This window comes from Psychromicrobium xiongbiense, from assembly GCF_030271165.1.
Classification (GTDB): Bacteria; Actinomycetota; Actinomycetes; order Actinomycetales; family Micrococcaceae; genus Renibacterium; species Renibacterium xiongbiense.
On sequence record NZ_JASSZH010000022.1, the window covers coordinates 1 to 43475 of the forward strand.

At 62.5% G+C, this 43475-nt stretch carries 36 protein-coding genes and 4 pseudogenes; 17 read left to right on the plus strand and 23 right to left on the minus strand.

Annotated elements, in window-relative coordinates; genetic code table 11:
* Positions 1-18: 18 nt before the first annotated feature.
* The 3 genes from QQM37_RS09185 to QQM37_RS09195 form a co-directional block, all read right to left on the minus strand.
* Positions 19-1596, minus strand: a complete 1578-nt coding sequence (locus QQM37_RS09185; protein WP_285726769.1) for an ABC transporter substrate-binding protein — start codon at positions 1594-1596, stop codon at positions 19-21.
* A gap of 68 nt (positions 1597-1664) precedes the next feature.
* Positions 1665-2585 carry an ABC transporter permease gene (locus tag QQM37_RS09190; protein ID WP_285726771.1) on the minus strand — a complete coding sequence of 307 codons (921 nt, stop codon included), beginning with the start codon at positions 2583-2585 and terminating at the stop codon, positions 1665-1667.
* Positions 2578-3585, minus strand: coding sequence for an ABC transporter permease (locus QQM37_RS09195; RefSeq protein WP_285726773.1), 1008 nt, complete (start codon positions 3583-3585; stop codon positions 2578-2580). The genes QQM37_RS09190 and QQM37_RS09195 overlap by 8 nt, the downstream gene beginning before the upstream one ends.
* Positions 3586-3767: 182 nt before the next feature.
* Between QQM37_RS09195 and QQM37_RS09200 the strand changes: the two genes are divergently transcribed.
* Both QQM37_RS09200 and pepE read left to right on the plus strand, forming a co-directional pair.
* Positions 3768-4610, plus strand: coding sequence for an IclR family transcriptional regulator (locus QQM37_RS09200; RefSeq protein ID WP_285726775.1), 843 nt, complete (start codon positions 3768-3770; stop codon positions 4608-4610).
* A 59-nt stretch (positions 4611-4669) separates the two neighbouring features.
* On the plus strand, positions 4670-5437 hold the full coding sequence (gene pepE, locus QQM37_RS09205; protein WP_285726777.1) for a dipeptidase PepE: 768 nt from the start codon (positions 4670-4672) through the stop codon (positions 5435-5437).
* A 6-nt stretch (positions 5438-5443) separates the two neighbouring features.
* On the opposite strand, the gene QQM37_RS09210 is transcribed toward pepE, so the two are convergent.
* Positions 5444-5821: a VOC family protein gene (locus QQM37_RS09210; RefSeq protein WP_285726779.1), complete on the minus strand. Its 378-nt coding sequence runs from the start codon at positions 5819-5821 to the stop codon at positions 5444-5446.
* A 188-nt stretch (positions 5822-6009) separates the two neighbouring features.
* On the minus strand, positions 6010-7947 hold the full coding sequence (locus tag QQM37_RS09215; RefSeq protein WP_285726781.1) for a heparinase II/III domain-containing protein: 1938 nt from the start codon (positions 7945-7947) through the stop codon (positions 6010-6012).
* A 163-nt stretch (positions 7948-8110) separates the two neighbouring features.
* On the opposite strand from QQM37_RS09215, the gene QQM37_RS09220 reads away from it, so the two are divergent.
* Positions 8111-9286, plus strand: a complete 1176-nt coding sequence (locus QQM37_RS09220; protein ID WP_285726782.1) for a substrate-binding domain-containing protein — start codon at positions 8111-8113, stop codon at positions 9284-9286.
* A gap of 47 nt (positions 9287-9333) precedes the next feature.
* Positions 9334-9999: a FadR/GntR family transcriptional regulator gene (locus QQM37_RS09225; protein WP_285726784.1), complete on the plus strand. Its 666-nt coding sequence runs from the start codon at positions 9334-9336 to the stop codon at positions 9997-9999.
* A gap of 71 nt (positions 10000-10070) precedes the next feature.
* Here QQM37_RS09225 and QQM37_RS09230 read toward each other — a convergent pair whose 3' ends face one another.
* Positions 10071-10541, minus strand: a complete 471-nt coding sequence (locus QQM37_RS09230) for a MarR family winged helix-turn-helix transcriptional regulator (RefSeq protein WP_285726786.1) — start codon at positions 10539-10541, stop codon at positions 10071-10073.
* 165 nt (positions 10542-10706) lie between these two features.
* Between QQM37_RS09230 and QQM37_RS09235 the strand changes: the two genes are divergently transcribed.
* Positions 10707-11504, plus strand: coding sequence for an alpha/beta hydrolase (locus tag QQM37_RS09235; protein WP_285726788.1), 798 nt, complete (start codon positions 10707-10709; stop codon positions 11502-11504).
* A gap of 87 nt (positions 11505-11591) precedes the next feature.
* On the opposite strand, the gene QQM37_RS09240 is transcribed toward QQM37_RS09235, so the two are convergent.
* Positions 11592-12419 carry an alpha/beta hydrolase family protein gene (locus QQM37_RS09240; RefSeq protein WP_285726790.1) on the minus strand — a complete coding sequence of 276 codons (828 nt, stop codon included), beginning with the start codon at positions 12417-12419 and terminating at the stop codon, positions 11592-11594.
* Between the two features lie 51 nt (positions 12420-12470).
* Positions 12471-12797, minus strand: a pseudogene (locus tag QQM37_RS09245) (integrase core domain-containing protein); the annotation flags it as partial.
* Between QQM37_RS09245 and QQM37_RS09250 the strand changes: the two are divergent.
* Entirely contained in the window at positions 12712-13071 is a 360-nt protein-coding gene (locus QQM37_RS09250) for a hypothetical protein (protein WP_285726834.1), read from the plus strand. The pseudogene QQM37_RS09245 and the gene QQM37_RS09250 overlap by 86 nt on opposite strands.
* Before the next feature lie 160 nt (positions 13072-13231).
* Here the strand turns inward: QQM37_RS09250 and QQM37_RS09255 are convergent, their stop codons facing one another.
* Complete coding sequence (locus QQM37_RS09255) at positions 13232-14452, minus strand: MFS transporter (RefSeq protein WP_285726792.1); 1221 nt, start codon at positions 14450-14452, stop codon at positions 13232-13234.
* A gap of 37 nt (positions 14453-14489) precedes the next feature.
* Between QQM37_RS09255 and QQM37_RS09260 the strand changes: the two genes are divergently transcribed.
* Complete coding sequence (locus QQM37_RS09260) at positions 14490-15086, plus strand: CGNR zinc finger domain-containing protein (RefSeq protein ID WP_285726794.1); 597 nt, start codon at positions 14490-14492, stop codon at positions 15084-15086.
* A 282-nt stretch (positions 15087-15368) separates the two neighbouring features.
* Here the strand turns inward: QQM37_RS09260 and QQM37_RS09265 are convergent, their stop codons facing one another.
* The gene (locus tag QQM37_RS09265; RefSeq protein ID WP_285726796.1) at positions 15369-15791 is read right to left on the minus strand and encodes a winged helix-turn-helix transcriptional regulator; all 423 of its coding nucleotides are present in this window, start codon (positions 15789-15791) and stop codon (positions 15369-15371) included.
* Positions 15792-15877: 86 nt separating this feature from the next.
* On the opposite strand from QQM37_RS09265, the gene QQM37_RS09270 reads away from it, so the two are divergent.
* The gene (locus QQM37_RS09270) at positions 15878-16687 is read left to right on the plus strand and encodes an NAD(P)H-binding protein (RefSeq protein WP_285726798.1); all 810 of its coding nucleotides are present in this window, start codon (positions 15878-15880) and stop codon (positions 16685-16687) included.
* Between the two features lie 304 nt (positions 16688-16991).
* Here QQM37_RS09270 and QQM37_RS09275 read toward each other — a convergent pair whose 3' ends face one another.
* The 6 genes from QQM37_RS09275 to QQM37_RS09300 form a co-directional block, all read right to left on the minus strand.
* The gene (locus tag QQM37_RS09275) at positions 16992-17648 is read right to left on the minus strand and encodes an FCD domain-containing protein (protein ID WP_285726800.1); all 657 of its coding nucleotides are present in this window, start codon (positions 17646-17648) and stop codon (positions 16992-16994) included.
* An 85-nt stretch (positions 17649-17733) separates the two neighbouring features.
* Complete coding sequence (locus QQM37_RS09280; protein WP_285726801.1) at positions 17734-18420, minus strand: FadR/GntR family transcriptional regulator; 687 nt, start codon at positions 18418-18420, stop codon at positions 17734-17736.
* Positions 18421-18521: 101 nt separating this feature from the next.
* The gene (locus tag QQM37_RS09285; RefSeq protein WP_285726803.1) at positions 18522-23720 is read right to left on the minus strand and encodes an SdrD B-like domain-containing protein; all 5199 of its coding nucleotides are present in this window, start codon (positions 23718-23720) and stop codon (positions 18522-18524) included.
* Positions 23721-23946: 226 nt separating this feature from the next.
* On the minus strand, positions 23947-27612 hold the full coding sequence (locus QQM37_RS09290) for a DUF7507 domain-containing protein (RefSeq protein ID WP_285726805.1): 3666 nt from the start codon (positions 27610-27612) through the stop codon (positions 23947-23949).
* A 282-nt stretch (positions 27613-27894) separates the two neighbouring features.
* A complete protein-coding gene (locus QQM37_RS09295) occupies positions 27895-28428 on the minus strand; it encodes an FCD domain-containing protein (protein WP_285726807.1) in 534 nt (177 codons plus the stop codon).
* Complete coding sequence (locus QQM37_RS09300; protein WP_285726808.1) at positions 28418-28867, minus strand: hypothetical protein; 450 nt, start codon at positions 28865-28867, stop codon at positions 28418-28420. Before QQM37_RS09300 ends, QQM37_RS09295 begins: the two co-directional genes overlap by 11 nt.
* Before the next feature lie 209 nt (positions 28868-29076).
* On the opposite strand from QQM37_RS09300, the gene QQM37_RS09305 reads away from it, so the two are divergent.
* Positions 29077-29241, plus strand: a complete 165-nt coding sequence (locus QQM37_RS09305; protein ID WP_285726811.1) for an SPOR domain-containing protein — start codon at positions 29077-29079, stop codon at positions 29239-29241.
* 36 nt (positions 29242-29277) lie between these two features.
* Positions 29278-30264: a Dyp-type peroxidase gene (locus tag QQM37_RS09310; RefSeq protein WP_285726813.1), complete on the plus strand. Its 987-nt coding sequence runs from the start codon at positions 29278-29280 to the stop codon at positions 30262-30264.
* A 129-nt stretch (positions 30265-30393) separates the two neighbouring features.
* Here QQM37_RS09310 and QQM37_RS09315 read toward each other — a convergent pair whose 3' ends face one another.
* Positions 30394-32049, minus strand: coding sequence for a thiamine pyrophosphate-binding protein (locus tag QQM37_RS09315; RefSeq protein WP_285726815.1), 1656 nt, complete (start codon positions 32047-32049; stop codon positions 30394-30396).
* Positions 32050-32261: 212 nt separating this feature from the next.
* Complete coding sequence (locus QQM37_RS09320; RefSeq protein ID WP_285726818.1) at positions 32262-32513, minus strand: VOC family protein; 252 nt, start codon at positions 32511-32513, stop codon at positions 32262-32264.
* A gap of 346 nt (positions 32514-32859) precedes the next feature.
* Here QQM37_RS09320 and QQM37_RS09325 point away from each other — a divergent pair.
* The 3 genes and pseudogenes from QQM37_RS09325 to QQM37_RS09335 all read left to right on the plus strand — a co-directional run.
* A pseudogene (locus QQM37_RS09325) lies at positions 32860-32946 on the plus strand (hypothetical protein); the annotation flags it as partial.
* 280 nt (positions 32947-33226) lie between these two features.
* A complete protein-coding gene (locus tag QQM37_RS09330) occupies positions 33227-33400 on the plus strand; it encodes a hypothetical protein (RefSeq protein WP_285726836.1) in 174 nt (57 codons plus the stop codon).
* A 189-nt stretch (positions 33401-33589) separates the two neighbouring features.
* Positions 33590-33712: a hypothetical protein gene (locus tag QQM37_RS09335; protein ID WP_285726820.1), complete on the plus strand. Its 123-nt coding sequence runs from the start codon at positions 33590-33592 to the stop codon at positions 33710-33712.
* Positions 33713-33873: 161 nt separating this feature from the next.
* Here QQM37_RS09335 and QQM37_RS09340 read toward each other — a convergent pair whose 3' ends face one another.
* The gene (locus QQM37_RS09340; RefSeq protein WP_285726822.1) at positions 33874-34569 is read right to left on the minus strand and encodes a response regulator transcription factor; all 696 of its coding nucleotides are present in this window, start codon (positions 34567-34569) and stop codon (positions 33874-33876) included.
* Positions 34570-34781: 212 nt separating this feature from the next.
* Here QQM37_RS09340 and QQM37_RS09345 point away from each other — a divergent pair, with 212 nt between their 5' ends.
* From QQM37_RS09345 to QQM37_RS14430, 3 genes and pseudogenes are all read left to right on the plus strand, one after another.
* Positions 34782-37697, plus strand: a complete 2916-nt coding sequence (locus tag QQM37_RS09345) for a SpaH/EbpB family LPXTG-anchored major pilin (protein WP_285726824.1) — start codon at positions 34782-34784, stop codon at positions 37695-37697.
* A gap of 384 nt (positions 37698-38081) precedes the next feature.
* A pseudogene (locus QQM37_RS14425) lies at positions 38082-38147 on the plus strand (hypothetical protein); the annotation flags it as partial.
* Between the two features lie 107 nt (positions 38148-38254).
* Positions 38255-38566, plus strand: coding sequence for a sortase family protein (locus QQM37_RS14430; protein WP_337250247.1), 312 nt, complete (start codon positions 38255-38257; stop codon positions 38564-38566).
* A 61-nt stretch (positions 38567-38627) separates the two neighbouring features.
* Here QQM37_RS14430 and QQM37_RS09355 read toward each other — a convergent pair whose 3' ends face one another.
* Positions 38628-40805, minus strand: coding sequence for a sensor histidine kinase (locus QQM37_RS09355; protein WP_285726826.1), 2178 nt, complete (start codon positions 40803-40805; stop codon positions 38628-38630).
* A gap of 213 nt (positions 40806-41018) precedes the next feature.
* Positions 41019-41381: a hypothetical protein gene (locus QQM37_RS09360; RefSeq protein WP_285726828.1), complete on the minus strand. Its 363-nt coding sequence runs from the start codon at positions 41379-41381 to the stop codon at positions 41019-41021.
* 232 nt (positions 41382-41613) lie between these two features.
* On the opposite strand from QQM37_RS09360, the pseudogene QQM37_RS09365 reads away from it, so the two are divergent.
* Positions 41614-41772, plus strand: a pseudogene (locus QQM37_RS09365) (Dyp-type peroxidase domain-containing protein); the annotation flags it as partial.
* 86 nt (positions 41773-41858) lie between these two features.
* Here QQM37_RS09365 and QQM37_RS09370 read toward each other — a convergent pair.
* Positions 41859-42377, minus strand: coding sequence for a DUF1003 domain-containing protein (locus QQM37_RS09370; protein WP_285726830.1), 519 nt, complete (start codon positions 42375-42377; stop codon positions 41859-41861).
* A gap of 112 nt (positions 42378-42489) precedes the next feature.
* A partial coding sequence (locus QQM37_RS09375; RefSeq protein WP_420030151.1) for a hypothetical protein occupies positions 42490-43475 on the minus strand: 986 nt, incomplete at its 5' end.

The window sequence follows — 43475 nt, forward strand, 5'->3', positions numbered from 1 at the left end:
CGGCGCCCGGCAGAGTTGCTATTTCTTGATCGACATCTGGAAGAAGCGAACGAGTCCGTCCGGGTACGAGGTGTACCCCTGAACCTCGGACCGCGCGGCCAGCACGATGTTGTATTCGTAGAGGTACGCCCAGGGTGCCTGCGTGGTGATGATCTGCTGCGCCTGCGCATAGAGCGCGTTCCGGGTGGCCTGATCCGGCTCATTGGCGGCCTTCTGCCAGAGCGCGTCGACCTCGGGGTTGCTGTAGTTCATGTAGTTGCTGGAGCCCTTGGAGGTCATCAGCAGGCCTAGGTGGTAGCCGGGGTCGTTGACGAAGGAGGTCCAGCGGCTGATGTACGCCTGGACCTTCTTGCCGGACAGAGCCTCGAGGAACTGCGGGCGGGCCATGGACTTGATGTTCATGGTGACACCGATCTTGGCCAGTTCGGCCTGGATCAGCACTGCGTCGTCCTTCCAGTCGTCAAAGCCACCACCGAGGGTGAAATCAAAGGTGAAGCCGTTCGGCAGACCTGCCTCCTTGAGCAGGGACTTCGCCTTGTCCAGATTGTAGGAATAGGTGTTTCCGGCTGCGGTGAAGCCAGGCGTGGAGCTCGCCACCGCGGACTTCATCGGGCTGGCCTGCCCCTGCATGACGTCGTTGATCAGCTTGTCGTAAGGGATCGCATAGTTGATCGCCTGGCGGACCTTTTCGTTGTCGAAAGGCGCCACCTGGTTGTTCATCGCGAAGAAGAGGATCTTGTTGCTGGCCCGGGAATCGATGCTGATGCCAGCCACCGTCTTGAGCGTGTTGACGTCCTTGGCCGGTGCGTCCATCGCCACGTCCACCTGACCCTGCTTGAGCAGCTGCTCGCGATTGGAGGCATCGGCGATGAACTTCATGTCCACCTTGGCCAGCGCGGGCTTGTCTCCCCAGTAAGCGTCGTTGCGGGAGAGGGAGGCCGCCGTCGCCGGGTCCCAGCTGTCGATCTTGTACGGGCCGGAGCCTGCGACGTTCTTGCCCAACCAGGCGGAACCACCGTTCTTGTTCGCCTGATCCATGTCGACGATCGAGAAGGAGTACATCGGCAGGATCTGCAGGAACAGATGGTTCGCTGCCGTCAGGGTGATCACGACGGTGCTCGGGTCCTGAGCCGTCACTGAGCCGATGCCGGCCATCTGGTACAGGAAGCTGGCCGACTTGGAGGCCTTGATGTGGTCGAAGCTCGCCACCACATCGGCGGAGGTCAGGGCCTTGCCGTTCTGGAACTTCACGTCATCGCGCAGGTGGAAGGTGAACTTCGTGTGATCGCTCGACTCGTCCCAGCTCCTGGCCAGCATCGGAACGATCTGGTCCGTCTTCGCGGTCTGCTTGCCGTTAACGTCCTGGCGGCCGTAGGTGACCAGCTGGTCGTAGGCGGAGACGACGAAGGTATCCGAGGTCGCGTCGTTGGCCTCCGCCGGGTCCAGCGTGTTGCCGCCATCGGAATAGGCGACGACCATGCGGTCCTTGGCGGCTGCGGAGCCGCCCGAGTTCGCATTATTGGCGCTGCTGACACAGCCGGTCAGGAGGAGAGCGGTACTGACCAGTACCGCCGTCCCCAGATATTTGATGTTCACAGATAGCTCCGTTCTGAGGTGCTGTTGTTGAGGGAGTGCGGGGTTCTGAGGTTTGGGGGTTCTGAGGTTTAGAGGCTGCGGCGAAGGCGGGGATCCAGAACGTCCCGGAGGCTGTCACCGAGCAGATTGAAGCCCAGGATCGAGGTGGCGATCGCGAGACCGGAGAAGGTGGTCATCCACCATTCCCCGCTGATGATGTACCCACGGCCATCCGAGATCATGACGCCCCATTCCGCAGTGGGCGGCTGGGCTCCCAGGCCGATAAAGCTCAGCGAGGCTGCGGTCAGGATGGCGTAGCCCAGGCCCAGCGTGGTGCGCACCAGAATGGGCGCCATGGCGTTGGGGACCACATGCCGGGCCAGAATCTGCAGATTGGTCAGGCCAATCGACCGGCCAGCCTCCACGAAGTCCCGCTCGCGCAGTGACTGGGTCTGGCTGAACATGATCCGGGCGAATTCGGGGATGCCGACCACACCGACGGCGATCATGGCGCTGAACATCCCCGGGCCCAGCGAAGCTGCAATGGCCATGGCCAGCACCAGCGAGGGGAAGGCCAGCATGACGTCCATGACGCGCATGATGATGTTGCCGGTGCGGCCGCCGAAGAATCCGGCAATGCCACCGAGCGGCACACCGATCAGAATCGAGATCCCGACGGCGATCAGCCCCATCCAGAGCGAGGCCTGGCCACCGACGAAGACGCGGGTCAGAATGTCCCGGCCATAGTTGTCTGTGCCGAACCAGTGCTCCCCGCTCGGGGGTTTCAGCAGCGGGCCCACCGCTGTCTGATCGGCACCGTAGGGGCTGATCAGCGGGACGATGAAACTGCCGAGGGTCCAGAACAGAACAAAGGCGAGGCCGATCACCGAGAGCTTGTTCCGCAACAACAAGCGCAGCACTCCCTGTCGGTGGCCGCGGGAATCGCCGGGTTGGGGCGCTGCGCCGTCGGACGTTGGGCCGTCGGGAGCGTTAAGCGTGATCTCAGACATTTTTGACTCTCGGATCCAGCCAGCCGTTGACGATGTCGACCAGCAGATTGATCACCAGATAGACGATGGCGGCCAGCAGGGTGAACGCCTGAACCGGCGCGTAATCGGTGGCCAGGATGGATTGGGTGACATAGGAGCCGACGCCGGGCCAGGTGAAGATGGTCTCGGTGATGACCGCACCACCCAGCAGCTGGCCGAACTGCAGGCCGACGATGGTCGCAGTGACCGGGGCGGCATTCTTGAGTGCGTGCTTGCCGATCACGATGATCCGCGGCAGGCCTTTGGCGGTGGCTGTCCGGATGTAGTCCTGGGCGATCACTTCGAGCATGGCGGAGCGGGTCATCCGGGCGATGATCGCCGTCGGCCCCAGTGCCAGCACCAGCGCGGGCAGGATCAGGTGCTGTACCGAGGAGGTCAGGGCGGCCATATCCCCGCTGAGCAGACTGTCCAGCACGTAGAGACCGGTGATGTGGGTGGGCGGATTCAGATTGTCTGAGATCCGGCCCAGCGGCGCAGGCGCCCAGTGCAGTTGGCCGAAGAACAGGAAGATCGCCAGCAGACCCACCCAGAACACCGGCATCGAGGCGCCCAGCAGGGAGAGCACTCGGCTCAGATGGTCCACCCAACGGTCGCGCTGGGTGGCGCTGAGGATGCCCAGTGGGATGCCGATCAGCAGCGCAACGATGAGCGCGGAGAGCCCCAGCTCGATGGTCGCCGGGAAGCGGCTGGCCAGATCGTCGACGACGCGCTGGCCTGTGTGCCAGGCAAAACCCAGATCCCCGCGGAAGAGGTCTCCGACATACCGGAAGAACTGGATATACAGGGGCTGATCCAGGCCCATGCTTCTGCGGATTCCGTCGATCACACTCTGTGGTGCCTGTTCCCCGGCGAAGGTCCGCGCGGGATCCCCCGGAAGCACCCTGGTGATCAGGAACATGCAGACAATGACGCCAAGGAGCGCTGGGATCATGGCCAGCAGCCGCCGTGCGATGGTGTTCATGTCGTTCCTGCCTTGCAATGATGCACGGGCAACGGGTGCCCGGCTGTGAGGTTCATCCCATTGCACAGTGATGGCATTCTCTAAGCAATCGATTCCCATTATTTGGGAGGTCTTTTCGCATTTTGGGACTATATTTCACAAACTTGAAACATCGGGAGATCGGAAGACCCTATGCTCTTCACATGACCGTCGTTGGACAGAACCCCTCAGGGCATGGCTCCTTGTCCCCTCTTCAGACCGTGGACCGAGCCTTGGGAATCCTGCTCTCCTACAACGAATTCCGTACAGACTGGGGCGTTCTGGAGCTGGCAGAAGCCCAGGGGCTCACCAAATCCTCCGCGCAGCGGCTGTTGGCCTCGCTCGCCGCCCAGGGCTTTCTGCGTGCAGATCCCTGGACCCGGCGGTACAGCCTGGGCCCGGCCATGTGGCGGATGGCGTCATTGTGGGAGCGAACGGGAGGGTTGGCCCGGCTGGCGGATACCGTTCTGACCCCACTGTCCGAGGAGACAGCGCGGACCACCACCTTTTCGGTGCCCGATGGCGCTTACGTGCGCTGCATTGCCGCGGTGGATGGGGTTCAGGGGCCGATCCGGGCCCATCCGCTGATTGGAGATCTCTACCCGGCCCATGCCGGTGCCACCTCACGCTCGTACTTTGCCTTCCTGAACCCGGCGGAGCGGCGGAATCTCCTGCACGGGCGCCCGTTTGCCCGTTATTCGGAGCGGACCGAGGTCGACGAGCAACGACTTGAGGATTTGTACAACAGCACCATCACCGAGGGTTTCGCCGAGTCCGAGGGGGAATACGATGCCACCACCCGCGCCATTGCCGCTCCGGTGCTGCTGGGCCACCGGCCGGTGGGCTCCCTGTCAATTGTGGAGAGCAAAATCGGGGCGGCCAATGCAAGCCTCCGCGACTATCTGCCCCAACTGCTGGCCGCAGCCCAGCAACTCTCTGATCTGCTCTCAAACCGCACCGCACCCCCGCAGCGCAACTGGCGCCAGGGGAAGGGAAACCGGACATGAGACGCTGATTCCAGCCGCCATCCGCCGTCCCCGCCCATCCGATCGAAAGCCACAGAGCCATGACCACCCTTGACCTGCTCCTCTTCTCCAACTCCACCAATGCTGGCCGCGGCTATCTGGAACATGCCCAGGAGGAGGTCGCCGACTTCCTCGCTGGTGTGAACGAGCTTCTCTTCGTCCCGTTCGCCCTGCAGGATCATGAGGCCTACACCACCAAGGTCGGGGCGGCGCTCGCATCGTTGGGAGTGCGCGTCATCGGCCTTCATTCCTCTGCCGATCCTGCCGCTGCCGTCGCCTCCGCCGAGGCTGTGTTCGTGGGTGGTGGAAACACCTTCCGCCTGGTCTCGACGCTTCAGCGCACCGGGCTTCTCGGCCAGATCCGAGCCGCCGCACAGTCGGGGATCAGGTACATGGGCGCGAGCGCGGGGACGAATATCGCCGCTCCGACCATCCGGACCACCAATGACATGCCGATTGTGGAGCCGCCCAGCTTCGAGGCACTCGGACTGGTCCCGTTCCAGATCAACCCGCACTACCTGGATGCCGTTCCGGGCAGCACCCATGCGGGCGAGACCCGGGAAATGCGGCTGACCGAGTTCCTCGAGGAGAACGATGTCGCCGTCCTGGGCCTGCGCGAGGGCAGCCACCTGCGAGTCACCGGCACGCCCGGCGAACCGTCGTTGAAAGCGCGGCTGGGCGGCGAGGCCGTGACGGCCGGTAGGGCACCAGGCATCACCTTCCGACGCGGGTATGCCCCCGAAGAGACCTCAGGCGAGGTGACCGGGCTCTGGGATCTCGGCGCCCGGTATGACGACAGCCAGTCCTGAGCTGATTCAGCCGTTGGGCCTGCTGGGCATGCTCTGCAGCGCCCATTTATTACCATCCGGATCAGCGAAATAGACGAAGCTCCCCCAGTCCAAGACCTCGATGTCGCTGACCTCCACACCGTTGGCCTTCAGCTGGTCATAGGCCACCTGGATGTCGCTGACCACCATCTGCAGGCTGGGCGCTGTCCCTGCCGGAGCATCGTTGAGCCCCTCCCCGATGCAGATGGAGCAGGCTGAACCCGGTGGGGTCAACTGAACAAAGCGGATGGCCTCGTTGGGCCGTTCATCGTAGTCGGCATTGAAGCCCACCTGGTTGACGTAAAAGTCCTTGGCGCGGTCCACATCGGAGACAGGGACAAACACCAGTTCAAGTTTCCAGTCCATGGCCCCACGCTAGACCCCGCAGCAGAATTGCAACAGTGCCTGCGGTCAGCTTTCTTCTGGCGGCGGATAGTGTCAAGGTTTTAAGCACTTACTGAGCACAAAGCAGAGCAAAACCCCTGGAAATCAGGGATTCACCCACGATGCCGGCCAGTAAGTGCTTAATACCTTGACGTCACCTTCAGACCGAGTCAGGCGCCGAAGGTCATCTCACAGAATCCCTTTGCCTCGCCTGATTCCAGGCTGCCCACAGGACCTGATTCCAGCCTGCCCTCTGGGTCAGCCACCAGCCGCAGCCGGTACACCACCTCGCCCCACACATCGCTCAGCCGGGCGTCATCGAGCGTGATCTGCTCCCAGCTGGAGACCCAGCCGGGACTGACCCGCAGCGTCGTCCCGCCCAGCCTCAGGCCGCCATCGGCCAACCGCTCCGGACGATGGGCCACCATGAGCATCAACTCCGCCGGGATGACCCCGCTGGTCCAACAGTCCCGTACTCGGATGCAGCGCTGGGCCCGGTCCAGGGAGACCCGCCGCTGCCAGGATTCCAGCCCATGGATCCTGGGGTAGGCCTGTTCCAGATGCAGCTCAAGTCCGGTCTCCTCCGGCAAAAGGTTCGTGGCACCGTCGGATGCACTGAGGCCAAAGGCTACGCACTCCGTGGCTCGGTACTCTGCCCCGGCGGCTTGTTCCTGGCCATCGATCAGCGGCACATTGTGGAAGCCACTGCGCATGGTCCAGATGTCGTAACGCCGGGCGCCATCGAAAGTTTCCTTCCGGTACGTACCGACGCCGACGTCAATCACCACGGGCTTGCCATCGTGGAACACCAGAAAGTTCCCGGCGTCATTGTGGTTATGGCTGACGCCGTTGTGCCCACCTTTCACGGCGAGATAGAGGCCTTCGCTGCTTCCCGCCCGTTCCCGGGCGCAGAGCACCTCGGTATGCGGCAGGTAGATGGTCGCTGGATAGGGCATCCCCTCAGCAGGCCCGGGATCAGTCTGCGCCTCGGCGCTGAACCAGCGTTCATCGAGAACCTCTGAGGCCACCCGATGGAAGGTATTCCCCACCGGCCGCGGAACCGTCCAGCGCAAGGGATCGCTCTGCCCGGTCAGCCTCGCCATGGCCCGGGCATGCTGGGCCGCGTCCCGGTTGCCCACCGCTTCGGCATAGCGATAGGCGGTATGCCACCGCACTCCCCGATCGGAGAGCGCCGAGGCGTCGCCAAAGTTGACCTGCCAACGGTCATGAATCTGCATGGCGGAGGGAAATCCGGACATGGCTGGCACCGGCGAACGATGGAGAGCCTCGGTGGAGCCTTCGGTGATTGCCCCGATGAATTCCAGCGCTTCAAACAGCGTTGCTGCTGCCCACCACCAGTAGGTGGCGCCCTCTTCGCAGCTGCCGTCCTCGCCATACCCAGCACAGAAGTTATCCAGAATGGGCAGAGCGCGATCCACCACAGCTCTCTGTTCTGCGGGCTCCGCCGTTGTGAGCGCGCAGGCCAGCGTATTGGCGGTAATCCATGGCGCCCAGTTATTGGGTGGCTGCTCCTGGGAGCCGAACCACCAATGGTCCCGTTCCAGAAACGGGCGAAGCACGCGCTGCTCAATCTCGCGACCGATCCTCCGATGCAGGGTCGGGTACCTTTGCTGCAACTCTCCGCGAAGGAGATGCCGGGTCCAGGCAAGTTGGGCACCCAGGAAGGCAGCGCTGAGGTCCAGACCGGGGTGCAGCGGGTCCGGCAGTTCCGGCTCACGACCCTCGACCGGGTCCACCAGGGCTGCATAGTGCGCGGGCAGACACCAGCTGCTCAGCTCGCACAAGGACCAGGCATCATCTGCCGCACGCTCCACCCAGAGCGCACGGTCCTCCTCCCCCTGCGCCAGACAGGCCACCAGCGTTGCGGTGGCCAGCCGATCCTCCAGGAGGGTGAGCTTGGTTTCGTAGACAACACGGTCACCGAGCGTGCGGTACCGCATCCAGTCAGAGGCCGTAGGCGCCCCTGCCTCTGCGCCGTGCAGATCCTCCGCCGCGCGAAGGACCGTTGCCCTGACCGCTTCCGGGACCCTGCCCCAGTCGGCGGCGCCCCAGGGCGGAAGCAAAGCTCGCGCGTGTTTTCCTGGCATACAACGAACCTTTCAGATGGCTGGAGTCCGGGAGTTGCTGGCTCCGTAGTGGCGCCCTCGCCGCTTGACTCACCACCCTATGTCCGCTTTAGTTCAGATGAATTGGTTCAAACGGCACTTGAACAAATTCGAACGATCCGGCTGGCCGAGAGGAGAACCCAGAGTGCTTCCCGAGGAGCGCCAGGAACTGATCCTGGCCGAACTTGCACTGCACGGTTCGCTGCAGGTCGCCCCCTTTGCCGAGAAAATCGGCACCTCGGGGATGACGATCCGCCGCGATCTGGCGGCACTCGCCGTGAGAGGTGCCCTGGATCGGGTTCACGGCGGTGCCATTGCGCGGAGCCACAACAGCCAGGGGGCACAGAGCAGTCCATGGGCACAGAGCAGTCCATGGGTGACCGACAGCTCGCGGACCACCAGTGGGCCGAACGGAGGCCGGCAGCTGCCCACCGCGACCGTCGGCGTCATCGTGCCCTCCGCGCACTACTACTTTCCCGGCATCATCCGCGGTATGGAATCAGCGGCACATAAGGCGGGGGTCCGGCTGGTCCTGGCAGTTTCCAGCTACTCCTCCAGCACCGAATGCCACCAGATTGAACGTCTGCTTGCCAATCGGGTCGATGGCTTGCTGGTCACGCCCAGCGCCGAGTCGCTGGAGGGTCAGGACTCGTTGAAGCTTCTGGCGGCGTGCCCGGTGCCGGTCGTGGTGGTGGAGCGCTCCGTGGATGAGGTGCTGGATGTGGCTCATCGCCTGGAAGCGGTGGCCAGCGATCACGCCCGCGGCGCCGAGATCGCAGTGAACCACCTCGCGGCACTGGGCCATCAACGCATTGCGCTGTTCACCCGGGAGGACAGTCCCACGGCGGCTGCGCTGGTTCAGGGCTATCGCCGGGCCGTCCTGCGCACCTGGCAACAGGTGGAGGAGGATCTGATACGGGTGGTCCACCGTCCGGGTCCGGACGCCGGAGCACGCCATGAGACGATTCAGCATCTCGTGCAACTCTGCGTAGTCCAGGGAGTCACAGCGGCAATTGTGCACAATGACGAAGATGCCGTCGCCTTCGCCGATGCAGCCCAGGAGTACGGTCTCAACGTCCCGGACGATCTGTCGATCGTTGCCTACGACGACGAGATCGCGGCCCTGGCCAATGTCCCACTGACCGCTATTGGGCCGCCGAAATTCGACGTCGGGCACCAGGCGCTCATGATGTGTATGCATCGGATTCAGACGTCGCGGGAAGCAACCCGCTCGCGGCACCCCGCCCTGCAACGAGTCCGCTACTCCCCTGTTCTGACGGTCAGAGAGTCGACGGCTCCCTGGGCCAGGCGCCAGGCGTAAAATTCACAGATGCCATCCCCCCTCCACCTGTTCTGAGGAATGCCGCATTGACCAGTCCAGACCCAACTCCACGCACGGCCGCCACAGTGGATGGTCTGCTACGCCAGAAACTCGCGTCCGGCGAATGGCAGCTGGGGGCAAAGATCCCCAATGAGATGACTCTGGCAGCGGAGTTCGGGGTCCGTAAAAGCGTCATTCGGGATGCCGTCCGGGACCTGGTGCATGTGGGCCTTCTGGAAGCGCGCCCGGGCCGCGGGACGTTCGTAGCAGCCTTCAGCGAACTCGACCTTGCCCTGCAACGGCGGGTCACCCCAGAGCAGATCATCGTAGCGTTCGAAGCCAGGGAGGCTCTGGAGATCCAGGCCGTGCGGCTGGCAGCGCACCGTCTGACTGACCAACAACTGGCTGGGATCAGAGAGATCCTTGCCGCCCGGGGCCAGGCGAGGATGCTGGCGGAGCTGACTAGCCTCGACATCCAATTTCACCGGGCGATCGTAGCTGCCACAGCCAATGATCTCCTGATGGAGATGTACCTCGGTCTGGATATTCAACGCGTCTTCAACTTCAGCAGCATCACCACCTTCGCCCCGGAGGAAACGCTGCAACACGACCATGAGCTGGTTGTGGACGCGCTTGCTCGCCATGATCCAGAGCTCGCAGCACGGCTGGTGCGCACCATGCTGGCCGAAGCCCTGAGCAAAACCCTAGGCTAGTGGAATGCCTCCGCCATGGGCCACGGGTTGCACCGACCCCCGGTATCAGCGCGAAGCCTGAAGAAGATTCCTCAGCCCACGGGCAGCCCGATCCGTTCATGCTCCAGACTGCTGCGAAGTACGGCTAGAGCTCGCCCTGCGGTGGTGATCTGCTCGCTGCTGAAAGTGGCTGACAACAGTTCGTCGATGTAGCCGGAGAAGGTCCTCTCCGCGCGCGCGACGAGCTCTGCCCCGGTGCTTGTCAGGCTGACCAGCGACGAACGACCGTCGGCGGGGTTCGGGTCTCGAACGACCCAGCCTCGGGCTTCGAGGCGGTCGACGCCTTTGCTGATCGCACCAACCCCCGCGGCGAAGTACGTTGCGGTATCAGCGACGCGGGACCGGGGGTGATCGCGGAAGTAGCGAAGGAACTCAAACTGCGAGGCGCCGAGGCCATGCTCGACCCGGAGCCTCTCGCCCACCGCGTTGTACAGACGTGTCTCACACCGCACCAGGTCGTCGAAGAAGGCGTTGAGCACAGGATTTGGTTCATTAGTTGCCACGGCATAGAGTCTACCAATGCATGCCGCGGCATGCACCTATCGAGCAGCGAATGACCTCCCATGAGTAGACAACAGCGCCGAGCACTTGATGAACGACTTCGGAGCGCACCGCAAACGTCCGGCCCTGCCCCCGTTGAGCAGATGCGGCGAGGCTTTGCGCACTTCATGAGCACGTTTCCTATCCCGACGAGCGTGACGCGCACACCCATAACGTTGGCCGGGCGTCCTACAGTCCTGGTCGAACCCGCTACAGATGCCCGCCCGGGAACGATCCTGTACTTCCACGGCGGCTCCTTCTCCTTGGGCTCTCCCGAAACAGCGATGGCACTCACCGGGCACCTGGTGGAACGCACCAACATTCGAGCGCTTTCGCTCGACTACCGCCTTGCTCCTGAGAACCCGTTTCCAGCGGGCCTCGACGATTGCCTCGCCGCCTACCGTAGCCTTCTCGACGATGGCATCGACGCGGGCTCGGTTGTGTTCGCAGGCGACTCCGCTGGCGGAGGACTCGCCATCACCACGACTCTGGCGGCACGAGACGCCGGACTTCCGATGCCTGCGGGAATCGTCGCGTTCTCGCCGGGATTGGATCACACGCGTGCGGGTACGTCGATGATGACGAAGGAAGGCATCGATCCGCTGTTCACCGGAGCCGGAATGATTCGCACCGGAGACCTTTACCTGAACGGCCAGGACCCGGCGCAACCCTTCCTGGCACCGGCCGTCCTTGCCGACCTCGCCGGGTTTCCGCCCATCCTGCTGCAGGTCGGCACGAACGAGTTGCTGCTCGATGACTCGGTTCGTCTCGCCAATCGGGCGCGGGATGCGAACGTCGACGTGATCCTGGACGTCGTCGCCGACGTGCCGCATGTTTTCCCGGCATTCGTCGGTCAGATCGATGAGGCCGACGACGCAATCGATCGGGCGGCACTCTTCATCTCGCAACGGCTCCGCACTCAATAGTCACCATCAAACCTTCACAGAACACCGCCGAAAAGCGCCAAACTCCACCGGGCCGCGGATGCATAGCGTGGAACCTGACTGCGCCCATCACTTGCTTTCGGCGTGGCCGATCGGATCCGCGCTGTCACTGAATGCGCTGCGGGCTGCGGGCCAGCTGTTCTCGTCAACGTGCAGAGCAGTGCGAAGGTAGGCGGTGCTCATCCGCTGGATGACCGCGACCCGTTCCGGGTTTTCGTCGGTGGTCTCGGCGACTTCGTATCCGACAATCCCACCGAGTGCGTGCTCGGCGCCGTAGAAGGTGAGGAGGTCGGTGGCACCGGGGCTGTGGGTGTAGGCATCGGTAAACCAGTCAGGTCCACGGCTGGACATCTTGGACTGATCGTGGTCACCGGCGACAACCAGGGTCGGCGTGGTCAGTTCTTGGAATGAGGGGCGCATGAAGGGGAAGTTTGCCTGCGCGAACGAATGTAGGTCCTCGCCGCCAAGGCCGGTCGCGGCGAACAAAATGCCCGCTGTGACCCGACTGTCGGACATGCTCTCACCGACGTGGCCGGCATCATCAAAGATCCGTGCCCCAAGGAGTGACTGGGCAGTTTGCCCACCCCAGGAGTGGCCGGTGGCGGCAATCCTGTTGCGGTCGATGCGGCCGGCAAGTCCTGGGACTGCGGCCTCGATGGTGTCGAGTTGGTCAATGATGCGCGTGAGATCCATGATCCGTTCCGTCCAGATCATCGGGAAGACCGGGTGATCAAACCCGAACCCATTCCGGCGAGAGTCCAGGTGGGTGGGCTGGATGACGACGAACCCGTGGGAGGCCCAGTACGCCGTGAGCGGCGCGTACCCGTCGAGATTCCATCCGTTGCCGTGGGAGAACACCACGACGGGGAGGTTGGCGCCGGCCGCGGGAGCTGACACGCGCACTGAGGTGTGTCAAGGATGTGAGACAGGTGGTTAGTTTCGTTTTGGTCAGGCAGCCGCGGTTTGCGGCTGGATTTTGGTCTTGAAGTTGGCCATCGCAGTTGCTGGCGGCAGGCCGTTATTGTGGCTGTGGGGCCGCCAACGGTTGTAGAACACCTCGATATACCGCAAGGTCGCCCGCCTCGCGTCCTGCCGGGTGGTGAAGCTGTGGTGGTGGTAAAACTCGTTCTTCAGCGAGGAGAACAGTGATTCGGCCACGGCGTTGTCCCAACACACACCGGTAGCGCCCATGGATTGCCGGATCTTGTTCCCTGCGCACCAGACCCCCATTTCCCGCGAGGTGTACTGGGCGCCGCGGTCACTGTGGAAGATCGTCGGCGTGGCAGCTGCAGCATCTATCGCCGTCATCAACACCGTGGCCCAGATAGCAGGCCTTGGCCTGCCGCCGGTCCTAGGCGCAATCAAGGACAGCACCGGCAACTACAACGGCGGCTTGCTCCTCATCGCTGCAGCTCTCATCCTTGGCGGCGTACTGGGATACCTGATCACCCGCAATCACCGATCGCACAACCAGCCCACCGTCCAGGTGAAGCAAGACGGGCCGGAGTCGCCCGGCCAGCCAGCCCGGGAGGAGCTCTCCAAGCGATAACCCCGGCGATGGCGCAGGATCAACACCTGTGGTGGTCCGCCGACTCCGTCCCAGTTCGTCATCAAGGACGCCGTTTGCTCGTTGTGCTCATCTCGACTCGCTCGTGAGTTCTCCCGTTCGCTCACTCATCACGGTTCTTCGGCGGCCGATCGGTTTCCAGTCAGTCGTGGGCAGCAACCGCACCGGCGGACGTCGGCCGCAAGGCGGTGCCGGCATACGGCGTGAGGACCGCGAGGGCTGCGGTGATTACTGCTGCGCCCAGCCACAACGGGACACCATCCCAAACCCGCAAGGTCGCGGCGATCACCAGCGGTGCGAGGGTTGTGGCGATCCCCCAGCTCACCCCGAAAACGGCAAGGTAACGACCCGCGGCTCCCGGTGGTGCCAGCCTCGACGCCTGCGCATACAGATGACTCATCAGCAACACTTCCGCGATGGCACCGAGCACTCCGAACCCGAGGACCGCCACCACATTGCTGGCCAGCGCAAGGACGCCCAATGCCGCCGCAAGCACGCCGAATCCCACTGTCATCGCTACGAATCCGTCTCGGCGATTGAGCCATGCCACGTGCAGTAGAGGCTGGGCCAGAACAGCGACCACCGCAGACACCGCTGTGTTCACTCCGATCACCCACAACCCGATGTGCCGGTCAACCACTGTCAGGGGCAGGCCGAAGACCGTGATCATATAGATCAGCGTGAACACGGTGGTCAGCGCGAAGATGGTCATCAAACGACGATCCCGCCAAGGTTTTGCCAGCGACGCCTTCCTCCTGTGGGCGTCTGGCAGGAATCCCCGGATCACCGCAGCGCAGGCCAGGCACGAAGCGGCATCGATGACGAACAGCACACGCAGATCCCAGCCGGCCACCACTGCTGCCACTCCGCCGGCGACAACTGCGGCGACAGTCATCGACACGAAGAGCAACCCGAACAACGCGGGCCGCGTGCGATCGTCGCTCTCCTGCGCGATCAGCGCCTGTGTCGGTGGCTCGATGAGCTCGTACGACAGACCCAGCCCGACCGCACCGAGGACCGCGAACACGGTCGAATGTGCGCCAGCGAGGATCAATTGTGTTGCGGCACAACCGATCAAGCCGATCAGGATCGTATGGCGCGCGCCGATCTGGTCCAGCAACCAGCCACCGGCAAGACGCGACGGGATAGTCGCCAGGCCGAAGGCGGCAACGATAATTCCGGCCACGCGGACCGACTCGTGCAACTCCTGGGTGAGCAGTACCGCGAGAAACGCCATCGAGAACCCCCCGACCCGGTTGACCATCCGGGCGATCAGCAGCGCCTTTGCGCCCCGACTCAGGCGCACCCAAGCGGCCAACGGGTGTGCTCTGGAGTAACTGTCGTCTATGCTTTCATCAGTCATGGAAGTTAACAGTAGGGCGACAGGAGTAACTGGTCAAATGCGTTTTGACAGTCACATTGGACGATTGCTCACCGCTGCTGCGCGGTTGGTCAACTCGCTCACGCCCGGCATGGACGGCGGCCTCGAGGTCACCCCACCCAAGGGAGCTGCCCTCCGAGAAGTGATCGGAGAGGCCCTCACCTTCGACCGTCCACCGGCTGTCAGCATGGCCGCGGCAACTCTCATCGCCGGCGTTGTTCCCGACATACGGTCAGTGTTCGAAGCAGCGGCTGCCGGAGACATTACCCAGGCGGCACGACGCACTAACGCCCTGCTCCGCGAGTCAAGTGCCCGGCCCCGGCTGAACCCCGACCCGGACGGCACGTGGCATCTGCACTTCCACGGCCCGAGCGACGCTTTCGGACCGGGCTGGGTAGCCGGCCTGGCGGCCGGACTCACCATGGCACTCGGCGTCGATGAGATCGGCAGGCTCGGCGTCTGCGCCGCCGACCGCTGCGACCGGGTGTATGTCGATAGTTCCCGCAACGGCACCCGGCAGTTCTGCTCCACCCGCTGCCAGAACCGCACCAAGGCCGCGGCGCACCGCGCACGCAAGGTACCCAGCGCCCCAAGCCGGTCAGGTAAGGACACCTAGCGCGGCCCCTCATTCTGAAGGTGAGAATTCTGAACGCTGAGATCCGACGTATTCCGAAGGCCCTACCCACACTGCACTAGCCAGAGGACTCACGTGCAGCGGGCTCTGGACGGTCCGCGGAGGCGATCAACGTGACTGTCTGTTGTGAACTTGTGTGCAATGGATAAAGCCAATGCTCCTGAAGGCATACCGGGACGCTACTTCATCGGGCGCCCCACTCCCCCCGCCAAGCATCTGGTGCACAGACCCGGCGATCGGGGGCACGCAGCTTAGTGGGCTAGGTCACCGGATCTCATGGTCTGGGTGCTCCGCGTCGTAGGTCTCTCTGGCATCGGCGATTCCGCTACGGTGTTCCAGCGACCAGTCGGCAAGTGCTTTCACCAGATGCGTGAGGCTTGCTCCAGTCTCGGTGAGTCGGTAGTCGACCTGGGCGGGAACAGTCGGATAGACGGTGCGCAGTACCAGGCCGTCGCGCTCAAGCCGCCGCACAGTGAGGGTCAGCATCCTCTGGGAGATGCCATCGATGGCGCGCTGTAACTTACGAAAACGGCGGGTGCCGTTGGCGAGTTCAACGATGACCAGGACCGACCACTTATCGCCCACCCGGTCCAGAACATCGCGGATCCCGCAATCGGGATGCTCCGGCTGGCCACACGGGTCCAGCTCGGCCACGAACGGGGTTACTTCGGTGTGCGTCACTGACATGAAACTGCCTTCTTGTGGGCTGTGGCTGCTCTTGCCATGCTCTCAGTGTAGTTACTGAAGAGAACCACGTAGGAGGATGCACACCGATGATCATGGTGACTGGAGCGAACGGGCAGCTGGCCTCAATGACACTGGCAGAGCTGAACAAAAGAGGTGTCCCGGCGATTGGCGCGAGTCGCACGCCGACCGGCGACCAGCGGCGCCTCGATTTCGACGAACCCGCAAGCCTGGACCTGACCGACATCTCGACCCTGGTGCTGGTTTCTGCCGGTTATGCCGAAGATGACCAGGTGATCTCGCGCCATCGGGCGGTCCTGAATGCCGCGGTCCGGGACGGTGTGGAGCACGTGGTTTATACGAGCCTGACGGGCGCCGGGGACCATCTCGGCTTCGCACTCGCACACAGGGCCACCGAGAAGATGATCAGGGCCAGCGGCCTGTCATGGACGATTCTCCGCAACGGGCTCTACGCGGAGCTTTTTGGCGCACTGCTCATCTGGACACCGGACGGCCTGGAGTCGGCATTCGGCGACGGGGCACTGGCCGCAGTGGCGCGGGTCGATCTGGCAGAAGCGACCGCGATCGTCGCCAGCGCACCCGAGGCGCACGCCGGGAAAATCTACGAACTGGTCGGCCAGAAAGCCCTCACCGCCGCCGATGTCGCCCAGCGGCTGGGCCTCGCTCACCACACCATCGACCTCAGCGAGTACCGGGAACGACTGCTGGCAGACAGCACCCTGCTACCATTCCAGCCACCCATGCTCGCCTCAATCGCCTCCAGCGTCCGTCACGGCTTCCTCGGAGCGACCAGCCCCGACCTCGAACAACTCCTCGGCCACCCAGCCACCGACCCACTCACAGTTGCCGCAAAGACCACAGCAGCACTACACCTGTAACCACGGACCCACAGAGGACAACCGGAACCGACTCGAGGCACATCACCCAAAGTCTTCCTCGCAACACGGCTGGCATGCGCCATGCTGGCGGGGGCTCGTTCCAAAACCCTGGGTGAACGTTGCGAGCTCAACATCCCGACATATTTGCTAGGCAAATCAGTTCATATGTCCTACAATTGATGGTGTCACGACATCCAACTCTCGTCCCCCCGAGAATGTCGGTGACCCCTCCGAGGTGGCGGTGGTTCGCGCTATGTGACCTGGTACGAATCACCGCCACCTTTCCATAGCCAGGATCAGCGCTTCAGAAAATGCGTGCTGCGATCCTGGCCGCAGCCTGCGGCCAGCCCATAGAAATCGCTGCCACCAGTTCCCGGCAGACAAAGCGATACCACGCCTCATCGACGCCAAAGCTCAGATTCGCCTCCGGGAGCTCCCCCGAGGCCGCCATCAGCTGGTCATAGACGCGCAGTAGGGTGGCATTTCCGGAGGCGACGATGACGCTCCTGGCGAACAACCAACCATCCGGCAGACGCCTTCTCCCAGCCGCGGCATCGTCAACAACCTGCCGAAGCTCCCTCACCTCGCTCTCGGCTGCCCGATTTGCTGCCAGACCCGCACCCTGAACAAACAGCGCATCGCGAGCCTCCAGTACCGCGCGATGCGCGGCAGGGATCTCATCCGCGGACGATGCCGCCACCATGGACGTCTGAGCAGCGGCCAGGCCGATCAGGAGCTGGCCACTGAAGGAACACGACACCAGCGCGCCCCGCTCAGACAGGCCATTCAGCACCCGACGGATGCCCACCAGATCAGGGAAGTCAAACAGCTCGGCCAGCTCCTGATCCTCTGGCAGCAGTTCCCCCTGGCCCCAAATCCCGGCCTCCAGCCAGAAACTAAGTCGCTTCTCAAATTCTTCCGAGGAACCAGCGGAATCCTCTACCAAGCGCAGTGAACACACGGCTCAAGTGTACGACATTTGGCATTCTGGCAATCGCTGCTTGTTACGTGACGCAACGCCTCAGACCATCCTCCGAGGAGCTGGTTCAGGCCTGCGAGGCCGACTCCTGATGAGCCTTTTCCGACAGCCGCTTCACGGCCAGCGCAGCCGCCTCAGGATCCCGCTGCTTCAGCGCCTCCACAATGGCCCGATGCTCCTCACCCAGGAACATCGGATCATCCAGCCGGTGATAATTCTTGCGATCATTCAACACGCTGGGCTTGAGACCACGATGAAGTTCGGTAATCAGAGGATTGGCCGATGCCGCCACGAAGGCCTGGTGAAACCGCACGTCTGCGTGCAGCCTCTCGTCCACGTCCTGGGCATCCCGTCGCAGGTCCAGAAGCTTCTCCAGCTCGTCGATCTGCTCCTCTGTGGCACGTTCGGCAGCCAACCTGGCGCCCTGTACCTCAAGAGCTTCCCGCACTTCAAAAATCTCCGTGACGCATTTTTCGCTCCCGGCAGCCCGTCTGCCCAGGATCGCTTCCAATTCGCTGGTAGAACGCACGTAAGTACCATCGCCCGGCCTGGATTCCAGCAGTCCCAGATGTACCAGGCCCCGCAACGCCTCGCGGACCGTATTTCTGCTCGCGCCAAAAGCCTTGACCAGCTCATGTTCACCAGGAACTTTGGTCCCTACCGGCCAACTGCCATCCTCAATCCGCCCACGCAATTGTGCCCCTATCTGAACAGACAGAGGAATGTTGCGGACAGTAGGCTCAAGTTGGTGCACCCCCTAAGAGTAAGTCATTTATGAACGAAATGCCTGAGGGGAGCATCCCGGTGACGTACCGGAATACTCCCCTCAGGCGTCAGCGCCTGGCGGCTACCAACTCAGCGGCGCTTCATCACCCGCCGCTGGATGACCATGAACACACCCAGGACGATCAGCAGGAGCCCCAGAGCCAGTGCCCCCCACTCGATGTTGGCACCGGTATCGGGCAGATCACCGGACGGAGCCGGCGCTGCAGCCGCAGGAGCCGGGATCGGCACCAGTCCGGCATCAACATGATGCACATCCATCGCGCCGGGCACCAGGGAGATCACTCCACTGAGACCGTTCGGATCAATGTCCGAATCGACGTTCGGATCGCTGCCCGCCCGGACCTGACTCGCCGAGTAGCCGGCGGGCAGGTCCACCTTGATGCGGTAGTCGCCCACCGGGAGTCCAGTGAACCGGTAGTTGCCATCCGCGTCCGTCGTGGTCGTGATCGGGTTGCCGTTCGCGTCCTTCACCGGGTTCCCGTCCTTGTCCAGGAGGTGAATGGTCACTCCCGGCACTCCGGGCTCGTTCGGATCCTGAATGCCGTTGCCGTTCTGATCCAGCCAGACCCGATCACCGATGGAGCCGCGGTAGACCAGGCCGGCATCCACGTCGTTCTGATGCAGGTGGTCAGCATCAACCGTGATGGTCCGGGAATGCCCGGCGGCGTTGAAATCCGAATCCCGGGCAGGATCACTGCCCTGGCCTTCGGGGCTCAGCGTCGCACCAGCCGGAGGAACAACCTGCACGGTGTAGTCGCCCAACGGTACGTCGGTGAACTGGTAGTTTCCGTTCTGATCGGTGGTGGTCTCAGCGACCACGTTGCCGTTCTTGTCGAGCAGTTTCACGCTGACGCCAGGCACACCAGGTTCGTTCGGATCCTGGATGCCATCGCCGTTGTCATCGCGCCAGACCTTGTCACCGATGGTTCCCACCATGACCAGGCCGGCGTCCACATCCCGACGGTCCGAATTCGCAGCGTCAATGACCACAGGGGCAGAAACGCCGTTGCCATCCACATCAGAGTCCTTGGCAGGATCGTTGCCAGCACCCTCCTGAGTGAACTTCCGGTCTGCGGGCAGGTCGACCTTCACCTTGTAGGTGCCAGCGGGCAGGTTCGGGAACAAGTAGTTACCGTTGGCGTCCGTCGTGGTCGTCACGGGGTTACCGTTCGCATCCTTCACCGGGTTGCCGTCCTTGTCCAGCAGGTGAACCGTCACACCGGAAACACCGGGCTCGTTCGGATCCTGGATCCCGTCACCGTTCTGATCCAGCCACACCTTGTCACCAATGGAACCATTGACCACCAGACCAGCATCGACATCCCGACGATTCGGGTTGGCCGCATCAATCGACACCACATCGGAGAGCCCACTGGCATCGACGTTGGAGTCCTTATCCCGATCGCTGCCAGCTGCCTGCTGGGTGAACTTCCGGCCAGCTGGCAGATCCACCTTCACCCGGTAGTCTCCTGCGGGCAGGTTCGGGAACAGGTAGTTACCGTTGGCGTCCGTGGTGGTGGTCACGGGGTTACCGTTCGCATCCTTGACCGGGTTGCCGTCCTTGTCCAGCAGGTGAACCGTCACACCGGACACCCCAGGCTCGTTCGGATCCTGGATACCGTCACCGTTCTGATCCAGCCAGACCTTGTCACCGATCGAACCGTTGACCACCAGGCCGGCATCGACGTCGGTATGTACCGGCGTCTTGCTGTCCACCGTGATGGGGCCGGTCTTACCGGTGGCATCAATATCGGAATCCTTGGCAGGGTCGCTGCCAGCATTCTGCGTGGTCGCCTTGAATCCGTCGGGGTAATCAACCTTCACCTCGTAGGTGCCGGCAGGCAGGTTCGGGAACAGGTAGTTGCCGTTGCTGTCCGTGGTGGTGGTCACGGGGTTACCGTTCGCATCCTTCACCGGGTTGCCATTGCCATCGAGCAGGTGGACGGTCACTCCGGAAATGCCGGGTTCGTTAGGATCCTGGACACCGTCACCGTTCTGATCCAGCCACACCTTGTCACCAATGGAGCCGTTGACCACCAGGCCAGCGTCAACATCGGTCCGGTTGGGGGTGTTCTGATCAATGGTCACCGCATTGGAGAGCCCGTTGGCGTCGATATCGGAATCCTTGGCAGGGTCACTGCCAGCATTCTCCGTGGTCGCCTTGAAGCCTGCCGGGAGGTCGACCTTCACCTTGTAGGTGCCTGCGGGCAGGTTCGGGAACAGGTAGTTACCGTTGCTGTCCGTCGTGGTGGTCACGGGGTTACCGTTCGCATCCTTCACCGGGTTCCCATTGCCATCGAGCAGGTGAACCGTGACCCCGGAAACACCCGGCTCGTTCGGATCCTGGATACCGTCACCGTTCTGATCCAGCCAGACCTTATCGCCCAGCGAACCATTGACCACCAGACCAGCGTCAACGTCACGACGGTTCGGGTTGTTCGCGTCGATCGTCACGACGTCGGAGAGCCCACTGGAATCGATGTTGGAATCCTTCGAAGGATCACTCCCAGCACCCTGAACGGTGGCCTTCATTCCGGAGGGAATATCCACCTTCACCCGGTAATTTCCGGCGGGCAGGTTCGGGAACAGGTAGTTACCGTTGCTGTCCGTGGTGGTGGTCACGGGGTTACCGTTCGCATCCTTCACCGGGTTCCCATTGCCATCGAGCAGGTGAACCGTGACCCCGGAAACACCCGGCTCGTTCGGATCCTGGATACCGTCACCGTTCTGATCCAGCCAGACCTTATCGCCCAGCGAACCATTGACCACCAGACCAGCGTCAACGTCACGACGGTTCGGGTTGTTCGCGTCGATCGTCACGACGTCGGAGAGCCCACTGGAATCGATGTTGGAATCCTTCGAAGGATCACTCCCAGCACCCTGAACGGTGGCCTTCATTCCGGAGGGAATATCCACCTTCACCCGGTAATTTCCGGCGGGCAGGTTCGGGAACAGGTAGTTACCGTTGCTGTCCGTGGTGGTGGTCACGGGGTTACCGTTCGCATCCTTCACCGGGTTCCCATTGCCATCCAACAGATGAACGGTCACACCGGACACCCCGGGCTCGTTCGGATCCTGGATACCGTCACCATTCTGATCCAGCCAGACCTTATCGCCCAGCGAACCATTGACGATGGCGCCGGCATCAACCGTGTTGTCCACCGGGTTCGGACCGGTCAGCGTGACAACATCGGTGGTTCCGTTGGCCGGGTCGACATTCGAGTCCTTGGCAGGATCGCTGCCAGCACCCTTCTGCGTCCAGGTCAGACCATCCTTCAGGCCACTGAAGCGCACCTTGTACTTGCCCAGCGGCAGATCAGTGAAGTGGTAATCGCCGTTGGCATCGGTGGTTGTGGTGATCGGGTTGCCATTGGCGTCCTTGACCGGGTTGCCGTTCTCATCGAGCAGCTCCGCCTTGACACCCTGAATGCCCGGCTCACCCGAGTCCTGGATGCCATTGCCGTTCTGGTCCAGCCAGACGTGGTCACCCAGCGCACCCCGGAACACCACGCCGGCATCGACGGTGGTGTTGTTCGGGTTGGCGGCATCCAGCGTCACCGGATCAGACAGGCCGGTGGAGTCGACATCGGAATCAACCGTGGCATCGCTGCCCTGATGTTCAGGGGAGAACTTTCCACCGCTGGGAAGCTGCACCTTGACCCGGTACGTTCCCAGGGGCAGGTTCTTGAAGGAGTAATTTCCGTTGCTGTCGGTGGTGGTGGTCACGGGGTTGCCGTTCGCATCCTTGACCGGGTTACCGTCCTTGTCCAGCAAAGCCACCGTTACATTGGGGATGCCTGCTTCGCTGCCATCCTGGATGCCATTGGCGTTGTCGTCGTACCAGACGCGATCGCCGATGCTGCCCTGGGGCACCAGGCCGGCATCCACGTTCAGATCCTGCGGCTGATCACTGGTCAGCGACACCACCGGGGATTCGCCGGTCGTGGGATCAGCCGAGGAATTCTTCGACGGATCGCTCCCTGCCTGAGGCGTGGTGAAGCCCTGGCCTGCGGGCAGATTGGTGAACTTGACCTTGTACTGGCCGAGCGGAAGATCGGTGAACTTGTAGTTGCCATTGGCATCGGTCGTCGCAGTGATCGGGTTGCCGTTGGCGTCCTTGACCGGGTTGCCGTTCGCATCCAACAACTGGACGGTCACACCCTGGACACCGGGTTCGTTGGGATCCTGGATGCCGTCACCATTGGTGTCCTGCCAGACTTTGTCCCCGAGGACACCGTTCTGCGGCAGACGGAAAGAGATGCGCTGCAGGTCGGAGTTCGTTGAATCATTCGGAGAACCGGGCAGCAGGCCCTTCTCCGTCTGCACCATGTTGTAGCCGTTGATGCCGTCCGCATAGCCAGAGTTATCGCTCCCGAAGTAGGCCTTACCCGTGCTGTACTGGGCCGTGGGGAAGTCGCTGAACGGCGTCGCCTGTGTGTCCACCTGGAATTTCAGGGTGCTGAACGTTCCCTTAAGGATCACAGAGCCACAGCCAGCTAGCTCCGCGTTCGGCGACTCGTAGTCGGTACCGGCATAGTTCTTGTCCGGAGTGTCGCAGTGAGTGCTCGTATTCCTGCTGACCGCACCCAGAGTGGTGCTGGTGATAGCGAGGTCCGTGTGACCTGCAGACAACGCGGTGAAGCTCACCCCGGGAGTCAGCAGGGTCCAGTGAGTGTTGTTGAAGGAGCCACGGGCATAGCCGTTGACATACTGGAAACTCCAGCCACCCAGCCCGGAGATATCCATCACCGGGTCAGTCACCGGCTGGGAGAAGGTCAAGGTCAGTGTTCCCACCGGGGAGCAGATTCCGTCAAAGTTCTGGTGCGCAGCAGAGCCCATGGGCCCATTACATTTGGACGCGTTGGTGACCACGCCCAGAGCAGGAAGCTGAGAAGGCGTAGGGCTACCGATGAAGGTATTGGAAGTAGCACCATACGCACCCTGGTTGCTTCCATTCGTCAGTGAACTGGTGCCAGCGATCTGGCTGCTATCCAGTGCAAACTGGGCGGCGAGCTTCACGGCCCCGGTCCGCAGCGGAATCGAACTCGTGGCGGAATTCGTGGCGTAAGAACTCTGGCTGCTGTCCGTGTACTGAGTAGCGGCCGAGCCAGCATTCGTGAGCTGCCACGCATCATTGAAGACGTAGCCGTTCTGAGTGGCTGCCTCACTCACTGAGGCATTGACTACCTGGAAGGCGATCAGCGCACTGAGCGCTAACGCCATGGACAAGACAGCAGCGAGTGTCTGCCGCAGTCTTCGACGAAGCATGGGAACTCCTTAGGTTGATGGGTGGCGGGACCTGAGCCCCTTCACGACGCAGCCGAATGAAGCAGTAGACGCCGAAGAAGAAGGCAAATCTAGTTAAATGTACTACATTAAACGCTCTCAATCTCAGCTGAGCGCCTTCTGGGAAGGACATTCTTCGCAACACTGGAGTTTCACCAGGGATGGCACGACTGGGGGTCGTGGCCCACTGCCACGACCCCCAGTCATCTCAGACTCGCCTCTTACGGCGGTGCTGTACCAGCACGATGCCGCAGAGCAGACTGAGCAGACCCAATCCCGTCAGCCCCGCCAGTAGCTCCAGGTTCAGACCAGTGTCCGGCAGTGCCGGGCTGGATCCCTCGCTGGGGATACTGACCGACGCCGGATCTGAACTCACGTCCTGACCACCAGGCGCCTTGCCATGAGCCGTGGCGGTGTTACTCAGTGGCTGACCGGTCAGATCGCCGGACTGCACCGTGTAGCTGGCTGTGCAACTCAGCTGCTGCCCCGGCTCCAGAGCCGCGGTCTGCGGGCATTCCACGGGGCTGAGCTGTCCATGTCCGCTGAAGCTGCCCTCCTGCACCCCCGGCTTCGTGAGCGTCACGTTGCCGGTGTTGCGCAGCACAAACTGGTAGTGAATCACCTGGCCCACCTCACTGGCCTGCGTGGCGTCCGCGGTTTTCACCAGGGACAACCCGGGCTTGGCCGGAATCTTCACCGTGGCGGCCGATGGCGCCGAGGACACCGGTGCGGGCGAGGGATTCGCTGCTGTGGCGGGTGGCGTGCCGTTGGCCGTGGCCGTATTGCTCACCGCGCCAGCATCGGCATCGGCCTGCGTCACGGTGTACGTTGCCGTGCAGGTCGCCTGAGCCCCCACCTCCAGCGTGGTCTTCTCACAGCTCACCGGCGAAAGAGCTCCTGTTCCGCTGAACGAGCCCTCCTGCACCGTCAGGTCGTGGAGTGTCACGTTCCCGGTGTTGCTGAGCAGGAAGTGATAGGTGACAACCTCGCCCGCGGCACCAATGGTGTCCGGGGAGGCCGACTTGACCAGAGACAGAGCCGGGGCAGGAGCGGCACTGACCTGCGCGCTCGAGGGATCCGAGGTGGGGCGGGGTGCGCCGTTCGGCGGATCAGCACTGGCCGTCGCAGTGTTGGTCACCGTACCGGCATCGATATCAGCCTGTGTCACCTGGTAGGTGGCGTAGCAGGTGACCGAATCACCGGGAGCCACAGCCCCGCGGGGGCAACCAGCCTGCGGAGCGGAGCCAGTGCCACTGAAGGCGGTTTCGGTCACCGTGGGATCGGTGAGCGTCACGTTTCCGGTGTTGGTGATGACGAAGGTATAGGTCACCTGCTGCCCCACGGTGCTCACCGTGGCAGGATCGGCCGACTTCTTCAACGACAGCGCAGGGTTCTGCTTCGCGGTGACCTTGGCGTCACTGCGCGGCGAGGAGACCGGATCGCTGGATCCTGGCGGAGTGGCGGAGGCCGTGGCCGAGTTGGTGATATTTCCGGCGTCGATATCCGCCTGAGTGACGGCATAACTGGCCGTGCAATCGACCGACTGGCCTGGCGCAACGGTGGTAGCCGGGCAGCTGATGGCGCTCATCGTGCCGGTACCGCTGAACGCACCCTCCGCGATGGAGAGATTCTGCAGCGTGACATTACCGGTATTGCTCGCCACGAAGTGATAGGTCACCTGCTCCCCTGGCGTACTCACGGTAGCGGGGTCCGCAGACTTCTTCAGCGCCAGGGCCGGGGCCGGATCGATAGTGACCTTAGCGCTCGATGGCGCAGAGGTTGGGGCCGTGCCGCTCGGCGGTGTTGCCGAGGCGGTGGCGGTATTGGTGACCTGGCCGGCATCGACGTCCGCCTGGGTCAGCACATAGCTCGCGTTGCAGTCGGCGCTCTGGCCGGGCTCCAGCGAGACCGCCGGGCAGCTGACCTGCGGTGCCGCCCCCGTACCGGAGAAGGCTGTTTCCTTCACGGTTGGGTTCTTGAGGGTGACATTGCCCGTGTTCGTGACATGGAAGGTGTAGGTCACGGTGTCACCAGCCTTGCCTGCCTGTGCTGGCGATGCCGACTTGAGCAGGCTGATGCCGGGCTGGGGTTGCACGGGAACCGCCGCACTGGACGGCTTGGAGGTCACCGGCGCGCCACCCGGCGGGGTGCCGGTGGCGGAGGCCGTGTTGGTGACCTTGCCGGCATCGATGTCCGCCTGGGTGAGCTGATAGGTGGTGGTGCAGGTGACCTGCTGCTGCGGTGCCAGGTTCAGCGGCGAGCTCGGGCACTGGAGTGCGGACATGGTGCCGGTTCCGGAAAAGGAACTTTCATCGATGTGCACGCCGTTCAGTGGCACATTGCCGGTATCCGTGACGACAAAGCTGTACGTGATCGTCTGACCGACCTTGTACGCTGCCGCGTCCGATGGCGAAGCGGACTTCACCATGGAGATCCCCGGGGCGGGTGCCTGTACAGGGGTAGACGTGCTGGAGGGCTGTGAGGTGACCGTCGACTGGGTGCCGGCGACGGTCCCGGTAGCTGTGGCCGTATTGTTGACCTTCCCCGCGGATTGATCGGAGCTGGTGATGGTATAGGGCTTGTCAGCGGTGCAGGTCTCCGAGTCCCCGGGAGCGAGGTTTCCTGCCGGGCAGGACACTGATCCCGCTTTGGCGTCGCTGATCGTCACTGGGTTGAGAGCGGTCTTCCCGGTATTGGTCACCGCGAAGGTATAGCCAATGGTGTCACCGGCATCGGTGAGGCCGTCCCCGTTGGCATCCTGCGGGGTGCCGGCCTTTTTGACCAGTGAAATACCGGTGGGCTTGGCCGAGTTGGTGACGGTGCAGTTGATCGCATCCCCCACGTGGACGTTGACGGTGGCGCTGGTGCCCACCTCACCGCTGGGTAGCGTGGAGTCCTGCTGTCCGTTCCGCGTACAGGACCAGGAGGCGTCATAGTTATCGAGGTTGCCGGACAGAGCCGATTCACCGAACGTGAAGGGGGTGCCATCACCAGCCACCACCACCTTTTCCGGCCCTGCGGTGGCGGTGGTTCCGGTGGGGCCGGTCTGGGCAGACATGAATTGGGTGCCGTCGGGATCCTGGACTCCCACCTGGATCTGAACATTGTCCCCGGTGAAACGATTGACCAGCTTCTTGTTGATCTGCAGCTGGGAGACAAGTACGCCGAACGCGATACCTTCACGACCTCCACCGACCATGGTCTGGGTGAAGGTGGTCGGTGCCGTGGCGGCCAGGATGGCAGTGCCGGTCTTGGCGTCCGTACCTGCACCGGTGCAGGTAACGCTCCGCGTGCCCACTCCGGTGAAGCCACCGGCGCAGGCATTGCCCAGCCCGTTGGAAGTGCCATTGGCCGTCAAGGAGTTGATGGGCGTATCCGAGGTCCAGGTGATGGATTCCTTGACATCGGTGGACTCGGCATCGGCACCGACCAGTGCGTAGCCGTGGATCTCCTTGCCGGTGGGGCCGATGACCTTAATGTTGCTCAGCGTGGCCACCGTCGTGGTGTGATCAGAGGTCTGGTAGAGCGCCGGCTTACCAGCCACACCGGAGTAGTGCCCGTTATTGCCCAGGTAGGCACCGGACCATGTCGGGAAGGCGTAGGCCGACGCCGGGCCGCCCGTGACCGTCAGAGTGAACGTCATCGTCGACCCGCCGGGGAGCGCCATCGTCAGGTCCTGGCCGGTGGACGCGGCCTGCGCGTTGTAGTTGCTCAGGTCAAGCCAGCAGAGGGTGTCCGCAAAGGTTCCAGTGCCAGTCTTCGCATAGTTACAGCTCGCTGTGCCAGCAGCCTGCGCCGATTCGGCGGAGATGAGTTGTACTGGCGCCACGAGAGTCAGAGCGCCCACCACCGCAATCGATAATGCGGTGAACATGCCAATCACTGACCGAAACCGGCCCCGCCTTCGAGCCGCTTGGGGGAAAATCGCTGGTATCCGCATCGGCGGGAGCTCCTCTATCTGTCAGGTATAGTCCCTGTGAAAACTATCAGGTCAATTGTCCTACATCAAGACATTTGACATTGTGACAACCTTCCCCCAAAAGCGGGTGGGGAGCGCCCCCAAATGTCACTCCCCACCCGCCACACAGAACCACCCCATTGGACCTACGGGAGGGTATGCCCAATGGGGTGGTCGAGGATTAGTGTAACAAGTGTCCTACATTTGAACTTCATAATCCGAAACCGCTCCTCCGGGAGCAGACTTCATGGTGATCCAGTCCGGATCTCCCGCAAGGATCTCCTCCCGGCGCTGATCCAGGGTTTCCTGCAAAAAGGCGGACAGCACGGCTTCGGCGCGCTCAGCGTCACGGTCCGCAATAGCCTGATAGATCCGCTCATTGGCCACCGCAAGCGCCACAGCGCACTGCGCGGGAAAGAGGAGACGCATCGTGGAACCCTGAAGAGACTCGATTCCCCGGATCAGGACGGAATTTCCACTGGCCTGCACCGCCAGGTCGCGAAACCGAACAGCCGCTTCCCGGCAGGCCTTCAGGTCACCGCGCTCGGCAGCCTCGCGGCATACCTTCACCGCCAACCCCATGGCATCAAGCGCAGATTGATCCCGGCGGAGCGCGGCAAGGCGTATTGCCAGGAGGTGAAAGGTGAGATGAGCCTCATGCAGATTGACCAGCTCCCGCACCGCCACTTCGTAGTCGTCGACGTCACCTGAGTCGAGGCGCCTATCCCGCATGCGCCCACAACCTTTCGCCGGCTGCCGACTCCACCTCTTCAATCACTCTCCAGAGCTCATGCCAGCTGCCGATATTCCGACCTTCCAGAAAGATCGGCGTCATTCCGCGCGCCGTGATGACAACCCGCGCGGCCGCTTGTGGCCACCCACCCGCAGCATGAGCGGCCCCGGACACCTCGACCACCGCCAGGTCTCCCTGCCAGGTCACGGAGGCGCCAGCGGGAGTGAGCGCCAAGGTGGTGGACAATTTGGTTTTGAAGTCGCAGAAGGCCACTATTTCCCAGAAATCCCGCGGGTCAATCTGCCGCACACCGATCGGGCCGTAATCTGCCATCACCTCATCGAGGATGCATTCGACATCGAACCGCTCAGCGGCCCCGTTCAGCTCGTCGATGACCTGCTGGCGCATCTCGGTCCGCGTGAGCTCGTGCTCACTCATGCTCCCCTCCACTCCTGAAGTCCGAACAAAAACATGTCCACCTCGCGACTGAATCGGCCACCCATCCAGGGAAGAAGCTACTCCTTCCCTCAACCCAAATGTAGTACATTTAGGCTCCGGAACAACCGTGGTGGACCATCCAAGACCCACCGTGTGGCGCGGCCAGTCAGCCACAGCCTTCAGGCCTCACTCTCGAAGGAGAAACCGCAGTGACCGAGTATTGGTATAACCTCCGGACGCACCAGGTCGAGGAGGACGCACTCTCCGACTGGACGCAGCTGATCGGGCCATACGCCACCCGGGAAGATGCGGAGCATGCCCTGGAAAAAGTGAGGGCACGCAACGACGCGTGGGAAGACAATGAGGAATACTGACTAAAGGTATCGGTCAGTGTCAGGAAAGGACCTTTGATGGTGTCTCAGAACGTGTCCCCCTCCCCCTCCGGTGATCGAGCCCCGGAGGCTCCTCAAAGTGTCGACGGGCTCTTGACCAAGTCGGCCATTTTCCTGGTCGCGGTGATCAACGATGCCGCCGGGGCCACGGCCACGGTACGGGATGCTCTCGCGGGCATCGAGGACCTGGTCAAAACTGTGGGATTCCGGGATCTGTCCGCGCAGCTCTCCTGCACGGTCGGCATCGGAAGCCGGGTCTGGACCTCCCTGACCGGCCGGGAACAGCCGGCAGAACTGCACCCTTTCCGCCGGATCGAGGGCCAGAAGCACACTGCGGTGAACACCCCCGGGGACGTGTTGTTCCATATTCGCTCGAACCGGGAAGATCTGTGCTTCGAATTTGAGCGGCTACTGCTGAACACCCTGGGCAGTTCGGTGACGGTGGTCGATGAAGTCTCCGGCTTCCGCTACTTCGACTCCCGCGATCTACTCGGCTTCGTCGATGGCACAGCCAATCCGGTTGGCCCGAATCTTCCCGAATCGACTCTGGTCGGTGAGGAGGATCCGGCGTTCGCCGGGGGCAGCTACGTCGTGGTGCAGAAGTACCTGCACCCGCTGCCGAGCTGGCAGGCGCTGCCCACCGAAGAGCAGGAACAGGTGATCGGGCGAACCAAAGCCGATGGCGTGGAGCTCCCGGACGCCGTCAGCGGGCAGAAATCCCACAAGACCCTCGCCACCATTACCGATGACCAGGGCGAACACGACATTCTCCGGGACAATATGCCGTTCGGGCGCCCGGGCAGTGGTGAGTACGGCACCTATTTCATCGGATACACGCGCAGGCTCTGGGTCCTGGAACGAATGCTGGAGCGAATGTTCATCGGCGATCCGGTGGGGCTCCACGACCGGATCCTTGACTTCTCCACAGCCCATACCGGGACAACGTTCTTCGCCCCTACCGCGACGATGCTCGCCGACCTCGATCAGGTGGAGGACGCCTCCTGATCAGGAAGCTCTTCGGGGTGGTCCAGACCGGTGCCCGCTGCAGGCTGGAGCCGTGGATCACCGGAGACATGTCCAAAGTGGTGAAACGGCATGGCTCTCCTCACATCGTTGTGATAACTCAGTGCCGTATCAGGAGTTCACCCTGATGATCTCCTCCTGATATGGGGCGATGATGCTGCCGGAGATCCGCAGATCCAGCAGCAGGAAGCTGCGGCTCGTCACCGGTTCGGCCGCCCAGCTTTCCAGGCGGTCAAGATCGGCCAGAGTACGCACGGTGACGCCCTCGGCACCGACGGCCGAGGCAAGGGTCGCAAAGTCCACCTCGGGAATCAGCATGGGCGCGCGGGCCAGCCCCTTGAGGCCATAGAGATTGATTTCAGCGCCGTAGGCGGCATCATTCCAGACCACGGCAATGCCGCGACCGGCCGCGGTGCGCACCGCTGTCTCCAGGTCGGCCAGCGCCATCAGCCCGCCGCCATCGCCGGTGCTGAGCACGATGGCGGCTTCCGGCTGAGCCATGGCCGCCCCTGCGACACTGGGCCAGCCGAGTCCGATGGCCTGATACGCGGTGCCGACCATCATCATTCGCTCCGGGGAGGCCACCGGCCAGTACATGTTCGCCCAGCCCAGGAAGTGGCCGCCGTCGGTGACCACCACACGCTCATCCGGCAGCAGATCGGCGATCCGGCGCGCTGCGGAACGCGGGTCCAGCCGGCCGTCCTCAGCGAGGTCGTGGCCGGGATCCCGGCGCCGGGCCGCCGCTAGGTCGACATCTTTGCGCCATCGCGGGCTACCTTCAGGCTCTGCATCGCCCAATGCGTCGAGCAGCTGCTCCGCCACCAGAGCGGCGTCCCCGCGGACAAACCGCCCCACATGCGGATGCGTCGCCGTGGGAGTCACATCGACCTGATAGATGCGGGTTCCCGGCGCAAACAGCTCCCCGAACCGCATGGTGAACTGATTCAGGGAGGCACCGAACACCACGGCGACATCGGCCTGGCGGATCAGCTCCATGGCGCCCTCCGCACCGAAGCCGCCCGTGACGCCCAGGTCATACTCCGTCTCCGGGAACAGGCCCCGGCCCAGAGCGGTCGATGCCGTCAGCGCCCCGGTCCGTTCAGCCAGCGCCCCGAGCGCGGGGCCGGCCTGAGCCAGCCAGGCTCCCCGACCGGCCAGCAGGAAGGGCCGCTGTGCGGTGCTCAGGGCCTTGGCGAGTTCCTGGATGGTTGCCGCGGTGAATTCTCCCTGCGGTGCCACCGGGCCGGGGACCTGCGGGGCCGGAAGCTCCGGGACCTCGCCGGCATCGACCGTGGCGACATCGTAGGGAACGGCCAGCACCACCGGCAGGCGGTAGCTGAGGGCGTGTTCCAGCGCGATGACGGTGGTGGCCGCCGCATCCGTCCGGCCGACGGTATATGTCCGCGCGCCCACCGCCGCGGCGAGTGCGATCTGGTCCACGTCCCAGGGCCGCGGGCCGGAGGTGGGCTCGTCTCCCACCACAAGGATCAGCGGGATCCGTGCCTGTACCGACTCGGCGAGCGCCGTCAGAGTATTGGTGAATCCGGCCCCGTAGGTGGTGGTGGCCGCAGCGATCCGGCCCGAGGCACGGAAGTGGGCATCGGCGGCGACCACGGCACCCTGCTCGTGGCGGACCGCGGTGAACCGGGCGTCGGTATGCCGCTCCAGGGCGTCGAGGAAATAGGCGTTGCCGTTACCCATGACGCCGAATACTTCACAGAGATGGGCGGCAAGGGTACGTGCAACATGGGTGGCGACAGTGGGCATGGTGAACCTCAGCGAGTCAGAACGGGTATGGAAGGCCGTATATGTCTCGCCTCCGCGTCATCGCGGGGGGGTGTGCCCCTTTTTCGAGCACCGACGTGTCATCGCCGGACACCGTAAGTGTAACCGGCCGCCAGTGACGCGAGTTAGCTTAGCTTCCCCGTGCAACTTCTGCTACACAGTGGGGAGAGGGAGCGTAACGCACCGTGGATTGCTCAGCCGTTGGGCCTGCTGGGCATGTTCTGCGGTGCCCATTTATTGCCGTCCGGATCAGCGAAATAGACGAAGCTCCCCCAGTCCAGGACCTCGATGTCGCTGACCTCCATTTGCAGGCTGGGCGCGGTGCCAGCCGGAGCATCGTTGGGCCCCTCCCCGATGCAGATGGAGCAGGCTGAACCCGGCGGGGTCAGCTGGACGAAGCGGATGCCCGCACTGGGCCGTTCATCGTGGTCGGCGTTGAAGCCCACCTGATTGACGTAAAAATCCTTGGCCCGCCATCCACGGCCTACCGCTTATTCAGGCCTTCTTCCTCGCCGCGTCCCCCATACTGGGGTCAAATTCTGGGAATTATTGAAGATCAGCACCAGCTGCCGAGGACTGAATATCACACGAGATTCTTCCAGAGTCGCGGCGACATTCCACGCTGAATGCAGAAGACTAACTCGATCGCACGCATGATAAACACCATTTCATACGCACCATGGTGTCGCCCCAGGAGGGTTCCGAATGGTTCAGAACACAATAATTCGGCAGCCGCTCATATTGGCCCTCATTCCCGCCCATAATGAGCAAGACGTGATCGGGCAGACTCTCATGTCACTCCAACAACAGACAATCCGGCCGCACTGCACTATGGTCATTGCGGACAACTGCAGTGACAACACTATTGATATTGCTCGAGGGCAAGGCGCTCAAGTCCTGGAGACGGTGAGAAATACTGACAAAAAAGCCGGCGCTGTGGGCGGCGTCTTTCGCGGCGGTCCAGGAGGGGGCTTCGTGGGGCACCTGCAACGCAACGAATACGCAAGATACGCCCGAGACGTTCGCCGCCTCCACGGGAAATGTCTGGTGGTCACCGGCACAGCAGCCCTCTTCCGCGCAAGAACTCTCCGTGTGGTCTCAGCGGCTGCGATGGAAACGAGGGGCGCTGGAGAACTGTTTCCAGTATGGCTGGACTGCCGTGACGCGCCCTTGCTGGGGGCGGCAGTTGCTGTCCCTTTTCGGCATGCTCATCACGCTGGCCTACTTCGGAGCGATGGCGATTGTACTGGGGACGGGGGCCGGGCTCAGCATTCATCCGTTCTGGCTCGCCGTCACCGGTGTTTTCGTGATCGAACGTGCGGTGACAATGTGATTACGTGGTTGGAAATACATGCTGGCAGCCGCCTTCATGTACGAACTGGTGATCGATCTATTTCTTCAAATGGTTTTCGCGAAGGCGTATGTCGATGCAGCCCTCAACAAAAAGAAATCGTGGTAGAAAACGATGTACAACAATATGGCAGCTCCCGCAGTAGCAGGAATCGGGTCAGGAACGCTCGCCATGACTGGCGCAGGTGATGTGTTCTGGCTCGGACTTGCCGCATTCGCCATGATCGCCCTCGGTCTTGGGGTGAAGAGAATTCTTCCCGTGCGCTCCGTCTCCGCCCAGGGGACGGCAAAGTAGCCTGGAGTGACCAGTAGCCCTCCTCAGGAGGTGCTGGTCACTTTGCTGGGGGGAAAGACCTCCAGGTGGACTTCGCGGGTTACCCGCCCATGCTGTTCACCTGGAGGTCTTCTTTCCCCCGAAAAGTATTCTTAGGCCAGCTCACTGTCGTGAAAGTGCCGCTAGGCGTCGGGAGACACGAATTTCTGCGGGGGATGCAGATCAACATATCCACCTGACCAGGCGATGCGACCGAAATCCAGCTTGGACCGAACGGTAATTCCTGCAGCACCGTATTTCTTTTTAACGCGGTCAAGATATTGCTTAGCCGTCTCCCGACCAATGTTCATCGCCGTGGCCACCTCCTCTAGAGTAAGACCCGAGGCATAGAGAACAAGCGCCCGCTCCTCCTGGATGCTGAGCGCTGGCCGATCCGGATCCCCAGCGATGAGGGAAGCGACTTCCGCAGTCATCCACTCTTCTCCGCGAAGCACCGTGTAGATGGCTGCGAGAATATCTTCCTCAGCGTCTCGCTTACCGACGACGCCGGTGACTCCAGCACGGATAATGCTCCGGGTGAGCGGCGGGGAGGCGAAGGCAGAGATCACCACGATCAGAAGTCCGCCCTTCAAGAACGCCTTGACCAGCTCCACATCCACGCTTGGCGCTCGCTCCACCATCAAGTCCAGCAGGAGCAGATGCGGCCACCGCTCTTTCGGTGCCGAACGCAACCACGCGACAAAATCTGGAGCAGACGTCCCACTAAAGATGATGTCGAACCGACCTGCTTGAGTCAAAAGTTCCTCGGTGCGGGTTCGTTGAAGAAAATGATCTTCTACCACCGCAACGCGCCAACCACCCGCTTGTTCAGTATTCATTCATGCCCCCCCGGCTACAGCTCCCCAGCTGCATCGGCTCATATTAGCCCGGCATCCGGACGAGTCACCAAACCCGCTCCGTCATGCTTCCGCACACTCTCCCCGGCGATGACCCCTGCATGGGGGTCTTTTCATCCATTCGCATGACTTCCATCCGAGCCCTTCCGTAACCTCGATTTTCGATGGACAAAAGATGATATGGGGGATCTGTTGTGGGTTTGTGGAAATGCTTTGGCCTGATTCGACGGGTGGCTCGCCCACAACCACAGGGTCCTGCCCCTGAATATGCCACGGCCACTTCGGACCACCTCTACCACGCGCGACACCTGGGCCGGGGTAAGCGTCCGGCCACTGTAGCAAGGCATACCTGGGCCACCCGCTTCCTCAGCGCACTGCTCATCGCAGTCGCAGCAGTCGCTACCCCACTGGCGGTGACCGGCGCAGCAGCCGTGACTGCCGTGCCGGGTAGCAGCGTCTACATCGGTTCCTCGGTCGGCTACGGCGGCACATCTGCGGAAGCGATCTACCTGAACGGCACCGGTCAGGGAACACCTGACTACTATGCCTACTGCATCGAACATAACGTCGGTCTTGTCCGCAGTGTCGTGGGAACGGTCGGCAGCGCCTCGACCTTCCTCGGTACGAACTACTTCACCAACAACCCTACGGTGCAGGGCAAGGTCCTGTGGGTGCTCGCACACAGCTACCCAGCGATGAGCCTGGCAAGCTTCGGCGTAGCGGCGGGTGTGCCTAACATCTCGCTGAACGACGCGATCGAAGCCACCCAGTACGCCATCTGGCGGTACACCGACCTCAACTGGGACACAGCGTGGAACTGGAGTTCTACGAATTCGCAAACGGCGTATTGGTACCTGGTCAATGGGGCAAATGCCAGCACGGGGCTGACCCCGGCTGATCTGACCGTTACGGCATCGATCACCGGGCCAACGGGCGCCCAAACCTCAGGGTCTCTGATCGGGCCCTTCGTGGTCCACACGAACCAGCCAACAGCAAGCGTCAGCGCCAACCCGGTGTACACCTTCGTCGATGCAGCTGGTAACCCGATCAACGCGAATGCGGTAGTGGACGGCCAGGTCATTTACCTCGATCTGCGCGGATCGATCGCTGCAGGGTCGGTTACCGTGACCATCTCGGCACAGGGCGCCAGCGGGACAGGACTCGTCATTTCGGCACCCAAGACGGCCGGTGGCACCCCCACAGCGGGCTCCCACGGACAGAGCCTCATCCTGGTAGCGCCGAGCACCGCAACCACTACCGACTCGGCGAGCGCATCGTGGGCCGCAGTACCACAACCGACCATCGGAACAACTCTGGTGGATGCGGCCGATGGCGACCACACCCTGATCTGGAGCGGTGGCACACTAAACGATTCGGTGGCCTATCAGAACCTCGTCCCAGGAACGCAATACACGCTGTCTGGCTTGCTGATGGACAAGGCGACCGGTACCAGCACGGGGTTGACCGGTTCCACGACATTCACCCCGACCTCGGCCAGCGGGACGGTGACCGTGAACTTCACGGTGCCCTCAGGCTTTGCCGGACACGCACTGGTGGCCTTTGAATCACTCTATAAGGGAACAAACACCACCGGAACGGCGATTGCGGTGCACAGCAACATCAATGACGCCGCGCAGACGGTCACGGTGGACGCGGCCCAGCCGACGCTTCAGTTCGCCAAGACCTCGAACCCGGTGGCGGGCACGGCAGTGAAAGCCGGGGACACCATCACCTATACCGTGACGGCGACCAATCCGAGTACGACGGTTTCCAGCACGGCAGGCGCTCTCACCGATGACCTGACGAATGTGCTGAGCAAGGCGACCCTGATCACCCCACCGGTGCTCAGCTGCAGCCCAGCAGCAAATGCCTGCGGAACCCTCAGCTATGTGATGGGTGCCTCAATCATTGCTTGGACCTCCAACTCGGCCAAGCCACTGGCACCTGCGACGACCGCAACCATCACGTACACGGTCACAGTGAAGTCAGGGGTGACGGGCTCACTCAAGAACGTCCTGACCGAGCCGGGCATCACGGTCGAGCATCCGATCATCACCTGGAACACGGTGGCCATCGGGCCGGTCAAGAACATGGTCAACCAGCCCACCAACGGTGCTGCTCTCGGCTCGGTTATTGACTACCAGGTCACCCAGTTGATCCCGGCCCTGGCCACCGGGCAGACCTACCAGAAGTTCATGGTGAACGACACGCTGGACGCGAAGCTGACCCCGGTCACCGCTTTGCCCACCATCACGGTCAACGACGCGACCAACACCACTGTGACCTTCACGAGCGGAACCGACTTCACCCCGGTCTGGAACGGCCAGAAGTTGACCGTGACCTTCACTGCTGCTGGTCTCGCCAAGCTCGTCGCCGGCCACAACGTCGTCGTGGGCTTTAAGGCCACCGCCAACGCCATTGGCGCGATCAATAACCAGGCATTTGTCAACCTGAACGACTACACCCTGACCCCGGGGCAGTCGAACACCCCGGACGGTTCGCCGACCAACACGGTCCAGACCCGCTGGGGCGGCGTGACCCTGAAGAAGGTCGACGCCCGTATGCCTAACGAGAACCTCTCCGGCGCCCAGTTCACCGCCTGGATGGGCACCACGGATCAGAGCGGCGCGTGCGTCGCAAGCAATGGAACCACCGGGTTCACCCAGGTGACCGCACCCGGCACGTCCAACCCGTACATCGTCACCTCTGACATCAACGGCAGCATCGTGATTCCCGGCCTGTGGGTCGGCGACACTCAGCTGCAGGTCAACCCTGACGGCTCAGTCCAGAACGTGACGGTCGCTGGTCACGACTTCCAGCAGCGCTGCTACCTGCTGCAGGAACTCGTGGCTCCGGCAGGCTATGTGCTACCCACAGGCAACGCAGCCCTCACTCCCTTGATGGTCAAGACCGGCGCCAACGGCAGCGTGACTTCGCCGTACGCGCAGATCCCGAACACCCAGCAGAGCGTTCCTCAGCTGCCCCTAACGGGTGGCGACGGCCTGGTGCTCCTGACCACGGCTGGGATCGGACTCATGATCCTGGCCGCCGGCGGTTCGCTGGTGGTGGCCGCTCGTCGGCGTAGGCGCGAGGAGGTAGACGCGGCATAAGCCGTCGTTCACAAAGCGTTGGTGCGGGTGGCGTAGATGCTGATTTTGGGGGGATGCCACCCGCACCAACTTTTTAACGAACTTGTGTGTCACGAAGGGGCCGGGGTCAGGAACGATGACGATGACGGCAGATAACATTCGGCCCATGCGGCGGCTCGCAGGACGGCGTCGCTGGCGGCCCGGAACTCTCCTTATTCTGACCTCTCTGCTCGCCTTTGCGGGGGTAACGACCCTGGTGTATTCGCCAGCTGCCAGCTGGCTCTCCAGCATCAATCAGGCCTCAGTGGTCTCCTCACGGCCAACGCCACTGTCCCCGCCGGGCAACGAACCGTCAGCGGGAAGATTGCCGACTACAACTCGCTTCTGGTCACCCCTTCCGGTGTGATGGCTCGCATCCAGATTCCATCGATCAACGTGGATTTGCCCGTCTATCATGGCACCAGCGACCAGGTCCGGTCGGAAGGCGCCGGGCATCTGGAGGGAACCTCGCTCCCAGTGGGCGGAACAAGCACACACACACGGTCATCACGGGGCATCGAGGCCTCGCTGATGCGCTCATGTTCACCGATCTCGACAAACTCACACCGGGAGACGTCTTCATCATCACCGTGTTCGGACGAGTCCTTGCGTACAGAATCTTCGACAAACGGGTGTGGATCCTTCCGAGACGGCATCGCTGCGCCACAGGATGGTCGCGACCTGGCCACGCTCGTCACCTGTACCCCCTGGGGATCAACACCCAGCGCATCCTGGTGACCGGCGAGCGCATCACCCCCACTCCCGATGCGAGCAATACCCTTGCGAACACGCAGACGTCCAGGTTCAGCTTCCCTGGTGGATGGTCTGGTGGGGTGGATCAGCCGTCGTGATTGCCCTGTTCCTCTGGCGAGCTGGCCTGGAACGGCGGCGCTGGCCGCGGGCTCGGCGACGCTAACTCGTATAGGTCAGCTCCAGCAGGTCCACCGTTCCCAACTGCTCATGCCGCGCCACCGCTGTTGACGCCAGAGGAAGGTTCAGCGCCGGGCCAACGAGCGTGAGCTGCAAGCCGTCATGCACCGGGAAGAGCGATGCCGAGAGTTTCTCTCGCATTGGAGTGGACTGAATATTGTCCCGAATGGCAGCAGCGACGGCTTGTGCCGAGGCCTGATCGGGTGCATCGGTGGTTCCCAGCCGCAAGGTGAAGTTGATGCCCCGCTCACGCGCCAGGCCCACGGCGGACATCAGCGCCTGGCTCAGATGAACAAGCGTCGGGCTGATCTGCAGGAGCTGACGCAGATATCGTTCCTCTTCGGCGCAGGCCATCCGGGTGTCAGCGTCGCCTGCACCGCGCCTTCCCTCTGCCAGCTCCTGCAACAGTTGCGTTGCCGCATCGAGCCCGGCCTCTTCCCAGCGTCGGCGGTCTGATTGTGCTGCCCTCTCAAGCTCAGTCCGCAGGCGGAGGGCAAACGCACGTTGTTCTGCGCGGGAGCCGTCCTCGCTGAGCTGAGACATTCTTCTCTGAAACAGCACCCAGATCCCAGAGAACATCAGGCCAGCGCAGCCCGCAGCGGCAGTGATCTGAGCAGCTGTCACCGAGAGTGGCAGGACGAAAACCACCATGACCGCCACCAATGTTCCCCAGGCCACCGTCCCCACGACGCGCACCGCTCGTGACGGGTACAGTGCCAGCAAGAGGACAAATGGCCCGGTGGGTGCCAGAGCTTGCCAATATGCTCCGCCTACTGTCCCGAAACCTGTGGCCACCGCAGCGAAATAGCAGACGACGCACGTCCCAGCAATCAGCACACTCGGCAAAACACCAGGCAAAACAGTCCGAACGTACCGACGGGCTGCGGGGTGGACTGATACACACACGATCACCATGACACCGATCATCCTGAAGAGTGCAAAATCCTGATCTACACTTCCACCCAGAGTAAGGATCACGGCAACCGCAGTAACTCCGATAGCCCAAAAAGTGGCCGCACGCTGACGCAACGCACCCGAAATTTCCAGTGGATTCTGCCCAGCCATCGTGCTGACGGCGCGCTCTGAGGTGCCAAGATCTACAGAGAGCCGCACAGTTGTTCCATGGACGGCGGTTCCCCATATTTCGGCGTTAAGACCGTGGTCCCTGGCCCGGGCAAGGATCGATTGGTCGACCCCACGTCCGCGAGGAATCCCCTTGCCCATGCCGATCCCGAAGTCCCGCACGCTGACAGTCAGCTTTGCACCGCGCACAGCGCACTCAATCTCAATGTGATCTGAGCCAGAGTGCTTGGTCGCGTTGGTCACTGCTTCGCGAACGCAGCCCACTATTGCCTGGACGACGTCGTCCGGCAACGCCAATCTGTCCGCAGCATCGCTACTGAGCCCCTTCCGCTCAATCTGCAGGCCAGGCTGGCGGAAAATGTCGCTCAACCTCACTGGAGCACTGGCCGCCCGCGCCTCGCGCAAGGTCCGCAACAAGACGACATCGCGCGCACATTGCTCCTGCACTCGCAGCGCGTTCTCCGTCCCAGCTCCCCCATTGGCAATCGCTCCGAGTGTGTTGATGGCAGTGTCATGGAGCACCCGTGACTCTTCCGCCAGCTGAACACCACGACGCGTCACGAGCTCCGAGCGATGCAACGCCTCGTGAGCAGATCTCTCCGTCTGATCCGCCTCCAGAGACTGGCGCAGCAAGGCACGGAGGCCAAGCCGAACCGCCACAACGATGGAGATCTGGGCGATAACAATCGAGATCGGGAATTGCCTACCCCACTCTGGTAGGCCTACCCAGATGCCACCTGCAATGACCAGTGCAGCAGCAATGACTGATAGAACAACGTACCGTCGCAGGATCAGCAAAGATGTCACGCACGCCGAGAAATTGAGCTGCCAGCAGGTGGCGAACGTCAGTGTTGAATCAACATCGCCCACCCTGAGAAAACTCCAGAGCGCCACAGCTGTCATGCTGAGCGGCAGGAGCAACGGCGGGAGATACACTCGCATGCCAGTCAACGCCACAAGTCCCAACAGGGCCTGAGCCACGGCCTCAACCAGGCCGTCCGTTCCCAGCGAGCAGAACGTTGCCCACACCATCACTCCCTGCCAGACAGCAATGGCCAGCAACGCTATTCGACTCATAGAGCGTGTCAAAGACTCCGTGGCCCACCCCGGCGATGGCGGAACGAGCCCTTCTGCCGACCCCAGCCCCACAGCGGCCACGGCCGTAGTCACCGCAGTAGTGAGCATGGATCGAAGCCCGCTACCCATCCCCCTGACAGACCCGATCATCGGCAGCACTTCCCTGCTATGCCTTCGGCGCCAGGTTCTGGTGCATTGTCCCGGATACCAGCTTCATCGCGTGGCCCCCGGCCTCGGCATCCCGTTTTTGAGCGCCTCCACAACGGCCTCGTGATCCTGACGCAGAGAGTCCTCATCAGTTGGCCGTTGGAGACCATCGTGGCGCACATGAGGCTTGAGTCCGCGGTGCAGCTCCGCCATCAACGTCTGGTGGAAGCGAGTGTGCAGGGTGGACCGTTCCTCCAGATCCGCGGCAACCCGCCTGCGGAGAACGGCTTCCAGCTTACTCGCGGAACGCATGTAGGTGCCGTCCCCGGGACAGGATTCCAGCAAGCCAAGACGCACCAGGCCACGCATCTGCGCCCCTATCTGAACCGACAGAGGAATGCTGCGGACGGTCGGTTCAAGTTGTTGCATCATCTTAGAATAGGTCATCTGCCCCGGGTGTGCCCTGGAATAACCACCATGAGCAATACTGAACAGAGGTGTTAGCCAGTACTGGGAAAGGACCTTTTGACGGCCTCGCAGAATGTTGATGGACTCCTCACCAAGTCAGCCATTTCCTGCTCGTGGTAATCAACGATGCCGCCGGGGCCACGGCTACGGTACGGGATGCTCTCGCGGGCATCGATGATCTTGTGAAGACCGTATTCGCTCACACCGGGAAGATCTGTGCTTCGAATGTGAACGGTTACTGCTGAACACCCTGGGCAGTTCGGTGACGGTGGTCGATGAGGTCTCCGGCTTCCGCTACTTCGACTCCCGCGATCTACTCGGCTTCGTCGATGGCACAGCCAATCCGGTGGGACTCCACGACCGGATCCTTGACTTCTCCACACCCCACACCGGCACGACGTTCTTGGCCCCTACCGCGACGATGCTCGCCGACCTCGATCAGATGGAGGACTGACCCGCATCAGCCGACGGCGTATCGGCGAGAACTCGCTCATGGATCTGGCGAGTGAGTTCGTGAATCGTCCGGGTGAGATTGGTGTTTTCCACCAGCAGCTGCTCCTGAGCCAAGTAGTCGTGATCTGCCTTCACCTGTTGGAAAGCGGCCTGACGGTTCTGGCCAATCATGACGAAGGTGGAGAGGAAGATCGCTTCAAGGGAGACGATCAGCGTCAGGGTGGGCCACGGGCTCTGTTCGAATACCAGCATCCATACGGCAAAGAGCACCACGTGCAGATAGACGAAATTCATGGACCCGGCAAAGGCGGTGATCGCATCCGCAATACGAAGCTGAAGGCTGGATGCCCTGCGCTCCGCCTCCGCGAGGACCGAAGGATGCAGCCTGGTCTGCTCACTGTGTGCAAGCAGACGTTTAGGCCGCAGATAGGGGCGCAGATGCGGACGCGGGCCCTGCCCTGGGCTCGCCGTGTGGGTTGAAGCGTTCTCGGTCTGCTGTGTCATGCGTCCGGTCCCTTGGCTCACGGCGAGCGCTCCCCGCCTCTGTGAGCAGAGTAGCGCGCCTGGGACCAACCTCGACTTCCCACACCCTTGAGTCAGTCACTCCTGCCGCTGGTCAGCTACGCCATTCGCGCCGGCGGTTCCATCCGGCCACGATGAGGAGACCAAGGGCAATCAGCACAGCTCCGCCGACCAGGAGGCCGTAAGGCAGGGTGTTGCCGGTGTTCGCTAGATGATCCACCTCCGCCTGGTTCACCTCACCCTGACTTGCCACCTCAGGAACAGTCGGAGTCGGCTCGGCAACAGGTATTGTGGCCCCACCGCTCGAACCTGTTGCCGAGTCTCCCGCAGTTCCGTTTGCGGCGGCTGCACTGCTCCCGTTCGAGGTGCTCGCCCCAGAAGCGGAGTTCGTTCCAGAACCGTTGCTCGCCCCGGAACCACTGCTCGCAGCGCTACCGTTCGCGTTTGCGGCGGTTCCACTGTTCGCGGCAGCACCGGCGTCAGCGTTCGCGTTCGCCGGTGGCTGGATCGCGTCGGCGACAAAGGTGGAAGCCAGCGAATATTGACCGAGCGAACCGTAGGCAGCTGCCGCCATCGTGGTGTCAGTCGCAGTGACCTTCGAAAGATCGCCGTAGCCCACTCCCTCAATCGTGACGTAGTAAGTCCCCGCCGCAAGCTTGAGCTGCGCCGCCGCACCATTGCCGGTCAGGGAACGGTATCTCTGTGCCCCGTAGCGATCGTCCTCCACGAGCCCGAGCGCTGGATCGTAGGTTCCGATCACGGCCCCCGACGCGTCCTGCACCGTCATCTTGATATCCAGCATCGGCCCGTAAAGTGCCGGTTTGGCATCCAGAGACAGGCTCCCAGCCTGAGACAGGGTGAGAGCGAAGACGTCTTTGTCCCCATTACGTTCCACCACGCCGTGAGCTGCATCCGTAGGGTTCATGGGGGTCGCTGTTGCTGGGGTGTTCCCGTGGTCGTCAGCTGCATAGTCGAGACGCCCGGTGAAGTAGTCGTGGTACCCCACGTACTGACGGCTTGCCTCCGGGATGTCATCACAGGCAACCCCGACGACGGCGATCCATGCCACGCCGCCGCCGG

Excerpts from the sequence above, each read along its gene's own strand:
- QQM37_RS09200 (WP_285726775.1), top strand. The coding sequence starts at position 3,768 with ATGACCGTCGTTGGACAGAACCCCTCAGGGCATGGCTCCTTGTCCCCT.
- QQM37_RS09315 (WP_285726815.1), bottom strand. The coding sequence starts at position 32,049 with ATGCCCACTGTCGCCACCCATGTTGCACGTACCCTTGCCGCCCATCTC.
- QQM37_RS09260 (WP_285726794.1), top strand. The coding sequence starts at position 14,490 with ATGCGTTTTGACAGTCACATTGGACGATTGCTCACCGCTGCTGCGCGG.
- QQM37_RS09360 (WP_285726828.1), bottom strand. The coding sequence starts at position 41,381 with ATGCAACAACTTGAACCGACCGTCCGCAGCATTCCTCTGTCGGTTCAG.
- QQM37_RS09270 (WP_285726798.1), top strand. The coding sequence starts at position 15,878 with ATGATCATGGTGACTGGAGCGAACGGGCAGCTGGCCTCAATGACACTG.
- QQM37_RS09190 (WP_285726771.1), bottom strand. The coding sequence starts at position 2,585 with ATGTCTGAGATCACGCTTAACGCTCCCGACGGCCCAACGTCCGACGGC.
- QQM37_RS09255 (WP_285726792.1), bottom strand. The coding sequence starts at position 14,452 with ATGACTGATGAAAGCATAGACGACAGTTACTCCAGAGCACACCCGTTG.
- pepE (WP_285726777.1), top strand. The coding sequence starts at position 4,670 with ATGACCACCCTTGACCTGCTCCTCTTCTCCAACTCCACCAATGCTGGC.
- QQM37_RS09335 (WP_285726820.1), top strand. The coding sequence starts at position 33,590 with ATGACTGGCGCAGGTGATGTGTTCTGGCTCGGACTTGCCGCATTCGCC.
- QQM37_RS14430 (WP_337250247.1), top strand. The coding sequence starts at position 38,255 with ATGTTCACCGATCTCGACAAACTCACACCGGGAGACGTCTTCATCATC.
- QQM37_RS09250 (WP_285726834.1), top strand. The coding sequence starts at position 12,712 with ATGGATTGCCGGATCTTGTTCCCTGCGCACCAGACCCCCATTTCCCGC.
- QQM37_RS09215 (WP_285726781.1), bottom strand. The coding sequence starts at position 7,947 with ATGCCAGGAAAACACGCGCGAGCTTTGCTTCCGCCCTGGGGCGCCGCC.
- QQM37_RS09340 (WP_285726822.1), bottom strand. The coding sequence starts at position 34,569 with ATGAATACTGAACAAGCGGGTGGTTGGCGCGTTGCGGTGGTAGAAGAT.
- QQM37_RS09355 (WP_285726826.1), bottom strand. The coding sequence starts at position 40,805 with ATGAGTCGAATAGCGTTGCTGGCCATTGCTGTCTGGCAGGGAGTGATG.
- QQM37_RS09195 (WP_285726773.1), bottom strand. The coding sequence starts at position 3,585 with ATGAACACCATCGCACGGCGGCTGCTGGCCATGATCCCAGCGCTCCTT.
- QQM37_RS09310 (WP_285726813.1), top strand. The coding sequence starts at position 29,278 with ATGGTGTCTCAGAACGTGTCCCCCTCCCCCTCCGGTGATCGAGCCCCG.
- QQM37_RS09295 (WP_285726807.1), bottom strand. The coding sequence starts at position 28,428 with ATGCGGGATAGGCGCCTCGACTCAGGTGACGTCGACGACTACGAAGTG.
- QQM37_RS09300 (WP_285726808.1), bottom strand. The coding sequence starts at position 28,867 with ATGAGTGAGCACGAGCTCACGCGGACCGAGATGCGCCAGCAGGTCATC.
- QQM37_RS09290 (WP_285726805.1), bottom strand. The coding sequence starts at position 27,612 with ATGTTCACCGCATTATCGATTGCGGTGGTGGGCGCTCTGACTCTCGTG.
- QQM37_RS09370 (WP_285726830.1), bottom strand. The coding sequence starts at position 42,377 with ATGACACAGCAGACCGAGAACGCTTCAACCCACACGGCGAGCCCAGGG.
- QQM37_RS09265 (WP_285726796.1), bottom strand. The coding sequence starts at position 15,791 with ATGTCAGTGACGCACACCGAAGTAACCCCGTTCGTGGCCGAGCTGGAC.
- QQM37_RS09210 (WP_285726779.1), bottom strand. The coding sequence starts at position 5,821 with ATGGACTGGAAACTTGAACTGGTGTTTGTCCCTGTCTCCGATGTGGAC.
- QQM37_RS09285 (WP_285726803.1), bottom strand. The coding sequence starts at position 23,720 with ATGCTTCGTCGAAGACTGCGGCAGACACTCGCTGCTGTCTTGTCCATG.
- QQM37_RS09235 (WP_285726788.1), top strand. The coding sequence starts at position 10,707 with ATGAGCACGTTTCCTATCCCGACGAGCGTGACGCGCACACCCATAACG.